This is a genomic window from Cytobacillus sp. (genome assembly GCF_964223445.1).
Classification (GTDB): domain Bacteria; phylum Bacillota; class Bacilli; order Bacillales; family Cytobacillaceae; genus Cytobacillus.
Genome location: NZ_CAXQGS010000074.1, coordinates 57,672 through 115,342, shown reverse-complemented (window position 1 = coordinate 115,342; position 57,671 = coordinate 57,672). Strand labels below are relative to the sequence as shown.

57 protein-coding genes, 1 other RNA gene, 1 pseudogene and 2 other annotated features (2 of these 61 cut by a window edge) are annotated in these 57,671 nt (G+C 42.3%); of the genes and pseudogenes, 7 read left to right on the top strand and 52 right to left on the bottom strand.

What is annotated here, in order from left to right:
* From ACEQ1T_RS14165 to ACEQ1T_RS14145, 5 genes are all read right to left on the bottom strand, one after another.
* Window positions 1–36, bottom strand: partial view of a tetratricopeptide repeat protein gene (locus ACEQ1T_RS14165; protein WP_206838880.1) — the beginning only. 630 nt of this gene lie to the left of the window's left edge; only the first 36 of its 666 coding nucleotides appear in the window; its start codon is at window positions 34–36; the stop codon falls past the left edge of the window.
* Between the two features lie 115 nt (window positions 37–151).
* Window positions 152–1,267 (bottom strand): tRNA 2-thiouridine(34) synthase MnmA, encoded by a 1,116-nt coding sequence (gene mnmA, locus ACEQ1T_RS14160; protein WP_206838881.1) that lies wholly within the window; start codon window positions 1,265–1,267, stop codon window positions 152–154.
* Window positions 1,268–1,322: 55 nt separating this feature from the next.
* Window positions 1,323–2,465, bottom strand: coding sequence for a cysteine desulfurase family protein (locus ACEQ1T_RS14155; RefSeq protein WP_370223437.1), 1,143 nt, complete (start codon window positions 2,463–2,465; stop codon window positions 1,323–1,325).
* A gap of 69 nt (window positions 2,466–2,534) precedes the next feature.
* A complete protein-coding gene (gene cymR / locus ACEQ1T_RS14150; RefSeq protein ID WP_009333072.1) occupies window positions 2,535–2,954 on the bottom strand; it encodes a cysteine metabolism transcriptional regulator CymR in 420 nt (139 codons plus the stop codon).
* Entirely contained in the window at window positions 2,954–3,640 is a 687-nt protein-coding gene (locus ACEQ1T_RS14145; RefSeq protein WP_370223436.1) for a YitT family protein, read from the bottom strand. Before ACEQ1T_RS14145 ends, cymR begins: the two co-directional genes overlap by 1 nt.
* Before the next feature lie 254 nt (window positions 3,641–3,894).
* Between ACEQ1T_RS14145 and ACEQ1T_RS14140 the strand changes: the two genes are divergently transcribed.
* Window positions 3,895–5,160, top strand: coding sequence for a replication-associated recombination protein A (locus ACEQ1T_RS14140; RefSeq protein WP_370223435.1), 1,266 nt, complete (start codon window positions 3,895–3,897; stop codon window positions 5,158–5,160).
* Window positions 5,161–5,203: 43 nt separating this feature from the next.
* Here ACEQ1T_RS14140 and ACEQ1T_RS14135 read toward each other — a convergent pair whose 3' ends face one another.
* The gene (locus tag ACEQ1T_RS14135; RefSeq protein ID WP_370223434.1) at window positions 5,204–6,163 is read right to left on the bottom strand and encodes an ABC transporter permease; all 960 of its coding nucleotides are present in this window, start codon (window positions 6,161–6,163) and stop codon (window positions 5,204–5,206) included.
* Window positions 6,141–7,082 (bottom strand): ABC transporter ATP-binding protein, encoded by a 942-nt coding sequence (locus tag ACEQ1T_RS14130; RefSeq protein ID WP_370223433.1) that lies wholly within the window; start codon window positions 7,080–7,082, stop codon window positions 6,141–6,143. The genes ACEQ1T_RS14135 and ACEQ1T_RS14130 overlap by 23 nt, the downstream gene beginning before the upstream one ends.
* Window positions 7,083–7,258: 176 nt before the next feature.
* On the opposite strand from ACEQ1T_RS14130, the gene ACEQ1T_RS14125 reads away from it, so the two are divergent.
* Entirely contained in the window at window positions 7,259–7,768 is a 510-nt protein-coding gene (locus ACEQ1T_RS14125; RefSeq protein WP_370223432.1) for a hypothetical protein, read from the top strand.
* A 55-nt stretch (window positions 7,769–7,823) separates the two neighbouring features.
* Here ACEQ1T_RS14125 and ACEQ1T_RS14120 read toward each other — a convergent pair whose 3' ends face one another.
* The 5 genes from ACEQ1T_RS14120 to ACEQ1T_RS14100 all read right to left on the bottom strand — a co-directional run bounded on the left by ACEQ1T_RS14120 (window position 7,824) and on the right by ACEQ1T_RS14100 (window position 12,983).
* On the bottom strand, window positions 7,824–8,585 hold the full coding sequence (locus ACEQ1T_RS14120; RefSeq protein WP_206838888.1) for a ThiF family adenylyltransferase: 762 nt from the start codon (window positions 8,583–8,585) through the stop codon (window positions 7,824–7,826).
* Between the two features lie 287 nt (window positions 8,586–8,872).
* A non-coding RNA gene (ssrS, locus tag ACEQ1T_RS14115) (6S RNA) lies at window positions 8,873–9,060 on the bottom strand.
* Between the two features lie 187 nt (window positions 9,061–9,247).
* The gene (gene aspS / locus ACEQ1T_RS14110; protein WP_258757285.1) at window positions 9,248–11,023 is read right to left on the bottom strand and encodes an aspartate--tRNA ligase; all 1,776 of its coding nucleotides are present in this window, start codon (window positions 11,021–11,023) and stop codon (window positions 9,248–9,250) included.
* Between the two features lie 27 nt (window positions 11,024–11,050).
* Window positions 11,051–12,325, bottom strand: a complete 1,275-nt coding sequence (hisS, locus tag ACEQ1T_RS14105; protein ID WP_206838891.1) for a histidine--tRNA ligase — start codon at window positions 12,323–12,325, stop codon at window positions 11,051–11,053.
* A gap of 129 nt (window positions 12,326–12,454) precedes the next feature.
* Window positions 12,455–12,694, bottom strand: a binding site (T-box leader).
* A gap of 112 nt (window positions 12,695–12,806) precedes the next feature.
* Window positions 12,807–12,983: a hypothetical protein gene (locus ACEQ1T_RS14100; RefSeq protein ID WP_026041802.1), complete on the bottom strand. Its 177-nt coding sequence runs from the start codon at window positions 12,981–12,983 to the stop codon at window positions 12,807–12,809.
* Window positions 12,984–13,209: 226 nt separating this feature from the next.
* Here ACEQ1T_RS14100 and ACEQ1T_RS14095 point away from each other — a divergent pair, with 226 nt between their 5' ends.
* Window positions 13,210–14,955 (top strand): SH3 domain-containing protein, encoded by a 1,746-nt coding sequence (locus ACEQ1T_RS14095; RefSeq protein WP_370223430.1) that lies wholly within the window; start codon window positions 13,210–13,212, stop codon window positions 14,953–14,955.
* Between the two features lie 54 nt (window positions 14,956–15,009).
* Here the strand turns inward: ACEQ1T_RS14095 and dtd are convergent, their stop codons facing one another.
* From dtd to ACEQ1T_RS14055, 8 genes are all read right to left on the bottom strand, one after another.
* The gene (dtd, locus tag ACEQ1T_RS14090; protein ID WP_370223429.1) at window positions 15,010–15,450 is read right to left on the bottom strand and encodes a D-aminoacyl-tRNA deacylase; all 441 of its coding nucleotides are present in this window, start codon (window positions 15,448–15,450) and stop codon (window positions 15,010–15,012) included.
* A gap of 14 nt (window positions 15,451–15,464) precedes the next feature.
* Window positions 15,465–17,660, bottom strand: a complete 2,196-nt coding sequence (locus ACEQ1T_RS14085) for a bifunctional (p)ppGpp synthetase/guanosine-3',5'-bis(diphosphate) 3'-pyrophosphohydrolase (protein WP_206838897.1) — start codon at window positions 17,658–17,660, stop codon at window positions 15,465–15,467.
* A 293-nt stretch (window positions 17,661–17,953) separates the two neighbouring features.
* Complete coding sequence (locus ACEQ1T_RS14080) at window positions 17,954–18,466, bottom strand: adenine phosphoribosyltransferase (RefSeq protein ID WP_174749983.1); 513 nt, start codon at window positions 18,464–18,466, stop codon at window positions 17,954–17,956.
* Window positions 18,457–20,826 (bottom strand): single-stranded-DNA-specific exonuclease RecJ, encoded by a 2,370-nt coding sequence (gene recJ / locus ACEQ1T_RS14075; protein WP_370223427.1) that lies wholly within the window; start codon window positions 20,824–20,826, stop codon window positions 18,457–18,459. The genes ACEQ1T_RS14080 and recJ overlap by 10 nt, the downstream gene beginning before the upstream one ends.
* 161 nt (window positions 20,827–20,987) lie before the next feature.
* Window positions 20,988–21,305 carry a lipopolysaccharide assembly LapA domain-containing protein gene (locus ACEQ1T_RS14070; protein WP_206838901.1) on the bottom strand — a complete coding sequence of 106 codons (318 nt, stop codon included), beginning with the start codon at window positions 21,303–21,305 and terminating at the stop codon, window positions 20,988–20,990.
* A 24-nt stretch (window positions 21,306–21,329) separates the two neighbouring features.
* Entirely contained in the window at window positions 21,330–22,232 is a 903-nt protein-coding gene (locus ACEQ1T_RS14065; protein WP_370223426.1) for a cation diffusion facilitator family transporter, read from the bottom strand.
* A 140-nt stretch (window positions 22,233–22,372) separates the two neighbouring features.
* A complete protein-coding gene (secDF, locus tag ACEQ1T_RS14060; RefSeq protein ID WP_370223424.1) occupies window positions 22,373–24,637 on the bottom strand; it encodes a protein translocase subunit SecDF in 2,265 nt (754 codons plus the stop codon).
* Window positions 24,638–24,933: 296 nt separating this feature from the next.
* Entirely contained in the window at window positions 24,934–25,230 is a 297-nt protein-coding gene (locus tag ACEQ1T_RS14055) for a post-transcriptional regulator (RefSeq protein ID WP_370223423.1), read from the bottom strand.
* Window positions 25,231–25,352: 122 nt separating this feature from the next.
* Between ACEQ1T_RS14055 and spoVB the strand changes: the two genes are divergently transcribed.
* Window positions 25,353–26,918, top strand: a complete 1,566-nt coding sequence (gene spoVB / locus ACEQ1T_RS14050) for a stage V sporulation protein B (protein ID WP_370223422.1) — start codon at window positions 25,353–25,355, stop codon at window positions 26,916–26,918.
* 58 nt (window positions 26,919–26,976) lie between these two features.
* On the opposite strand, the gene ACEQ1T_RS14045 is transcribed toward spoVB, so the two are convergent.
* A complete protein-coding gene (locus ACEQ1T_RS14045; protein WP_206838906.1) occupies window positions 26,977–27,627 on the bottom strand; it encodes a DUF421 domain-containing protein in 651 nt (216 codons plus the stop codon).
* A 191-nt stretch (window positions 27,628–27,818) separates the two neighbouring features.
* On the opposite strand from ACEQ1T_RS14045, the gene ACEQ1T_RS14040 reads away from it, so the two are divergent.
* Window positions 27,819–28,211 (top strand): TIGR04086 family membrane protein, encoded by a 393-nt coding sequence (locus ACEQ1T_RS14040; RefSeq protein WP_370223453.1) that lies wholly within the window; start codon window positions 27,819–27,821, stop codon window positions 28,209–28,211.
* 40 nt (window positions 28,212–28,251) lie between these two features.
* Here ACEQ1T_RS14040 and yajC read toward each other — a convergent pair whose 3' ends face one another.
* The 14 genes and pseudogenes from yajC to nadB all read right to left on the bottom strand — a co-directional run bounded on the left by yajC (window position 28,252) and on the right by nadB (window position 41,858).
* Entirely contained in the window at window positions 28,252–28,536 is a 285-nt protein-coding gene (gene yajC, locus ACEQ1T_RS14035; RefSeq protein ID WP_009333093.1) for a preprotein translocase subunit YajC, read from the bottom strand.
* 71 nt (window positions 28,537–28,607) lie between these two features.
* Complete coding sequence (gene tgt, locus ACEQ1T_RS14030; RefSeq protein ID WP_206838907.1) at window positions 28,608–29,747, bottom strand: tRNA guanosine(34) transglycosylase Tgt; 1,140 nt, start codon at window positions 29,745–29,747, stop codon at window positions 28,608–28,610.
* A gap of 91 nt (window positions 29,748–29,838) precedes the next feature.
* Window positions 29,839–30,867 carry a tRNA preQ1(34) S-adenosylmethionine ribosyltransferase-isomerase QueA gene (gene queA / locus ACEQ1T_RS14025; protein ID WP_206838908.1) on the bottom strand — a complete coding sequence of 343 codons (1,029 nt, stop codon included), beginning with the start codon at window positions 30,865–30,867 and terminating at the stop codon, window positions 29,839–29,841.
* A gap of 27 nt (window positions 30,868–30,894) precedes the next feature.
* Window positions 30,895–31,101, bottom strand: coding sequence for a DUF2905 domain-containing protein (locus tag ACEQ1T_RS14020; RefSeq protein ID WP_206838910.1), 207 nt, complete (start codon window positions 31,099–31,101; stop codon window positions 30,895–30,897).
* Window positions 31,098–32,099 carry a Holliday junction branch migration DNA helicase RuvB gene (gene ruvB / locus ACEQ1T_RS14015; RefSeq protein WP_206838912.1) on the bottom strand — a complete coding sequence of 334 codons (1,002 nt, stop codon included), beginning with the start codon at window positions 32,097–32,099 and terminating at the stop codon, window positions 31,098–31,100. Before ruvB ends, ACEQ1T_RS14020 begins: the two co-directional genes overlap by 4 nt.
* A 52-nt stretch (window positions 32,100–32,151) precedes the next feature.
* The gene (ruvA, locus tag ACEQ1T_RS14010; protein WP_370223420.1) at window positions 32,152–32,763 is read right to left on the bottom strand and encodes a Holliday junction branch migration protein RuvA; all 612 of its coding nucleotides are present in this window, start codon (window positions 32,761–32,763) and stop codon (window positions 32,152–32,154) included.
* A gap of 149 nt (window positions 32,764–32,912) precedes the next feature.
* Window positions 32,913–33,476 (bottom strand): tyrosine-type recombinase/integrase, encoded by a 564-nt coding sequence (locus ACEQ1T_RS14005; protein WP_206838915.1) that lies wholly within the window; start codon window positions 33,474–33,476, stop codon window positions 32,913–32,915.
* A 137-nt stretch (window positions 33,477–33,613) separates the two neighbouring features.
* Window positions 33,614–34,162 carry an intercompartmental signaling factor BofC gene (locus ACEQ1T_RS14000; protein ID WP_206838916.1) on the bottom strand — a complete coding sequence of 183 codons (549 nt, stop codon included), beginning with the start codon at window positions 34,160–34,162 and terminating at the stop codon, window positions 33,614–33,616.
* 163 nt (window positions 34,163–34,325) lie between these two features.
* On the bottom strand, window positions 34,326–35,069 hold the full coding sequence (locus ACEQ1T_RS13995; RefSeq protein ID WP_370223418.1) for a YhcN/YlaJ family sporulation lipoprotein: 744 nt from the start codon (window positions 35,067–35,069) through the stop codon (window positions 34,326–34,328).
* 110 nt (window positions 35,070–35,179) lie between these two features.
* Window positions 35,180–36,202, bottom strand: coding sequence for a phosphotransferase (locus tag ACEQ1T_RS13990; RefSeq protein ID WP_370223417.1), 1,023 nt, complete (start codon window positions 36,200–36,202; stop codon window positions 35,180–35,182).
* Window positions 36,156–37,973 carry a SafA/ExsA family spore coat assembly protein gene (gene safA, locus ACEQ1T_RS13985; protein WP_370223416.1) on the bottom strand — a complete coding sequence of 606 codons (1,818 nt, stop codon included), beginning with the start codon at window positions 37,971–37,973 and terminating at the stop codon, window positions 36,156–36,158. Before safA ends, ACEQ1T_RS13990 begins: the two co-directional genes overlap by 47 nt.
* Before the next feature lie 370 nt (window positions 37,974–38,343).
* Window positions 38,344–39,449: pseudogene (nadA, locus tag ACEQ1T_RS13980) on the bottom strand (quinolinate synthase NadA).
* 23 nt (window positions 39,450–39,472) lie between these two features.
* Window positions 39,473–40,309, bottom strand: a complete 837-nt coding sequence (gene nadC / locus ACEQ1T_RS13975) for a carboxylating nicotinate-nucleotide diphosphorylase (RefSeq protein WP_206838920.1) — start codon at window positions 40,307–40,309, stop codon at window positions 39,473–39,475.
* Window positions 40,278–41,858 carry an L-aspartate oxidase gene (nadB, locus tag ACEQ1T_RS13970; protein WP_370223415.1) on the bottom strand — a complete coding sequence of 527 codons (1,581 nt, stop codon included), beginning with the start codon at window positions 41,856–41,858 and terminating at the stop codon, window positions 40,278–40,280. The genes nadC and nadB overlap by 32 nt, the downstream gene beginning before the upstream one ends.
* Window positions 41,859–42,000: 142 nt before the next feature.
* Here nadB and ACEQ1T_RS13965 point away from each other — a divergent pair, with 142 nt between their 5' ends.
* Together ACEQ1T_RS13965 and ACEQ1T_RS13960 are read left to right on the top strand one after the other, a co-directional pair.
* Window positions 42,001–43,143, top strand: coding sequence for an IscS subfamily cysteine desulfurase (locus ACEQ1T_RS13965; RefSeq protein ID WP_206838923.1), 1,143 nt, complete (start codon window positions 42,001–42,003; stop codon window positions 43,141–43,143).
* 65 nt (window positions 43,144–43,208) lie between these two features.
* Window positions 43,209–43,751, top strand: coding sequence for a transcription repressor NadR (locus ACEQ1T_RS13960; RefSeq protein WP_206838924.1), 543 nt, complete (start codon window positions 43,209–43,211; stop codon window positions 43,749–43,751).
* A gap of 68 nt (window positions 43,752–43,819) precedes the next feature.
* Here ACEQ1T_RS13960 and pheA read toward each other — a convergent pair whose 3' ends face one another.
* The 17 genes from pheA to ACEQ1T_RS13875 all read right to left on the bottom strand — a co-directional run.
* Window positions 43,820–44,698: a prephenate dehydratase gene (pheA, locus tag ACEQ1T_RS13955; protein WP_206838925.1), complete on the bottom strand. Its 879-nt coding sequence runs from the start codon at window positions 44,696–44,698 to the stop codon at window positions 43,820–43,822.
* Window positions 44,699–44,830: 132 nt separating this feature from the next.
* Window positions 44,831–45,286: an ACT domain-containing protein gene (locus ACEQ1T_RS13950; RefSeq protein ID WP_053434259.1), complete on the bottom strand. Its 456-nt coding sequence runs from the start codon at window positions 45,284–45,286 to the stop codon at window positions 44,831–44,833.
* 25 nt (window positions 45,287–45,311) lie between these two features.
* Window positions 45,312–46,604, bottom strand: coding sequence for a GTPase ObgE (obgE, locus tag ACEQ1T_RS13945; RefSeq protein WP_370223413.1), 1,293 nt, complete (start codon window positions 46,602–46,604; stop codon window positions 45,312–45,314).
* Between the two features lie 141 nt (window positions 46,605–46,745).
* On the bottom strand, window positions 46,746–47,297 hold the full coding sequence (locus ACEQ1T_RS13940; protein WP_206838927.1) for a sporulation initiation phosphotransferase B: 552 nt from the start codon (window positions 47,295–47,297) through the stop codon (window positions 46,746–46,748).
* 239 nt (window positions 47,298–47,536) lie between these two features.
* Window positions 47,537–47,830, bottom strand: a complete 294-nt coding sequence (gene rpmA / locus ACEQ1T_RS13935; protein ID WP_009333115.1) for a 50S ribosomal protein L27 — start codon at window positions 47,828–47,830, stop codon at window positions 47,537–47,539.
* Window positions 47,831–48,169, bottom strand: coding sequence for a ribosomal-processing cysteine protease Prp (locus ACEQ1T_RS13930; protein ID WP_206838928.1), 339 nt, complete (start codon window positions 48,167–48,169; stop codon window positions 47,831–47,833). It abuts the gene before it with no gap.
* Window positions 48,170–48,182: 13 nt separating this feature from the next.
* Window positions 48,183–48,491: a 50S ribosomal protein L21 gene (gene rplU, locus ACEQ1T_RS13925; RefSeq protein ID WP_035331309.1), complete on the bottom strand. Its 309-nt coding sequence runs from the start codon at window positions 48,489–48,491 to the stop codon at window positions 48,183–48,185.
* Between the two features lie 13 nt (window positions 48,492–48,504).
* Window positions 48,505–48,584, bottom strand: a sequence feature (ribosomal protein L21 leader region).
* A 198-nt stretch (window positions 48,585–48,782) separates the two neighbouring features.
* Window positions 48,783–50,231, bottom strand: a complete 1,449-nt coding sequence (locus ACEQ1T_RS13920; RefSeq protein WP_370223452.1) for an Rne/Rng family ribonuclease — start codon at window positions 50,229–50,231, stop codon at window positions 48,783–48,785.
* A 60-nt stretch (window positions 50,232–50,291) separates the two neighbouring features.
* Entirely contained in the window at window positions 50,292–51,158 is an 867-nt protein-coding gene (locus ACEQ1T_RS13915; protein WP_206838929.1) for a M50 family metallopeptidase, read from the bottom strand.
* The gene (locus ACEQ1T_RS13910) at window positions 51,151–51,927 is read right to left on the bottom strand and encodes a M23 family metallopeptidase (protein ID WP_206838930.1); all 777 of its coding nucleotides are present in this window, start codon (window positions 51,925–51,927) and stop codon (window positions 51,151–51,153) included. The genes ACEQ1T_RS13915 and ACEQ1T_RS13910 overlap by 8 nt, the downstream gene beginning before the upstream one ends.
* A gap of 137 nt (window positions 51,928–52,064) precedes the next feature.
* Window positions 52,065–52,868 (bottom strand): septum site-determining protein MinD, encoded by an 804-nt coding sequence (gene minD / locus ACEQ1T_RS13905; protein WP_206838931.1) that lies wholly within the window; start codon window positions 52,866–52,868, stop codon window positions 52,065–52,067.
* Between the two features lies 1 nt (window position 52,869).
* Window positions 52,870–53,547, bottom strand: a complete 678-nt coding sequence (gene minC / locus ACEQ1T_RS13900; protein WP_370223410.1) for a septum site-determining protein MinC — start codon at window positions 53,545–53,547, stop codon at window positions 52,870–52,872.
* Between the two features lie 270 nt (window positions 53,548–53,817).
* Entirely contained in the window at window positions 53,818–54,333 is a 516-nt protein-coding gene (gene mreD / locus ACEQ1T_RS13895; RefSeq protein ID WP_206838935.1) for a rod shape-determining protein MreD, read from the bottom strand.
* Window positions 54,330–55,214 (bottom strand): rod shape-determining protein MreC, encoded by an 885-nt coding sequence (gene mreC, locus ACEQ1T_RS13890; RefSeq protein ID WP_206838938.1) that lies wholly within the window; start codon window positions 55,212–55,214, stop codon window positions 54,330–54,332. The genes mreD and mreC overlap by 4 nt, the downstream gene beginning before the upstream one ends.
* Before the next feature lie 270 nt (window positions 55,215–55,484).
* Window positions 55,485–56,507, bottom strand: coding sequence for a rod shape-determining protein (locus ACEQ1T_RS13885; RefSeq protein WP_035331317.1), 1,023 nt, complete (start codon window positions 56,505–56,507; stop codon window positions 55,485–55,487).
* A 160-nt stretch (window positions 56,508–56,667) separates the two neighbouring features.
* Entirely contained in the window at window positions 56,668–57,357 is a 690-nt protein-coding gene (radC, locus tag ACEQ1T_RS13880; RefSeq protein WP_206838940.1) for a DNA repair protein RadC, read from the bottom strand.
* A 51-nt stretch (window positions 57,358–57,408) separates the two neighbouring features.
* Window positions 57,409–57,671, bottom strand: the 3' end of a protein-coding gene (locus tag ACEQ1T_RS13875) for a nucleoside triphosphate pyrophosphatase (protein ID WP_206838942.1). Its footprint extends 307 nt past the window's final position; 263 of the gene's 570 nt are visible here — the last part of the coding sequence; its start codon lies off the right edge, out of view — the gene reads right to left on this strand; the stop codon is at window positions 57,409–57,411.

The window sequence follows — 57,671 nt, the reverse complement described above, 5'->3', positions numbered from 1 at the left end:
TTGCATATATTGAATACCCATTTGGTTCTTATCCATTATTCATCACTCCATTCAAATCAAAGTATAGCATATTTGAATTTTCCATTTCTGCTGACAGCTATTCCCATAATAAAACCCCGATTCTATGTAAGAATCGGGGCCCCGTCTTTTCTTAACCCACATAATCCAGCTGTTTGCCATCTTTGAATATTTTATCAATTGTTCCGCCGCCAAGACACTCGTCTCCATTATAAAAAACAACTGCCTGCCCCGGGGTAACAGCTCGGATTGGCTCGTCAAAAATAACTTGTACTTTTCCATCTCCAAGAATCTGAACCTTTACTCTGCTATCAGCCTGGCGGTATCTGAACTTTGCCGTACATTCAAATTCCTGCGGCTCTTCTGTATGGGAAACCCAGCTGGCATTAACAGCAATAATGGAGTCTGAATAGAGCATTTCATTGTGGAAGCCTTGTCCAACATACAAGACATTCCGCTTCAGGTCTTTGCCAATTGCAAACCATGGTTCACCTGCACCGCCAATGCCCAGTCCATGTCGCTGCCCAATGGTATAATACATCAGGCCATCATGCTTGCCGACAACCTTTCCGTCCATAGTTTCCATGTTCCCAGGCTGAGCTGGAAGGTAATTCCCAAGGAACTCCTTGAAGTTACGCTCACCTATAAAGCAGATGCCCGTGCTGTCTTTCTTTGCTGCAGTTGCCAAACCGGCTTCCTTTGCCAGTTCACGCACTTTTGATTTTTCAATGTCGCCAATTGGAAACATAACTTTTTCGAGCTGATCCTGTGTTAACTGATTCAGGAAATACGTTTGATCCTTATTATCATCAAGGCCTCTTAGCATTCTGTATTCGCCATCCCTGAACTCCACGCGTGCATAGTGGCCAGTAGCCAGGTAGTCTGCGCCAAGGCTCATAGCGTGTTCAAGAAAAGCCTTAAATTTAATTTCCTTATTGCACATAACATCAGGATTGGGTGTTCTTCCTGCCTTGTATTCTTCAAGGAAGTAGGTAAACACCTTATCCCAATATTGCTTTTCAAAGTTGACTGCATAATAAGGAATTCCGATTTGGTTGCATACCCGGATGACATCATTGTAATCCTCTGTGGCAGTACAAACACCGTTCTCGTCGGTATCATCCCAGTTTTTCATAAAAATCCCGATCACATCGTACCCCTGTTCCTTCAGAAGCAGGGCAGCAACAGAAGAATCAACGCCTCCGGACATTCCAACCACTACCCGGGTATCCTTTGGATCTTTTTTCATCTCTATTTCACCTCAATTCTAAACGCTTAGACTTGCATTTTTTTTAATATCCTATCTATTTAGCCAGCCGCTTCACGATTTTGGCTGTATGTTCTGCAGCTCGTTCAGCTTGGTCCTTTGTATTAAAGAGGCCGAAGCTGAAACGGATGGAATTTTGCAGTTTGTCTGATCCTTTTCCAAACATGCTGACAAGGACGTGGGATGGATCGATGGAGCCTGCAGTACAGGCCGACCCGCTTGATGCTGCTATTCCAGCCAAATCAAGATTAACCAGCATGGCTTCAACATTAGTTCCGGGAAAGCTTAAGTTTAAAACATGAGGCAGGGAATAATCAAGTGATCCGTTCAGTTCAAAAACAGCATCTTCCTGCTCCAGTTTATTCATGAACAGCATCTTAAAAGAATGCAGCTCCTCCCGCTTAGTTTCCATCTCCTTCTGAGTGATCCGAACTGCCTCCTGGAAGCCTGCAATAGATGGAACATTTTCAGTTCCCGCCCTGCGCTTCCTTTCTTGTTCACCGCCAAAAAGCCGGGAAGAAAGTTTCACATCAGGATGAGCGTATAAAAAGCCGATCCCTTTTGGCCCATTAATTTTATGGGCGGAGACGGAAAGCAAATCCACTTTCAATTCCTGTACATCAATTTTTTCAAGGCCGTAAGCCTGAACAGCATCAGTATGGAATTTAGCAGGATGCTCCGCCAATAACTCGCCTATTTCCTTAATCGGCTGAAGGGTTCCTATTTCATTATTTCCGTACATGATGGTTACAAGAATGGTATCCTCCCGCAAAGCAGCTTCTACATCCTTTACCGAAACACGGCCATTTGGATCAACAGGCAAATACGTTACCTCAAAGCCCTGTTTTTCAAGTTCTTCACATGCATGCAAAACCGCATGATGTTCAATTTGGGTTGTGATGATGTGTTTGCCCCTATGGCGGGAGGATTCAGCTGTTCCAAAAATCGCATGATTATCAGCTTCTGTTCCCCCGCTTGTAAAAATAATGTCATTGGCTTTTGCACCAATACTGTTTGCTAAAGCAGATCTCGCTTCATCGACAATATGGCGTGCACTCCGCCCGAAATAATGAATGCTGGAAGGATTTCCAAATTCAGATTTCATGATTTCAGTCATCCGTTCAATCACTTCCGGATGCATTGGCGCAGTTGCCGCATGGTCAAGGTATATTCTTTCCAATCTATTTCACCTACTTCATTTCATCCTGCTGTTTGCTTTTTTACATATGAATTATCCCCTGATAAAGGACTAAATATAAAACATATAAGCATCCGATTCGCCAGTATCAGTATGGCTGGCAAGGTCTTCGAGTGTTGTATTATCAAGCACATCTTTCACGGCATCACGAATGCGCATCCACAGTTCTCTCTTTGCAGGCTCTTCATCTTCAATGCCTTCCACCGGGCTGATCGGCCCTTCAAGCACTCTGATAATATCACCGGCAGTAATTTTTGTCGGTTCTTTCCCTAATATATATCCACCGTATGCACCTCGGATGCTTTTTACAAGACCGGCATTCCGTAGGGGAGCTATAAGCTGCTCCAGATAGTGCTCAGACAGATCATTCGTCTGGGCAATCGACTTTAACGATGTAGGACCTTCCCCATGCTTTTTAGCTAATTCAATCATTATAGTTAAACCATAACGGCCTTTAGTAGATATTTTCATCAGCTTGCACCTCTATCCTTTTCTTTAAGCATTTGATTCGCATAAACATCCTTTTCTTTAAGCTTTGCCAAAAATCGGTCAGTTAAAGCCTGGCACTGCGGCAAAGCTGCTCCGACAATCGGCCCGACTGCCAAACTGAGCACAATGGTTCCCCAAAAAACAGGTCCTCCTAGCTGCCATCCAACAGTCAGCACAGCAATTTCCATTAAGGCTCTCACATTTCTAACCTTCCAGCCGGTTTTTGCTGTCAATGCAATCATCAGGCTATCCCTCGGACCGGCTCCGAGCTGCGCCGAAATATATAGCCCCATCCCATAGCAATAAACAACTATGCCAAAACCGAACATGGCTATTTTCCCCGCCAGCCCATTTGGTGTCTGCATAAACGGCAAAAGCAAATATGCGTCAATAAACAGACCAATCAGTATCATATTCAAGAATGCACCGGCCTGTGGAAATTCCTTTGAAATCAGTGCTGCAGCAGCTAATATGAAGATCCCGACAATGATGGACCAGCTGCCTATTGTCAGTCCAAGCTGGTAGTACAGCCCAACATGCAGAACATCCCAGGGAGTTGCCCCTATATCAGCTACTATTAACAAAACAATACCCAGGCTCATGACAAGCAGCCCTGTTAGATACACCATAAACCTGGGACCGATTTGCCCTTTATTTTTCAATAACATGTGCCCAACGCTCCCTGCAAGAACAGCATTAATATATGAAGATTAAATCCTTAGTAATATTATAGACTTTTGACATTATAGCATATTTTAGGAGGAAAAGGAGCGGGCCGGGATTGAACTTAGGACAAAGCAGCCTGTGGCCTAATTGATTTCACTGCAGGAAATGTTATGGTATCTTAGATAGAAAGCGAAAACTTTGTTAAAAAGTGATGGGCAGGGCCTAAGTCTGCCTGCATAAGGCTGGAGTGATAACTTTGAACATTAAACCTCTTGCATTCCGGATGAGGCCGAGAACGATTGATGAAATCATTGGCCAGGAGCATCTTGTTTCAGAAGGAAAAATTATTTATCGCATGGTGCAGGCTAAGCAACTGTCATCGATGATTCTGTACGGACCCCCAGGTATAGGCAAAACTTCGATTGCAAGTGCCATTGCAGGGAGCACCAAATACGCTTTCCGTACCTTAAATGCTGTAACCAACAATAAAAAAGATATGGAAGTGGTAGCGGCAGAGGCCAAAATGTCCGGAAAGGTTATTCTGCTGCTCGATGAAGTCCATAGACTTGATAAAGGCAAACAAGATTTCCTGCTGCCCTATCTGGAAAATGGCAGCATCACTTTAATTGGCGCCACAACCAGCAATCCTTATCATGCAATTAACCCGGCTATCAGAAGCAGGTGCCAAATTTTCGAACTAAAGCCGCTGTCAGCTGATGAAATAAAAAAAGCACTGACAAGGGCATTGCTGGATAAGGAACGAGGTCTTGGCAATAAACAAACTAATGTTACTGATGAAGCGCTGACGCATCTTGCCACCGCTTCAAATGGTGATGTCAGAAGCTCGCTAAATGCATTGGAACTGGCTGTGCTTTCTACAAGAGAAGATGAAGAAGGAATCATCAAGATTGACTTGTCTGTTGCCGAAGAATGCATTCAGCGAAAAAGCTTCACACACGATAAAGATGGAGATGCCCATTACGATGTCTTATCCGGTTTTCAAAAGTCCATCCGCGGAAGCGATGTAAATGCAGCATTGCACTATTTAGGAAGATTAATTGAAGCAGGCGACCTGCAAAGCATAAGCAGAAGACTTTTGGTTATCGCCTATGAAGATATCGGACTGGCATCGCCGCAAGCGGGAGCCAGAACCCTTGCAGCCATCGAAACAGCTGAAAGGATTGGATTCCCGGAAGCAAGGATTCCGCTTGCAAATGCGGTCATTGAGCTCTGCCTTTCTCCAAAATCCAATTCAGCATACACAGCATTGGATTCCGCAATAGCGGATATCCGCGCAGGCAAAAGCGGTGAAGTGCCCGATCACTTGAAGGACGCCCACTACAAAGGAGCAAAGGAGCTTGGCAGAGGCATCGGCTATCTGTATCCTCACGATTATGAAACAGGCTGGGTCAAACAGCAGTACTTGCCTGACAGAATTAAAAACAAGGTGTATTATCAGCCTAAGAAAACAGGCAAATTCGAACAGGCATTAGCATCTGTCTATGAAAAACTCCTTAAATAGCAAAAGGTCCGGCACAATGCCAGACCTTTTGCTATTTGCGCTTTTAAGCTGAAACATCCCTTTTATTAAACACATAAAATGCAAGCACCTGGAAAAGGAGGAAGTATATAAATATAATCATGATGGAAAATCCAATCGTCATCCCGTGAACCATTGGCATTCCTTCAAAATATTGAAGAAGGTCTGTATTGGCAAAAAGGCTATACCTGGCCCAGTCATATTTCATTGCAATCAGCCTTGTAACCTGCCCTCCCATAAACATCAGAAACAGGGAAAGTCCGATCGCCAGCGAGCTATTCCTGAAAACAGCTGAAATCATAAAAGCCATGGTTGCAAGCATAAGCATATTAACGGATTTAAGGCCATAATAAGCTATCAGATGAAGTCCCATGCTCTGTTCTGTCACTGTTCCATTGTAATAATATAAATAAGGAATTGCTTTTTCAGGAAATCCAAAGAGGATTCCGCCAAGAAGTGCTGAATATCCGAAAAGGACGGCAAGTACCATCAGGCCGAATAAAATCACTGTAATATATTTTGCTCCCAGGATTTTAACTCTTTTGATAGGCCTAATCAAAAGAAGTTTGATGGTTCCCCATGTAAACTCACTCGCCACGATTCCCCCGGCAATGATAATCGTAAACAGGCCGGCAAATTCAATCAGCTGAGAGGTATCTGAAACAAATCCCCAGACCGAGTATTCCTGATTCGGTGAAATATCATTCTTAATTCTGTATTCGTTAATGGCAATCTCCCTCTGATACTGTTCCATCATTTCTCTGGGAGCCATTTCCCCCATCTCCTCAAGCTGTTTTTGATAGCTTTCGTTCTGGGTCTGCAGTCCTCTCTTCCATTCCGTATTATCCGGGACAGTCCCCCCGCTTTCCTGATATTTTATAAAGGCGCCTGCAACAGTCGTCATAATTAAAAGAAGTCCGATCATGACATATGTACCCGGCCGCCTAAAAATCTTCATCCATTCATTTTGAATCAGTCCGAGCATCACCTGCACCCCCTTTGTACTCTGTTACTTCCAGAAAACGGTCTTCCAATGTTTTGGTCACTTCACGGACTGCAAATATTTTCATTTCTTCTCCGACAAAAGCTTTTATCATTTCAGGTATGTCTTCCCGGACAAGCGGAAGTATCACGCTATTTTCTGTGAGCTGTACAGGCAAACCAGGCTGTGCACCCTGTAAAATTCTATTTGCTTTTTCAGGATCATCCACTTCTACTTCATAAACCTTTTCTTTCCCCTGTACAAAATCACTGATGTGCTGAACATCAATCAGTTTCCCGTTTTGAATGATGCCGATTCTGTCACACATCATTTCCATTTCAGATAGTAAATGGCTGGAAACAATGACAGCCATTTCTCTTTCTCTCGCAAGCATCCTCAGGTGATCCCGAATCTCCCTGATCCCTGCAGGATCAAGCCCATTCGTAGGTTCATCCAGAATGAGGATTTTGGGATCATGCAAAAGACACTGTGCAAGACCTAGCCTCTGCCTCATGCCAAGAGAGTATGTTCTGACTTTATCATGAATCCGATCCGCCAATCCTACAAGCTCAACCGTTTCATCAATTTTTTCTTTCGTTACACCTTTTGACATTCGTGCATAATGGACCAGATTTTGATACCCTGACAAAAACTTATACATCTCAGGATTTTCTACAATGGCTCCAATATGGGAAACCGCCTTTTCAAAATCGGTTTTGATGCTGCTGCCAAGAATTTTAATGTCTCCGGAAGTAATGCCGATCAAGCCCACCAGCATTCGAATAGTGGTGGTCTTACCTGCACCGTTTGGGCCAAGGAAACCGAATACCTCTCCCTTTTTCACCTCAAAGCTGACAGAATCAATAATCGTTCTTCCTTTTATTACTTTTGTAACGTCCTGTATTTCTACAAGAGTATCCATATAGGTATCCTCCTCCCATCTATTAAAGTCCAGCTCTTTGCAGACGCCTTTAATGTAGGGATTATTATTTGACTTACACTTTGTTATTTTACCTTTCAACAACTGAGAATGGAATATTTTCATCTTTTAGGGTGACGATAAGCCTAACAATCGTATTTTCCAAGGTGGTTAAAAGAATGAAGGAACGGAAAGACTCATGGAAACCGGAAGATGATCAATTACTCGAAGAAACAGTGCTTGAATACACTTCAAACGGGGATACAAAAGCATCAGCTTTTAAGAAGGCAAGTACTGAACTCGGCCGTACAGTTTCAGCATGCCAATACCGCTGGAACACGGTCATAACAAAAAGGGCAGATGATGGATCCCCAAAAACCTTAAGCAATAAAGCAGACAGTCAAACCCATGGCACTGTTCCCCCTTGCAATTTGGCTCAAGTTATAAACTTCTTAAGGAATTTTGCGAAAACACAGCCTGATTCAGAGCAAATGAGGGAAAATAAACGTCTGCACGAAGACCAAGTGCACTTAAAACTTCAAAATGAGCAGTTAACTAGAAGGTTGAAGGATAAAGAAGCGGAATTTAAAAATCAGCTTATGCAATATGAAGAAATGGCAAGCATTCTGAAAGAAGCCGACCAGCTGCTGAAGCATGAATGTAAAGAAGAGAAAAGAGCTGTTCATTGATTGGAGAGACTCCAGGACTTTATATGCGAAAGACCGGCATGCAGCCGGTCTCTTTTCAGTCATTTACACGTGTAATTTTAATATCGCTTAATAGTTCTTTAACTACATAGCTGGCCATGATTAAACCTGCAACTGAAGGAACAAATGCGTTTGAAGATGGCGGCATTTTGGCCTTTCTGATTTCAGCATCATCTTTCCCTACTGTTTTGCGGACATCCTCCCGGATAACGATCGGGCTTTCATCCGAGAATACAACCGGAACGCCTTTTCTGATTCCCTCTTTTCTCAGGCGTGTGCGGATAACCTTAGCGATCGGGTCAGTATGAGTTTTGAAAATATCAGCAATCTGGAACCTGGTCGGATCCATTTTATTTGCAGCACCCATGCTTGAGATCATTGGAATCCCTCTGTTCAAGCATTCCTTCATTAAATGAATTTTATAAGAAATCGTATCGGAAGCATCAACTACAAAGTCGAGACCATAATCAAAGAATTGCTCATAGGTTTCTTCCGTATAAAACATTTTTAAAGCAATTACTTCACATTCAGGATTGATATCCTTGATTCTTTCTTTCATTAAATCCACCTTTGGTTTCCCGACAGTAGATAATAAAGCGATAACCTGTCTGTTTACATTTGTAATATCAACATCGTCTTTATCAACCAGCACAAGCCGGCCAACACCGGAACGCGCCAATGCTTCCGCTGCAAAGGAACCAACTCCGCCTATGCCCAATACTGCAACGGTACTATTTTTCATTTTTTCAAGGCCTTCTTTGCCAATAGCCAATTCATTCCTGGAAAATTGGTGAAGCATATATATATCAACCCCATCAGATGTTATTTAGAAAGCATGTATTATCTTATACCCGATAATGAATATATCATACTTGAATTTTAAAGCAAGTAGTTCTATAGGATTAATGACATTAAGATTTTAAGCAATAATTAAGCCGCAACTTTCTCTCCAATAGTGTTAACAGCACTAAAATATTTAATCCTTATCACATTTCAGCAATAGCTCAGCTCCGGGTATGATCATATTGAACAGGACAACAAAAAATCCATGCTCACAAGCATGGATTTTTACAATCGTATGTACTAAAGAGTCCCAATCGTGCCGTCGCTGTTGATGCCCTCGTTTTGAACCCGCACTCAGCAGGTGGGTGTCCTGTTTCCTGCGTTTGTAAGTCCTCATCCATGAGGCTTTTACGCTACGGGAAAACTCCGGACTCCCGAAGGAATAATGTTGGTCAAAATTTCAGGTTTTACAACGAACACATCAGGACTCTTTATTTATTGATATGATCATATCACACGGTTTCTTCTTTTTCAAGCTGATGAAATGGAGCTAATTTGAACATTTTTATCCATTTTCTTCCTTGAAATTATAGAACTTGCCTTAAAATCAGGAGTTACTTCCCAGTTTATTTTTCTGAAAAATGTGTTTTTTTCACCATTTAATCATTATATAGGAAATTACTCACTTTTTTTCAAATTAAGCGCTAAGTGCAAATCATTAAGCTGGGACTGGCTAACTTCACCAGGGGCTTCTGTTAGCACACAGCTCGCACTGGCTGTTTTAGGGAAGGCAATCGTATCCCTCAGATTCGTTCTGCCAGCCAATAGCATTACAAGTCTGTCTAATCCAAGGGCAATTCCGCCATGCGGAGGAGTGCCATATTCAAATGCTTCAAGCAGGAATCCAAACTGTTCAACAGCTTCCTCTTTTGAGAAGCCAAGCACACTGAACATTTTCTCTTGAACGTCTCTTTCGAAAATACGCAATGATCCGCCGCCAAGCTCGTAGCCGTTTAATACAAGGTCATATGCTTGTGCACGGACTTGAGCAGGGTCTTTATCAAGAAGATCTAAATCTTCTCTGGCAGGCATTGTAAAAGGATGATGGGCTGCATAATAGCGGCCTTCTTCCTCATCGTATTCCAGAAGCGGCCAGTCTGTAACCCAAAGGAAGTTAAACTTGCTTTGATCAATCAGATCAAGCTCTTTTCCAAGCTTTAATCGCAGAGCGCCGAGTGCATCTGCCACAACATTTTTCTTATCAGCCACAAAGAGGAGCAAGTCTCCTGGTTCTACTGACAGAGAAGCATAGAATGCTTTTTGCTCATCCTCAGTCACAAACTTGGCAATCGGACCTTTTAAACCGTCTTCTTCCGCTTTTAACCATGCAAGCCCTTTTGCACCATAAACAGCAGCAAACTCTGTTAGGGCATCAATATCTTTTCGTGAATACTTTCCTGCACCATTTTTTACATTAATAGCCTTAACCTGTCCCCCGGAAGCTACTGCTCCGGCAAATACTTTGAAGCTTGACTCTTTTACTATTTCCGATAAATCCGTCAATTCCATCCCAAAGCGTGTATCCGGCTTATCAGATCCAAAACGGTCCATCGCTTCCTGATAGGTCATGCGCGGGAATGGAAGCTGGACATCCAGGCCCTTCACTTCTTTCATGATCTTTTTCATCATGTTTTCCATCAGGCCGATGATTTCCTCCTGGCTCATAAAACTCATTTCGATGTCGACCTGAGTAAATTCAGGCTGGCGATCTGCACGCAGGTCTTCATCACGGAAGCATCGTGCTATTTGGTAATAGCGTTCAAATCCGCCTACCATTAATAACTGCTTAAAGATTTGAGGTGATTGTGGAAGAGCGTAGAATTCACCCGGATGAACACGGCTTGGAACTAAATAGTCACGGGCTCCTTCCGGTGTGCTCTTCGTTAAGATCGGTGTTTCAACATCAAGAAATCCTTCGCTGTCCAGATAATCCCTCATCGCTTTTGTTACTTGATGACGCATCTTAAAGGTATCAAACATAATAGGGCGTCTCAAATCCAAATAGCGGTATTTGAGGCGGACATCTTCGGAAACATCCGCTTTATCATCAATGACAAAAGGAGGTGTTTTGGCTTCATTGATGATCGTCACTTTCTCTGCTTTAATCTCAATGCGCCCTGTTTCCAAGTTCTCATTGATGGTGCCTTCTTCGCGCGCAATTACTTCTCCCTCTATATCAAGAACAAATTCATTGCGGATCTTTTCAGCTGCTGCAAGAGCTTCAGGGGAAACTTCCGGATTGAATACCACCTGAACAATGCCAGTGCGGTCACGAAGATCCACAAAGATCAGCCCGCCTAAATCCCGGCGCTTTTGTACCCAGCCTTTTAAGCTTACTTTTTCTCCTATAGCTTTTTCCGTTACTTCCCCGCAAAAATACGTTCGCCCAAACATTCTAATTCCTCCCAAATATAAACTGATTTATGATTGATAAAGCTCTGTAAATTTTTCTATAAAAGAATCAAGACCAAGCTCTGTTTGTTCTCCCGATTCCATTGATTTTACATTAATTTTGTTCGCTTTAAGTTCATCTTCACCCAAGACAGCAACAAACTTCGCATTCGACCGGTCTGCCGCTTTAAACTGGGCTTTAATTTTTCTGTCAAGATAATCTCTTTCAGCAGAATATCCTGCCATTCGAAGTTTTTGAAGAAGGCCGACTGTGTAATCCTTTGCTTCCTCTCCAAGGGATACAAGGTAGCAATCAATGTCCTTATTAAGAGGCAGATCCACCTTCTCTGCTTCAAGAGCAGCAATGAATCGCTCGATACTTAAAGCAAAACCTATTCCCGGCGCTTCAGGACCGCCAATTTCCTCAGTAAGGCCATTGTATCGTCCACCGCCGCAAAGAGTGGTAATTGCTCCGAAACCTTCGGAATCACTCATAATTTCAAAGGCCGTATGATTGTAATAATCCAGGCCGCGAACAAGATTTGGATCGACAATAAAGTCAATATCCAGGTTCTTTAAATACTTTTGAACCTTCTCAAAGTAGGCTTTTGAATCATCATTTAAATAATCAATGATGGATGGAGCAGATTTCATAAGCTCATGTTCACGGTCCTGTTTACAGTCCAGGATGCGCATTGGATTTTTTTCAAGGCGATTCTGGCAATCCTGGCAAAACTCCCCGATCCGCGGCTTGAAGTGATTGACCAGAGCCTCTCTGTGTGCAGATCGGCTTTCTTTATCTCCCAGGCTGTTCACAATCAATTTAAGCTTTTGCAGGCCCATGCTTCTATAAAGTGACATTGCCAGTGCGATAACTTCCGCATCAATTGCCGGATCCGCGCTGCCGATCGCTTCGACGCCGAATTGGACAAACTGGCGGAAACGTCCTGCCTGGGGGCGTTCATAACGGAACATTGGGCCCATATAATAAAGCTTTACAGGCTGGCTCGCATCACCGTACATTTTATGTTCAACGAATGACCTTACAGCAGAAGCTGTTCCTTCAGGACGAAGTGTCAGGCTTCGTCCGCCACGGTCTTCAAACGTGTACATTTCTTTTTGAACAATATCCGTCGTGTCTCCAACACTGCGCAGAAATAATTCTGTATGTTCAAAAATAGGTGTTCTGATTTCACGATATTGGAATTTCTCACAAAGTTCCCTGGCCTTTTCTTCTATCAATTGCCATTTTTCAACTTCCCCCGGCAAAATGTCCTGCGTTCCTCTTGGTATTCGGATAGACATGAAAATTACCTCCTAATGCAAAATGATAACTATGTATAATTTATTGATCCTTACGCTTTAGCCTATAAATCAGCCATGATCGAAAGCATCGCCAAAATAAAAAAACTCCCGCCTCCTTGTATATTAAATACAAGGGACGAGAGCTTGGTTTTCCCGTGGTGCCACCCTAGTTGAAGCCGATAAATAGACTTCCTCTTTTACAGTTAACGCCTGTTAACGTTCAGCTCCTACTAAAGATCACGCCTTTTTCAGAGAGAAACCTACGAAGTGTTCTTTCGTTAAATCATCATGTGAGAATGCTTTCAGCCGGGCGGCACTCTCTCTCTTTTCATGTGGGGTTTAACTACTCTTCTCCATCAATGGTTTATCGAAAAGCAGAAACGCCTTGGTCAGGCGCTTCAGCTAGACATTTAATTGTATTTGTCATTTTATTTATATTATAATACGGAGCATTTTCATCAATGTCAAGACTAAAAACATGTTATGATCGTTCCAGCTTTTTTTTCAGTTTCCTGACATCCTTGAGAGATAGTCCAAACTCTGATGCGAGTTCAATCATGTTTGAGTTTTGTTCTCTTTGTATAAAGTCATGAAAATCTACCCCGAACAGCTGATTTTCACCGGATTGTGCAGACATCCCTTTTTCTCCAAATCTCATAGTGCTCACCCTTTTTATTTAGTCTGTTCTATTATTTCCATTTTCAGATGAAATGTTTCATAACAGGACAAATTTTATTCCAGCTAAAAATGATTGCTGATTAACCGATATTAGAAGGGAAATTGCACAAGATGCAGAAGTATTCTAGGACCAAAGTTATCTTGACTGCCGGCACCTTGTTTGTTTTTCTTTTAATAAGGATTTAATTATGAAAGGAGGCGGCCTGTTGAAGAAAAGAAAATCACTTATTCTCGTAATATGTCTTATGCTTTTGGCTGGCATAACACAGGAGGAAACACAGGTTAAAGCTGAAAATAGTTCTGTAACAATCACTACAAATAATCTTAACGTACGTCAAGGCCCAGGCTTAAGCTACCCCATTCTGGGACAAGCCCAGAAAGGAGATCACTTTAACGTTCTTTCCAGTGAAGGAGATTGGATTAAAATTAATTTCCAGGGTGAAGACGGCTATGTGGCCAGCTGGCTTGTTTCCGATATGACCACCAATCAGACAGGAGAAAAAGCAGTTAGTACAAATTCCCAGGCAATTATCACAACAGATGGCCTGAGGGTGAGAAAGGGACCTGGTACAAGTTACGGTGTTCTGGGGACTATACAGAAAGGAACAGCCTATAAGGTCAAGAGTACAGAAGGAAGCTGGGTTAAGCTCCAAACACCTTATGGAGACGGGTGGGTCGCAAATGAATTCGTCCAATACAGCGGCAGCAAAAAGAAAAATTCACTAAGCAGCAGCAAAACCGGGAAAATCACAGCAAACTCCCTAAATGTGAGAAACAAGCCATCGCTTCAAAGTGACATCATCGGCAAACTAAATTCGGGGGAGACAGTAGCTGTTCTTTCTCAAAATGACAGCTGGACAGAGATCGCTTTCTCGGGCAATACCGGGTGGATCAGCAGCCAATATATTGCTGTTCAATCCTCACCATCAGAAAGCAAACCAAAGCAGTCAGCAGCCGGGAAATCCGGCACTGTTACAGCAACCTCTTTAACCGTTAGAAATAAAGGATCGTTAAAGGGGAAAGCAATTGGTTCTGTTACAAAAGGCCAGACTTTTCCTATTCTTGAACAAGCTGATAATTGGGCAAGGATAGAGTATCAGCCTGGTTCTTATGGATGGGTGGCAAGATGGTTCATAGACATAGCAGCCGAGAAGCATTCCGGCTCTTCCCAGCAAAGTGTAAACGGCAGTTCAGCAATTATATTACATAACGGATCAAATATTAGAAAAAAAGCGGGCACCCAGTCATCTGTCATTCACAGGGCAAATAAAGGGGATAGCTTTGAAATTATCAGTCTGAATAACGATTGGTACGAAATTCGCCTGCCAAACGGCGGGCACGGTTTTGTTGCCGGATGGATCGTCACCGTTGAGGGATCTGCACCTGCTATAACTAAGCCTGGGGCTGAAAAACATCTGAAAAATAAAACAGTTGTCCTTGATCCGGGTCACGGAGGCCGGGATAACGGGACCACAGGAGCCAGAGGGACCCGTGAGAAGGATATTACGATCAGAACCGCTCAATTGCTTGCCGAAAAACTAAGGACTGCGGGAGCCAATGTCATTCTGACCAGGAACGGAGATACCTATTTGCCGCTTCCTTCCAGAGTAGGCATTTCACATTATCATAATGCAGATGCTTTTATCAGCATTCATTATGACAGCACGCCAGATCGGACTGCAAGAGGAGTGACTACCTATTACTATCATTCTTTTCAAAAGGAACTTGCAGCCAATATTCACTCCAATGTAACAGCAATGACCAACCTGAGAGATCGGGGCTATAGAGTCGGAGATTACCATGTAGTAAGAGAAAATAAACGCAATGCTGTACTGATTGAACTTGGATATCTGAGCAATCCGGCTGAAGAAGCCCTAATTGCCTCTGCACAGTATCAGCAATCAGCCGCTGCAGGAATTTATCAGGGACTTGCCCGCTATTTTAAAAATTAGCAAAAGCCCCGGCACCCAAATGGGATGCCAGGGCTTTTTGCATTATTAAAAACCTTACTTGCTTTCTAATATTAACGTTACGGGTCCATCGTTGATTAATTGAACATCCATCATGGCTCCGAATTCACCTGTTTCTACTTTCAGACCATTAGCTTCTAAAAACCGGTTAAAAGCATCGTAGATTTTCACAGCATGCGCAGGGCTTGCCGCTTCCATGAAATTGGGCCGTCTGCCCTTTCGGCAATCTCCATATAAAGTAAACTGGGAAACCGAAAGAATTTCACCTTCCTGATCGAGCAGTGATAAATTCATTTTGCCATTTTCATCTTCGAAGACGCGAAGATTGGCAATCTTATCAGCCAGAAAAGCCGCGTCCTCTTCCTTATCTTCATGGGTGATTCCAACGAGCAAAACAAACCCCTTTTTGATGCTTCCGACGGTTTTTCCGTCCACCTTTACACTGGCTTCTTTGCTTCGCTGCACTACAACACGCATTCTATCTGCTCCCTTTAGTTCATAATCCTTCTTACTGCATAAATATCAGGAATTTGTTTGATTCGTTCCACAACCTTTTGCAGGTGGCTGACATTGTGTATGGCAATGGACATATTAATTGTTGCTGATTTATTGCGGTCCGAACGTCCTGATACGGCTGAGATATTGGTTTTCGTTTCATTAACAGCCTGAAGGACCTCGTTCAATAATCCCCTGCGGTCATAACCGGTAATTTCAATTTCAACATTATATTCTTTCCGATCATTTAGGGCTGTTTCCCACTCAACTGGGATGAGCCTTTGTTTTGCATCATCCGTTTCTATATTAGGACAATCATCACGGTGTACAGAGACTCCTCTGCCCTTTGTAATAAAACCGACGATTTCATCTCCCGGGACAGGATTACAGCAGCGGGAAAGGCGAATCAGCAGGTTATCAATACCTGAAACCCGGACACCGGATTCACGTTTTTTTGCAGATGGAAAAGTCTTCAGTTCCGAAACAGCATTTGTAATATCTGAGGTTTGTTCGAGATCGCGTTTCTTGCGCCATTTTTCTGTCAGTCTGTTGGCTACCTGAAGTGCCGTTACCCCGTTATAGCCAACGGCGGCATACATATCTTCCTCTGTGGCAAAATTGAATTTCTCTGCGACCCTTTTAACATTATCAGATGTCAAAATTTCCTTCAGGTCAAAATCCATATTGCGAATCTCCCGCTCAACAAGCTCTTTCCCTTTTTCCACATTCTCTTCTTTTCGTTGCTTTTTGAAGAAAGTCCGGATCCTATTTTTTGCCTGTGAAGTCTGAGCAAGCTTCAGCCAATCTTTGCTAGGTCCATAGGAATGCTTGGATGTCAGAATTTCGATGATATCGCCGGTCTTCAATTTGTAATCAAGCGTGACCATTTTCCCGTTGACTTTGGCACCGATTGTCTTATTTCCAATTTCCGAGTGAATACGGTAAGCAAAGTCAATTGGAACGGAGCCGGAAGGAAGTTCGATGACATCCCCTTTAGGAGTAAATACAAACACCATATCGGAAAACAAATCGATCTTCAGTGATTCCATGAACTCTTCAGCATTTGCAGCATCATCCTGAAACTCCAGAATTTCACGAAACCAGGTCAGCTTCTCCTCAAAAGAAGAGCCCTCATTCACTCTTTTTCCTTCTTTATAAGCCCAATGGGCAGCAATACCAAACTCTGCAATTCTGTGCATATCCATGGTACGGATCTGGACTTCCAGCGGGTCACCTTTTGGCCCGATAACCGTAGTATGAAGAGATTGATACATATTCTGTTTAGGCATGGCAATATAATCTTTAAAACGGCCGGGCATCGGTTTCCAGCATGTATGAATAATCCCGAGAACCGCATAGCAATCTTTAATGCTGCTTACAACAATGCGTACAGCAAGCAGATCATATATCTCATTGAATTGCTTATTTTGAAGCGCCATTTTTCGATAGATACTGTAAATATGCTTAGGGCGGCCGGATATCTCTGCTTTAATTGAAACCTCTGACAGTCTGCCCCGCATGACATTGATAACATCATCTAAATACTCTTCCCGTTCCGCTCTTTTTTTCTTCATCAGGTTCACAATCCGATAATATTGCTGCGGATTCAGATACCTTAGAGCCGTATCTTCAAGCTCCCACTTAATCTTTGAAATTCCAAGCCTATGGGCAAGAGGCGCAAAAATTTCCAGCGTTTCGTTTGATATGCGGCGCTGCTTTTCAGCTGGCAGATGCTTAAGTGTCCGCATATTATGAAGACGGTCAGCAAGCTTGATTAAGATTACACGGATGTCCTGAGCCATCGCCACAAACATTTTCCGATGATTTTCAGCCTGCTGCTCTTCCTGTGATTTATATTTAATTTTCCCCAGTTTTGTTACACCATCGACAAGCATTGCCACTTCTGAATTGAAGGCTTCCTCGATATTCTCTAATGAGACTTCGGTGTCTTCAACCACATCGTGAAGAAAGCCGGCAGCAACCGTTGATGGATCCATCTCCAGATCAGCAAGGATGCCTGCCACTTGAATTGGATGGATAATGTATGGTTCACCGGACTTTCTATATTGTTCACGGTGGGCATGCTTGGCAAACTCATACGCTTTCTTTACAAGCTCTGCATGCTCATCGTTTAAATATTCTTTTGCTCTGTTGATGACTTGCTCGGCGGTCAGAACTTGATCGTTCGCCATGGAATCACCTTTATCTCCCTAAATTTTATGCATTTGCATAATATAATAATTTTGAAATTGGATTTACAACAAGTTATAAAAAAAATTAATATTGCTACTATTATCGAAAAAAAAAGGGAAGATGTAAAGGGATAGACTGTTATTTTTATGGGAATAACAAAAATTTTGTCGTTTTTTGTCCGAATTTCATTATTGTTTTTCCATAAATGGTTTTGGAAGCACTTTATAATCTATTTTCACAAATAAATAAAAAAGAGCGCCATTTCATCTGGCGCTCTCCTGGTATGAAAAAATTAATACTGCATCAATGTCAAAATATCGTAATCGTCAAGCTTTTTGCGGCCGTCAAGGTATGTTAATTCGATAAGGAATGCAATGCCTGCCACTACTCCGCCAAGTTCTTCAACCAGCTGGATAGTTGCATCAATTGTTCCGCCTGTCGCAAGGAGGTCGTCAGTGATCAGAACTCTTTGTCCAGGTTTGATGGCATCTTTATGAATGGTTAAAACATCTTTTCCATATTCCAGGCCATAATTAACCTTGACTGTTTCACGGGGAAGTTTTCCTTCTTTGCGGACAGGGGCAAAACCTACACCTAATGAATAAGCAACAGGGCATCCGATGATGAATCCACGCGCTTCCGGGCCAACAACCAGGTCAATTTTCTTTTCACGGGCATATTCAACAATTTGGTCAGTCGCATATTTATACGCTTCACCGTTGTCCATAAGTGTTGTAATATCTTTAAATTTTATGCCTGGCTTCGGCCAATCTTCCACAATTGTTATATACTGTTTTAAGTCCATTTTTCTTCCTTTGCCTCCTCAAGTTTTACAGCCCCTTGCATAGCTTCATCAAACCAGTCTTTGAGCTGCTGAAAGGATGAATAGAGCAAATCGCTCTCAAGAGTGTATTGTGTCTGTTTAAGCTGATAAGTTCGCGAATCAGCTAAATCACGTTTAACAGATGTATTATTTAACGAAATGACACCATTATTTATTTTAACAAAATCCAATTCAAAAAACACTTGAGACATAAAATCTACCGTTTCCCTGCTCCAGCCCTTATGCTTGGCTATGTCATTTCCATGACGCCTGATATCGATCGAGCCTTTCTTAGCAATCAGGGCAAAATACCACTTAAAATGATCTCTTGTTGGAATAGTGCTGAAATAATCACTGTCCTCTTTATAAAAATGAGCATAAATTCTGGCAGGTTTTTTTCCAGAGAATACATGACCAAGCATTTCCTTTGAAGGCGGCAAATCAGCAAGCACAATGTTTGAGCCTTCTAGTTTTATAGCTTCAGCATCCTCTTCAGATGTTATTTTCACCATGTTTTCCCCTGCATATGTCCTGAACTTGGATATATGTTCCTCATTAAAAAATATCCATGTTGTGTTTTCCAAAGGAATGACGCTTTGAAGCCTTTCGAGCCGCTTTAAACTCCGGATATCGAATAGCTGCCAGGAGTTCACTGCCATATCCTGCAGGAAGATTTGCGGTTTTTTAATATTATTCCATTCATTAATGGATAATTCGCCAATAACCGATAGCTTGGAATATGGTGAAATATGCTCATGCAAATGTCCGAGGCCAAAGCCTATCCCATCAAGGGAAGATCCATCATTCTCGATGGTGATCTTTATATGAGTTTGATCAGATCCGATTTTTCTCATAGCGGCAATATTGGCATCTTTTATCATGACTTTCGGTTTTGGATTTCCCATTCCAAATGGAGCGAGCAGATGCATTTCTTCAATAGAAGAGAGGCTGATATCTTTTAGATGGAAGACACCATCAATGCTGGTTACGGGAATAAAATCTTCCTCGGTCAGCTGTTCATTTGCAAAAGTATTCAGTCTATCCCTGAGGTCATCAACCGATTCAATTGACAAGGTCATTCCTGCCGCCATTGGATGCCCTCCAAAGTGAGGAAGGATATCCCGGCATTCAGAAAGATTTTTGAACAGATCAAAACCTTCTATACTTCTTGCTGATCCCTTTGCCAGCCTTTTTTCACTGTCATAACTGAGAACAATGGCCGGGCGGTAAAACTTTTCAACAAGCTTCGAAGCTACTATTCCGATTACACCGGCATTCCAGCCTTCTTTGCCTACAACAATTACTGAATTCTCACTGATTGGAAAATTTATTTCGACCTCTTTAACCGCTTGTGCTGCAATGTCATTGACAATAGCTTGCCTTTCCTTATTTAACATTTCAATTTCTTCGGCAATGGCTTGTGCTTCATATGGATCTTTTGTCAGGAGCAAATCCACTGCAGGATCCGCACTTTCAAGCCTGCCGGCCGCATTGAGTCGAGGCCCGATTGTAAACCCGATTGTTTCTTCACTAATGGATGGAAGTTCGATTCCTGCCGCTTTAAACAAGGCATTCAAACCTGTATTCTTAGTTGATTTCAGCTTTTGAATCCCGCGCTTGGCAATAAGCCTGTTCTCTCCTGTTAAAGAAACAAGGTCGGCAATTGTGCCAATAGCAGCTATTTCCAAAAGGTGTTCTGGCATTTCACCATACAGCGCATGTGCAAGCTTAAAGGCTACTCCAACACCAGCCAGTTCCCGGAATGGGTAACTGCTGTCCGGATGCTTAGGATGCACAATTGCCCATGCCTCAGGAAGCTCCGGGCCAGGCTCATGATGATCTGTAATAATCAAATCCATTCCAAGCTCTTTTGCAGCCTTTGCTTCGTTTACGGCCGAGATCCCTGTATCTACAGTAATAATTAAACGGATGCCGGTATCAGCGGCATGTTCAAAAGCCGGGATATTTGGTCCATAGCCTTCAGTAAATCGATTCGGTATATAGAATTGGACGTCAGCACCGAGATCTCTAAGTGCCATCATCATGACAGAAGTGCTTGTCACTCCATCCGCATCATAATCACCAAAAATTAAGATAGGTTCCTGTTTTTCAATTGCTTCTTTTATTCTGGAAACAGCTTTTTCCATATCTGTCATTAAAAAAGGATCATGAAATTCGTGGTCTTTATCGAATAAAAAATACCGTGCTGAATCAACGGTATCCATTCCGCGATTCATTAACAGCGATGCTGCAAGAGGAGCAATGTTCAATTCCTTTGAAAGCTGCTGCACCTTATCCTCCTGTGTTTGCCGAACAATCCATCGCGTTCTTGAATGTAACATACGTTCACCCCTCAGCTTATTAATTATACAAGAGGGGGACATGTGTTTCAATAAGTTAAAATCGGGATATTCCATACAGATTTGGAAAGAAAGATATTAATTGCCTGTCACCTTTTGCGGGCAAAAGAAAAACTTGAGCAAAAGCCCAAGTCTGCTTTATTTTAATGTATATCCCTATCCAGCTCTTTTTCAACTTCTTCGTTATCGGCATTATCCTTTGCCGCATTTCCTGAATTCAGCTTTTCATTTTCCTTTTTTAGTATTTTCACTTTCCTTTGGAGTGAGTAGATTCGAACAAGGCCAACAGAACCGACAATCAGTCCTCCCATAAGAACTGATCCTAAAATTACAAGAATGAGCGGCCACTGGCTTTCCCCAAACAAGTAGTTTACCGTTACATTATCAACATTGATTACTGCAAAAATAGCAACTATTAGTGCAAATAAAAAACCAAATAATAAAGCCCATTGAAATTTCATACAATCCTCTCCCAAATAAATTCTCTAATTTATGCGCTCTTCCCTATAAGGATTAATGTGCACAAATACATTTTGCACATTTTCCAAACCAAGCAGTTTGCGTTTCACTTCTTTACCCACCCGATGGCCAGCCTCAACAGTCATATTCGGATCCACCGAAACTTTAATATCTACAATTACATAATGTCCGTGTTCCCTGGCGTGCAATTCATCAATCCTCTTAACCTGTTCAACTGATTCAGCAGTTTTGCGCATCTCAAGTGTATCTTCTTCATGAAGAACATGATCAAGTGTGCTATGAATAGATTCTTTACCCAGCCGCCATGCCATCTGGAGAATCATAATGGAAACAATGAGGCCAGCAACAGGATCTGCATACTCAAGCCATTCGATCCCCATTCTTCCGCCAATAATCGCACATCCAATGCCTATTAAAGCTGCAATTGATGAATATACATCTGAACGGTGTTCATAGGCATTTACAATTAAAGCATCACTGTTAAGTTTCTTTCCCAAATTATACTTATAACGAAACATTGCTTCTTTCACAATGATAGAAACCAGCACTGCCGCAATCGCAATTGCTTTTGGAGGTTCAATTGGCGAAAAAAATGACTCAAATGATGATTTGCCGATTTCAATTCCCACTAGGAACAGCAAGACCGCAACAATTATGGCTGCAATCAATTCAGCCTTTCCATGACCATATGGGTGATCCTCATCCGGCGGCTGTTTTGCAGCTCTAAGCCCCAAATATACAGCAAAGGACCCGGCTACATCTGAAGCAGAATGGACCGCATCCGCCACGAGCGCTTTACTCCCTGAATATACGCCTATCGCCCATTTGATGGCAGCAAGAATAATATTGCCCACGATGCCAATTATAGCTGCAAATTCAGCTTTCTTAAAACGATCGTTATTTTCCAAAGCGATACTTCCTTCCTCCCTGAACTTGTTTTTAGTTTATCCTATTTCCAGGAATCATTAACCTTATTTGTAAAATAGACGGCATTAAGTTTTTCAGTTTAATAAAAAAACTCAGGCATTCGCCTGAGTTTTTAAAAGTATTATACTTGAGGTTCGTCACTGACTTTGCGTTTTTCTTTAACGGTATTAATAACGCCTTTTTCTTTCAGTTCTTTGCCTTTCCATACTGCCCACAACTGCGCAGCAAGGAATATAGAAGAATAGGTACCTGCAATTAAACCGATCAGAAGTGCAAAGGAGAAATTTCTGATTGACTCACTTCCAAACACCAATAGCGCAACGACAGTAAATACAACAGTTAAAACAGTATTCACAGAGCGGCCAAGCGTTTGGCGAAGACTTTTGTTTACAACATCAGCAATATCTTCGAATGATTTGAGCTTTTTCTTTTTCTGCATATTTTCACGCATCCGGTCGAACGTTACAATGGTATCGTTGATCGAATAACCGACTACTGTCAGCACTGCCGCAATGAAGGTAATGTCCACTTCAAGACGCGTGAAGCTAAATACAGCAATGATAAAGAAAGCATCATGAAGCAGCGCGAGAACTGCCGGTATGGCCATCTTGATCTCAAAGCGAATGGTTACATAGATGATAATGCCTACAGAGGCTATGGCAAGAGCCTTCAGTGCATTTTTAGCGAGCTCTTTTCCTACAGTCGGTGAAACAGTGCTGACATTCGGAGCTTGGCCGAAGTTTTCATGAAAATGAGTTTTAACTTCTGCTATTTCATCTTTAGTTAAAACATCTTTAAATCTAGCAACACCGATGTCTTTATTATCACCAGAGATGACAATATCATCCGTCTCAATTCCAAGCGCTGATAATTCAGCTTGAAATTTTTCTTTTGTTAAAGGTTCACTTGCCTGCTGCTCAATGCGGGTACCGCTGACAAAATCGATTCCTAGATTTAAGCGGAAAATAGAAACAACAATGATTCCTACTGCAATTAATACAGCAGATAGAATAAAAAACTTCTTGCGGTTCCCTACAAAGTCAAATTTATCGAACTTGGTCGGCAAATCAAGTGTATCGTAATTTTCAGCAATATTTTTGATCTCACTTTTCTTAACGCCAAACCAGCCTGGCTTTTTATTCAGAGCTTTACTATGGACCCAAAGACCCATAAGAAGCCTTGTACCGTAAACAGCAGTAATAAAGCTTGCCAGGATGCTTATAATAAGCATGGTAGCAAATCCTTTTACAGAGCTTGTCCCATACAGGAATAAAACGGCTGCTGCTAAAATGGTTGTGATATTTGCATCAAATATGGTCGAAAGTGAGTTTTTCTCACCAGCCTGGAAAGCTGATTTGATTGTCCTGCCCACTTTTATTTCTTCGCGGATTCTCTCATAGGTTATGATATTTGCATCAACAGCCATACCAACACCCAGAATGAGCGCAGCAATACCAGGAAGCGTCAATACGCCATTCATCCAGTCAAATACGAGTAAAATCAGATAAATATAGAAAGATAAAGTAACTGTCGCTATAATACCAGGGAAACGGTATACCGCAATCATGTAGATAAATATAATGGCAATTCCAATGATACCGGCAAGAATAGTCGTTTCCATTGCCTGCTCACCGAATTTCGCACCTACAGATGTCGAATAAACTTCATCGAGCTGTACAGGCAGGGAACCGGCATTCAATAAATCCGACAGTGTCTGTGCTTCTTCTATCGTAAAGTTCCCAACAATGGACACGGTATCCTGATTAAAGATCTGGCTTACCTGTGGAGCAGATAAGTATTTTGGATCTTCTTTTGCTGATTCTGCCTGGAATGAATCCTGGCCATCTTCAAAATCAAGCCAAATGACAAGCAGGTTATTTGGCGCTCCCATATTGACAATTTTTTGAGTTACATCTTTAAATTTGCTTGCACTCTTCAGCTTTAATGAAACACTTGGCTTTCCGTTTTCATCGAAGGTCTGCTTTGCTCCATTTTCAGCAAGGTCTGAACCATCCATCATCAATTGATCATTTACATCCCTAAATGATAAATTAGCTTCTGTGGACAGAATTTCCCTTGCCTTATTCTGATCTGTTACACCAGCAAGCTGAACACGGATCCTCTTATCTCCCTCAATCTGGATATTCGGCTCACTGACTCCAAGTACATTGATCCGCCTATCCAGTGCTTCGGCAGTACTGGCAAGGACTGCTTTATCAACCTTCTGGCCATCTTTTGGCGTTACCTCATAGAGGACCTCAAACCCGCCCTGCAAATCAAGTCCAAGCTTAATATTTTTTAAGATGTTATTTGTCGTTGCACCTGCTAAGCTTCCCAATAATACAACAATCAGGAAAAAGGCAACGATACGGCTGCGCTTTACCATTATGAATAAATCCTCCTTAGCTATCGCCCGGTATTTGAAATAACCACATCAGCATCTGATGCATTATTTGCCATACAGGCATGCGTCGGAAAGCTGCATAGCTGTTAAGCAGCCTCCCGTTATAAGACTTTCGTTTGAACCCTAGCCGGCTTTTACCATTCGTTCTTAAATTTCAATCTATGTATGAACAATGACATGAAAAAGACCGTTTACTCCGCTTTTCATTATGAAACAGATTGTAAAACCTGTCAATTTGTCTTATATCATGTTAATTTTTGAAAAAAATGGAAATATAATTACTTTAATAGTTCCCTTCTTTCTTTTTCATTATCGAAAGCAAAGTCTGTCTCTTTAAAAGCCTCGATGGTAGCATAGTGAATGTATTCACTCACTTTTACCTCCATTATTTCTTCCACAATTTCAAATAGCCTGACATTTTCTTTTGGCTTTTTCCACTTTTTCTTTGTCAGGAATCCCCAGAGCTCCTGCTCAGTCACTCTTTTATAGCCCAGCAGCCGAAATTCATCCAGTTTGCTTTCCAATGCAGGTTTTACCGTAGTGCGAAAATAATCATATTCATGGCCGATTTTCACTTTCAGCCGCCTCCCCGCCATTATTCACATGGAAATTATGATAGCTTGTCATGCTTTGTCCTCTATCTTGCATATAGATAATTGTATATGATAATACCCATTTTGAGAAGGCAGGGAGTTGAATGTCCAAATTTCTGAAAGGTACCATGATCCTGCTTGCTGCAGGCCTGGTGACCAGGGTCCTGGGCTTTATAAACAGAATTGTCATTGCCCGATTTATTGGCGAAGAAGGCGTTGGCCTTTATATGATGGCTTTTCCCACCATGATTCTTGTCGTCACCATCACACAGCTTGGGCTGCCGGTTGCAATTTCTAAGAATGTGGCCGAGGCGGAGGCAAGGGGAGATACAGCAAAAATCAAGAAAATATTAGTTGTTTCCTTAGCGACGACTATCTCACTTTCAATTGTTTTCACTCCTGCTTTAATTTTGCTTGCTCCATTATTATCAGATACACTCTTTACTGATGACCGCACACAGCTGCCATTGATGGCAATCGCTCCTATCGTGCCGATCATTGCAGTTTCTTCTGTCATCCGGGGTTATTTCCAGGGCAGACAGAATATGAAGCCTGCTGCCTATTCCCAGATGATTGAACAGATAGTCCGAATCAGCCTGATCGCTTTGATGACAAAATCATTTCTGCCATACGGAATTGAGTATGCGGCAGCAGGAGCCATGCTGGCAGCTGTCATTGGAGAGCTTGCATCATTGCTTTATTTAATGACCACATTTAAGCTTAAGAAGAAATTCAGAGTCAGGAAACAATTTTTTCAATTTGTTTCTTCCGGAAAAAGTACATTTAACGAATTGATGACCGTTGCCCTTCCAACGACAGGCAGCAGAATGATCGGTTCAGTCGCCTGGTTTTTTGAACCGATTGTGGTAGCCCAGAGTCTTGCACTTGCAGGGGTGGCGGCAGCGGCGGCTACAAAGCAATATGGTGCTCTTACCGGCTTTGCCATGCCTCTTCTAATGCTTCCATCGTTTATTACTTATTCTTTGTCAACATCTCTTGTTCCGGCTATCAGCGAAGCAAATTCCCAAAATAATATGCGCCTGATCGAATACCGGCTTCAGCAGGCACTCCGGTTTGCATTTATTACGGGCGGCCTGGCAGTGGTGGTTCTTTATGTCCTTTCCGATCAATTGATGGAAGTAATGTACGGCTCCTCAAGCGGTTCTCATTTTATTAAATTGATGGCCCCATTTTTTCTGTTTTATTATTATCAAGGACCTCTTCAGGCAACTTTACAGGCATTAAATCTGGCCCGTGCCGCAATGATCAACAGCCTGATTGGCGCTGTCGTTAAAACGGCAGTCATCTTTCTTCTTGCCAGCCAGCCTGCATTTGGCATCAATGGTGTTGCGATGGGAATTCTCACCGGCACAGTCCTGGTGACAATGCTTCACTTTGCAACCGTACTGAAAGCTATTTCGTTTACTTTTTTCGTCAGGGACTATCTAAAGACGTTTATTGCCATGTTTTTGTCAGGAGGCATTGGCTTCTGGATGCTCAGAGATTTACTTTCGCCTGACTTGAATACAGCAATAAGGGTTATTGTGATTTCTTCCGCCATCACTGCTGCATATATAATTTTCTTATTATTTTTTAAGCTCATTAAAAAGAATGATTTAATTCGGATTCCATGGATTGGCAGGCTGTTATCAAGGTTTGCATTTAGATAAATTGCCTTTATCAGCAGGGTCAGCTCAACAACTGGCATATCTTGAGCTGACCATTAATTTATTTCCTTTCGTCAAGCAGATCTACATAAAATTGGCCATTTTCATAGCTGCAGAATGATATATTGGATAACTCTTTATACCCCTCTTTTCTAAGCTCCTGACGCAGCCAAAAGTCACTTTTATTTATCGTTTCCAAATTAGTTTTCTGAATTGTGCCATCTATAATTAGAGGGATCGTAATCCCCCCCTCTTTGCTGTCCTTTTTTTCAAACACTGATAAAGTACCGGAAGATTCAAGGATGGCAAATTCAACATCAGAGATTTTGGCAATATCTTTTTCTCTTAACTGCAGGAGCAGGTCATCAAAGTTATACCGCTGTTTCCGCATGGCATTTTCATCAATTTTTCCTTTATTAATAATAATGGTCGGTTTGCCATCAACGACATCCCTGAACGTTTTGCTCTTCAGGGAAAATAGGGCCAGCACAATCTGCACAACCATCAAAAGGAGCATCGGCAGCACATTCTTTAAGATTTCTGAATCAGGAGTTTCAATCGCCACTACTGCAAGTTCAGCAATCATGATATAGACGACTAAATCCAGGATGCTTAATTCACCAATTTCTCTTTTGCCCATTAGTCTAAAAATGAGAAGAATGACTGCATAGAGAAATAATGTTCTTCCTACAATGATTAGATATTCTTCCACTTTTACAGCACTCCTTTTGATGCAATCCTTTATATCCTGCCGCATATTGGAACTTTTATGATTTTATCAGATTTTTTCTTTGAACATTTTCGATTCTATTTTTTCATTGTGTGAATATGCTTGTACTAAGGATTAAGCTGAATAGCCTCTGGGTAAAAGCTGTTCCTATTTACTGATTCAGAAGGGAGAGGATCAATATAGAAGAGTCAAAGAACTTCGGGAGCGCCGTACTTTATGGAATTATCGCCATTTTTGCCATTGCTGTAGCGGGCAGTCTCGTTTTTTCACTGCTGCTGCGGTTTACCTCGCTGCAGGAGTCTTCCCTGCAGTATATTATTACTGCTGTTTCGTTTGTTTCTCTTTTTGCGGGCGGGTTCATATCCGGAGGTAAAGGGAAGCAAAAAGGCTGGCTGCTTGGAGGCTTGACCGGCCTAATTTACTCAATTGTTATTTTTCTATTTCAATATTTGGGACATGACAGTTTATTTGATATGGAGCAAATGATATACCACACCTGTTTCACGCTGACAGCGATGATGGGCGGTATATTGGGAGTAAATCTCAACAACAGAAGAACAGCTTAAAAAAGAAGGTCCTGAAATTCAGGACCTTCTTTTTTTGATATTAAGATTTTGCTAATGCATCGCCAGTTGCCTGCGTTACTTCGCGGATCGCTGCACGATCGTATGTAAGACGGCTTCCGTCACCACATTTAATAACCACTTTGTCTTCGTCGATGGCATCAACGAATCCATGAAGGCCGCCGATTGTAACAACCTTATCTCCCTTTTTCAAATCACTCTGCATTTGCTGAACCGCCTTTTGGCGTTTCTGCTGCGGACGAATTAACAGGAAATAGAATAAAACAAACATCAGCAATAATGGTCCTAATGTTCCTAAAAGCTCCATAGTTTTCCCCCCTTTCAAAGATTGTCTCACTTTAAGGAAGAGCTGCTCCTTAAATGAACTCTCTTTTTTTATTAAAAGTTCTTCGCGTTAGGCTTATTGAATCCATACCTTTCGAAAAACTCTTCTCTAAAGTCACCCAAACGATCATCTCTGATCGCCTGTCTTACCTGTTCCATTAATTTTAGCAGAAAATAGAGATTATGGTAAGTTGTAAGCCTGATTCCAAATGTTTCGTCACAGCGGATCAAATGCCTGATGTAAGCACGGCTGTAATTTCGGCATGTATAGCAATCGCAATTCTCATCAATAGGGCCAAAATCTCTTGCAAATTTTGCATTCTTAACAACCAGTCGGCCATTACTTGTCATCAATGTACCGTTTCTGGCAATCCTTGTAGGAAGAACACAGTCAAACATATCAATCCCTCTGATTGAACCATCAATCAGAGAATCCGGAGATCCTACTCCCATAAGGTATCTTGGCTTATCAGACGGCATAAGCGGTGTTGTGAATTCAAGCACACGGTTCATTACATCTTTAGGCTCGCCCACAGATAAACCGCCAACAGCATACCCTGGGAAATCAAGAGAAGTTAAGTCTCTCGCGCTTTGTTTGCGCAGCTCCTCATATTCCCCGCCCTGTATAATTCCGAAGAGTCCCTGATCATTCGGGCGTTTGTGTGCTTGTAAGCAGCGCTCAGCCCAGCGGGAAGTCCGCTCTACTGACTTCTTCATATAGTCGAAGGAGGCTGGATAAGGAGGGCATTCATCAAATGCCATCATAATATCTGAACCAAGCGAATTTTGAATATCCATTGCTTTTTCAGGTGATAAAAATAGCTTGTCGCCATTTAAGTGATTTCTGAAATGAACGCCTTCTTCTTCAATCTTACGGAACTCACTAAGGCTGAACACTTGAAACCCGCCGGAATCTGTCAAAATGGCCCGATCCCAATTCATAAACTTATGCAGCCCGCCTGCTTCTTCCACGATTTCATGACCCGGTCGAAGCCACAGGTGATAAGTATTGCTCAGAATTATGCCAGCTCCCATTTCCACTAATTCTTCCGGAGACATGGTTTTTACTGTAGCGAGTGTTCCCACGGGCATGAACACAGGGGTTTCAAAAGATCCATGCGGCGTATGGACCCGTCCCAGACGGGCACCAGTTTGCTTACATGTTTTAATTAATTCATAACGAATTGCAGTCAAGTTTCAGTTCTCCTTCCATTTAAAGCGCAGAGCGCCCGTTTATCGGCGCTCGGAGCTAGACAGTTATCGAAGTTCAGAGATAACCTATTAATTAAATAATGAGCATAGCATCTCCAAAGCTGAAGAATCGATAACGTTCCTCCACCGCCTGATTATAGGCATTCAGAACGTTCTCACGGCCTGCCAGTGCACTTACAAGCATAATCAAGGTCGATTTAGGCAGATGAAAATTCGTAATCATGCCATCAATCGCTTTAAATTCATAGCCTGGATAAATGAAAATATCTGTCCAGCCGCTTGCTTCCTCAAATCGGCCATTATGCATGGAAGCAATGGTTTCTAAAGTTCTCGTGGATGTAGTCCCCACACTGATAATTCTTCCTCCCTGCTCACGCACTTCATTCAATAGCCGTGCAGTTCCTTCTGTTACCTGGTAAAATTCAGCGTGCATTTCATGCTTATTCAAATCCTCCACACTCACCGGCCTGAAAGTTCCCAGACCAACGTGCAGAGTAATAAAAGCAATATGCACACCCATTTCCTTAATCTCTTCAAGGAGCTGTTCAGTAAAATGAAGGCCTGCTGTTGGAGCTGCAGCAGAACCGCGCTCCCGGGCAAACACAGTCTGATAACGGTCACGATCATCTAGCTGCTCCTTAATATAAGGAGGCAATGGCATTTCTCCCAATTGCTCCAGCACCTCATAGAATATCCCGTCATACTTAAACTCCAGTACCCTGCCGCCATGATCTGAAACTCCAGTGCAAACAGCAGTCAAATTGCCGTTTCCAAACGTTATCTCTGTCCCTTCTTTCACTCTCTTGGCTGGCTTGACCAGCGTTTCCCAAACATCCCCTTCAAGCTGTTTGAGAAGAAGCACCTCTATTTTCGCACCAGTGCCTGTTTTTTCTCCAAACAGCCTGGCAGGAAGGACCTTTGTGTCGTTCAGCACAAGACAATCTCCAGCTTTGAGATTATTCTTAATATCTTTAAAAACACTATGCTGAATATTTCCGGTTTTTTTATCGAGGACCATTAGCCTGCTGCTTGTCCGATCAGCCAAAGGCGTTTGTGCAATTAATTCCTCAGGCAAATGAAAATCAAACCAATCTACTTTCATGATGTCACCCTCTGTTATTCATATAGACTACCGGAACCTGCCAATAAAATAAAAGATGGCAGAAAGGATAACACTGATCAAAATCGATGTAACGACTGGAAAATAAAATGTCGTATTGCCTTTCTTGATCACTATATCCCCCGGCAGCTTGCCAATATTAATAAACTGGCTTATAAATCCGATGGCAAAAATGATGGCACCAATGACCATCAGCCACTTTGATATGCCGCTCAATCAGCAGGCACCTCCATCTGAAAATGGCGGTACACCAGGTCCGTTACAATTCTTCCTCTTGGTGTCCGCTGAAGAAACCCAATCTGCAATAAATATGGTTCATAAACATCTTCAATCGTGTGCGCTTCTTCTCCAATGGTTGCTGCAATTGTTTCAAGGCCAACAGGTCCGCCGCGGAATTTTTCTATAATCCCTCTTAATAATTTATGGTCAATATGGTCAAGGCCTAAACGGTCAACCTGCAAAAGCTCCAAAGCTTCCCTGGCCAGCGTTTCATCAATCCGGCCATCTGCTTTGACCTGGGCAAAATCCCGGACTCTCCGGAGGAGCCTGTTTGCAATTCTAGGCGTGCCTCTTGACCTTCTGGCCACCTCAATAGCGGCTTGTATATCTATACCTGTATCAAGAACCTCAGCTGTGCGGACAACAATATCCGTCAGCTGCTCTTCTGAGTAGTATTCAAGCCTGCTGAGAACTCCAAAACGGTCCCTTAACGGAGCCGATAACGACCCTGCCCTTGTAGTCGCGCCAACCAGTGTAAAAGGCGGCAAATCCAGTCTGACTGATCTGGCACTTGGCCCTTTTCCGATTACAATATCCAGACAAAAGTCCTCCATTGCCGGATAAAGAACTTCTTCAATCGAACGCGGCAAGCGATGAATTTCATCAATAAACAGGACATCACCCGGTTCCAAAGCCGTCAGGATCGCCGCCAAATCACCAGGCCTTTCAATGGCGGGGCCTGCAGTGGTTCTGATATTTACGCCCATTTCATTGGCAATAATGGCAGCCAGTGTAGTTTTCCCCAATCCAGGCGGTCCATATAGAAGGACATGATCTAAGGTCTCCTCGCGTATTCTCGCAGCTTTGATAAAGATCTCGAGGTTCTCCTTTACTTTATCCTGTCCAATATACTGCTTTAGTGTCTGCGGGCGCAGACTCTGTTCGAATGAAAGATCCTGAAGACCGGCTTCACCGGATATTATCCGCTCTTCCATACATAATCACCTTCTTAATATCAGCTTAAATGAATCGGACTCTTCCAATAAATTATAGTTTTAAAAGCTTTTGCAGAGCCTTCTTTATGTATTGGTCCGTTGTAAGCTTTTCCTTCTTCAGTTCCGGCGTAATCTTTTTCAGTTCCTTATCTGAGTATCCCAGCGCTTTTAATGCAAGCAAAGCTTCTTCCAGGTCCCCCGCAGGCCCGCTTTCATCCTGAAGTCTATCCGCTGAAAACAGATTAGGGAAAAAGTCAGGTACAATATCCGGCAGCTTCCCTTTAAGATCAAGAATCATTTGTCTCGCTGTTTTCTTTCCGACTCCAGGAAACTTAACGAGGAATGCTTCATCTTCATTTTCAATCGCCTGCACCACCTGTTCCGGTTCACCCGAAGCAAGAATTGCAAGAGCTCCCTTCGGCCCAATGCCGGTAACATTCAGCAGCTTGGTAAACAGAGTCTTCTCCTCCCGAGTCTGAAAGCCGTACAATGCCATAATATCTTCCCGTACATAATGATACGTGAATATCCTGACCTCCTGCCCGAACTCCGGGGTATAGCTAAATGGATTTGGCGTTAATATCTGATAGCCAATACCATTGTTTTCAATAACCACATATTCCGGTCCGATAAAATCCAGCTTGCCTCTTACAAATTCAAACAATGCCTTTCTCTCCTCTGATTTAACTGTACCTCATTGTACCATATTATATTTAGGCACGAAGAATAAAACGCTGAAGGAGGCGGGGACAGCTGCGGCTGAAGTCTGCACGATGCAGTACGCCCTAAATCAGCCAATCCCTTTAACTCATTCTATAAATTAACGTCCACTTTTATCAATTGCTTCCCGCCTTTTTCAATGCCAAGATAGCGCAGGGTTTCAGCGGAAGAGTGATGATTATAAATGGACATAATGATTGAAATGGCAATTCCTTTTCTATATGCATGATAGCCAAATGTTTTTCGAAGTGTATGTGTTCCAATTTTCCCGGGAATTCCAGCTTCCTTTGCAGCATTATTAATGATTCGATAGGCCTGCTGGCGGGTAATGGGCTGGTTATTCTTTTTGGATTTGAAAATATAATCACATTCGGAGAAATCATGCTGAGAAAAATATTTTTTCAGTTCTTTTTTCACGCTGTTATTTAAATAAAATGCATTATTTTCATTGCTGTTGAGATCGTTCAAATAAATAAACTCTCTTATCTCCTTCCCATCCCAAACATCACTAATTTTCAGAGATAGCAAATCACTTACCCTTATGCCTGTATTTATGCCTAATACAAAAAGCAAAAGATCCCGCTGTGACTGCTGTCTTAATATCTCTTTAATTTTATTTATGCTTTTGATGTCCTTGATAGGATCAACATATTCCACAAGATTCCCTCCTGCAACTAATGTTACATAAGTATAAGCTATCAAAAAATAAGTAACATTACAAATGATTATTTGGAGTTCATTAAAAATAGAAACATGCAAGAGAATTCGATTCCCTTGCATGCTTCACAGCTAATTCAATTCGCTTGCTTTTCACCGGCAGTATAGCTTTTAAATGTCTCCAGAACTTCCACATATCGATCTTTTGTTACAATGGGGATTCCTTTTTTTAATTCTTCACATTTTGTGCTTTCTAATTTCCCTAAATCGATTTGAAAGAAAGACTGAATGATATTTGTTTTTTGCGGCCTTCCATTGAAAATGGTTAATGTGCCGTCCTCAGTTACACCGAAGTACCCATTTGCTTTTAATAATGGCGATATATCATCCATTTTCATGCGGAACACCATATAATCTATATCCATATCAACAAGCTGCCATTGCTCATATTTAGACCAGAAATCTTCAAGGGTCCATATGGTTTCCTCTATCGTTTCCTGGCTCACTTCCCCATCCATATATTCTCTCTCCAAAATGACTTCCATCTTAAGCGGACCTTCAATGTGTTTTTCTGCTGCCTCAGCATATATAGAAGTATCCATAGATAAAAAGTTGAATGCATCTGTCTGGAAGAAGGGATAAAAGGAAGCAGCTACTATTAATAGCAAGCCCCATATGGTTCTCATGATCGATCACCTCGATTAAATAGTAACTTCTGCACCATCCGCCTGAGCCTGTAATCCCAGATCTTTATAAGTAGTGTCACCAATATTTTCATGTTTATCCTGAAATAATTTAATTATGTAAAAAGGGGCAAAGCCCAGCAGCTTTGCCCTCTTTGCTAATTCTTTATTTTTCCCTGCGGAACAAACTTTTTAAATCCCAATCAATTTGCTCCCGCGGTCCGCCATCACGAAGATTGTTATCAATGTTTCTTAAACGGCTAAACGTTCCTTCGTCTGTTACCACCGTGGCAGATCTCCCGCGCAAATATGGCTGAACAGCTTCATGAATCGCTTCTTTCGTCTGTTCTTCCTTATCGTAATCATTTAAATCTACAGCAATCAAAACATCGCTTCCATAAGTAACAGACCTGACATCTTCAACGTTTGGAACAGAAGCTGCAACGTCGCCAATTTTTTCAGCGAGCTCACCTTCATAAGCCTGATAATAAGAATTCTTGGCTTGTCGTGTATTGTCATCGAGATGCCCATGATAATTTGCATCGCTATGGCTAAAACGATTATCTCTCCGGAAAAAGCTGCGATCCCTGTCAGCAAGAGGAATAGTAGGGTTTCCTGTATTTTCATTTCTGACTCTTCTTGCATTATTGTCCATTCGGTTGTAGCCGTTATTTTTTCCCTCTCCGCCCAGAGTATGATCCATCATTTCTGTCAGAGGCCCATCATTATCTGTACCATCTTCAACCCGGACATTTCCGCCGCGGTTTCCGTGATTTTCATTTGAATAATAACCCATAGGCTGACCAATTTCATTCTTACGATCAACAGATGCATCTTCATTCGTTCCGCATCCTGCCAGCCCCATCGTCATGATGGCAGCCATCGGCACTGCAATTAATTTCTTGTGCAAGCGAAAAACCCCCTCGCTAATATTACAAGCCCTGAGCATTTCTGCTCTTTCTTAGCTTGTGAGCGAAAGGAGGCTTTCATTCTGTCCATTTACGTCCAATTTTTTGTGCATTATTCGTTTTTCTCATTGGCAGCATATTTAAGAGCTTTAATAAAACGCTGTCTCTCAGCAAACTGTCCTACAGTTAAATCCAAAACAGGACGAATCTTTACAGAATCAAGATATGTCCTATCCCTTATTACACGGTTCCATTCCCTGAATATATCAGTTGGAAATGCCAATGCATGAAGAAAGGCCTTTTCTTCAAGATTGGATTTGAACATTGGATATTTTCCCAAATCGTCAAATGACCATCTCATTAAAGGGAGGATGCGATTTGCATACTGAAGGTAATCGGAATAAGGAGTGCCTATTGCTATCAGGTCAAAATCAAGTAAATATAAAGATTGATTTTTTGCTCTGAGAAAATTATGATGTGCTACATCACCGTGCAGAATAACCTTCCTACCGGATTGAAAAAACCAGGCTTCCTCTTCAATGCCTTTTAAGGACCAATCTGCCCAGGCTAATAATTCATTAATAATTTCTTTTTGGACAAAATATCTTATTACAGGGAGATTATTAAGGAATAGGGTCGCTCTTTCTCTCCACTTGTCTGCCTGCCGATATGCAGGCACAACTGTTTGGTAACGGCTTACAAGCTTCTCTGTAGTATCGTGGAAATTCTTCAGCAAATTCAGTCCTTCCAAACGGTCACTCTTCAAAAAATAGGTGAACACTTCTTCCGAAGGCGGAATGTACTCCATACACCCAAAATATGTCCGGTCAAAAAACAAAGGAGGTTCTTTCGCAACCTCATAAAAAATATATGTTTTTGCAAATCCTTCATTCATTAATGATGATGTAAATGCCTCCTGAAGCTTTAGCCGATGATAGGATGAAAATCCTTTCAATATAAAGGCCCGTTCCTGCGTCCTCAGTAAATAAACCTTCTTTCTGATCGGCTTTAACTCTTCAATTTTAAAGGGCAGCTGATCTTGCAAATAGGAGAGGAGACGATTTTGAACTAAATCGTCTCCTCCATGATTAACCGTCGTATTCACTGCTTTCGTCAAAGCTTCTTGGCATTCCAAATGCCTCTCCGCCCATTGGGCCAAAACCTGGACCGAATCCTGGTCCTGGGCCATAGCCGAATCCCGGACCATATGCCTGCCCTGGACCGTGTCCTGGTCCCGAACCGTAGCCTCCCGGAGCAAATTGCGGTCCTCCACATCCGCAATCATTCGAAGCACCCATTACTGAACCAGGCATTAATGGCTTTTGAGACATCCCTGGAGATTCCTCCATTCCCTGCACCTGCGGCATCTGATGCGGCATTTGCATTCCCATGTCTTCTGCACCCATTACACCTGATGGCATTTGATGCGGCATTTGCGGCATCATCGCTCCTTGCACTTGATGTGGCATCTGATGCGGCATTTGCATTCCCATATCCTCTGCACCCATCACTCCGGATGGCATTTGATGCGGCATCTGAGGCATCATTGCTCCCTGTACCTGTGGCATTTGATGCGGCATCTGCGGCATCATTGCTCCCTGTACCTGTGGCATCTGATGCGGCATCTGCGGCATCATTGCTCCCTGTACCTGTGGCATCTGATGCGGCATCTGCGGCATCATTGCCCCTTGCACTTGATGCGGCATCTGCTGTCCCATATCTTCGGCCCCCATCACACCTGACGGCATTTGAGCCATTGGCATGAAAGGCGAAGATTCATCATAATCCGGACTTTCAACTCCAGCCATCATACCCATATGAGGCATTTGATGCTCCGGCATCATCGCTCCCTGTACCTGCGGCATCTGGTGCGGAATTTGCGGCATCATCGCCCCCTGAACCTGGTGTGGCATCTGATGCGGCATCTGCGGCATCATCGCTCCCTGTACCTGGTGTGGCATTTGGTGCGGCACCTGCGGCATCATCGCTCCCTGTACCTGATGTGGCATCTGGTGTGGCATTTGCGGCATCATCGCTCCCTGTACCTGGTGTGGCATCTGGTGCGGCATCTGCGGCATCATCGCTCCCTGTACTTGAGGATAAGGCATTTGAGGGTAACATGGGTTAAAAGGAAACATTGGCTGATATTGACCTCCTTGATGTGTATATAAAGATGATTCGCTTTCCGGCGATTCAGGGCTTTCTTGATTCGAAGCCGGCTTAACCTGCGGAAGGATATTGACTGGTTTAGGCGGGAGCTGGGGCTGTGGCTTAGATTCTGATATAGGCAGTGGTTTTTGCTGTGGTTTTGTTTCTGCAGGCTTCACTGGTTTTTCCTTCGCTTTTACCTCTTTTGCCGGAAGCGGCTTTTGCTGCTGCGGTTTAACCTCTTTTGCTGGAAGTGGCTTTTGCTGCGGAGCCGGCTGCTGAATATTCATCATATAATAATTATTTATATCAATTTCAGGCATAATAGGCTTTGGCATTTTTGGCGTATAAGGTTTTTTGGGAACTTCTTTTGGTGCAGGTTTTGGCATTTCTTTCGGGATTTCAACTTTTGGCGCCGTTACTTTTGGCATTTCCTTTTTCGGTGCTTCTTTTACCGGCTTCCCCTTAGGTGCTTCAGCTGATGGCATGGTAATAGGTTTCTCTTTGGCAAAAGGTTGTTCTGCTTTTGGCATTTCCTTTTTGGCACCCAAATTTATTTTTGCTTCCGGTTTTCCTCCAATAGGAGCCTCTTTTTTTATTGAGCCCCCGCTTGCAGGAACTTTTATTTTCATACCGGGCATAATCATATCAGGGTTGCTGAGCTGTGTATTCATCTTTTTCAGCTCTTCAAAATTCACGCCGTACTTTTTGGCAATCTTCCAAAGAGTATCCCCTTTCTGTACGATATGGATTTTCACTCTGAATTCCCTCCTATGCGTAAGGTGATACTTCCATCAGTGATGGCTAGTAGAACCAATCGGGCATTTACGGGCATTTCATCCATTTATTTGAAAGGTGCAGATTAGTGCCCGTTAATCGCGATGAGTCCATATAGTGTATGAAGAAATGGGCAAATTGCTAACAATCTACACAAAAAGATATGCATTTTTCCCAGGAATTATGAATCAGCGTTTCTTCTAATCCTAGTAACAGCAAAGGTCAGCAAGGCAATAAAAAAATCCTCCCGGCGGGGAGAATTTTTTTATTAGCCTAAGTTCACTCTGACTGTTTCTGAATACTGCGCGTAATTTCCGCTGATTTAGAGACCGGCAAACCTTATGCAGACGCTCATGGACGTTCGAGCATCCTATTTAATGCCAATTTAGCAAATGCTGCTGTTTGTTCTTCAACCTGAATTAGATTTTGGCTTTCGCCCTGCTCGATTGCTTCAAGACACCAAACAAGGTGCGGTAAATCGATCCGGTTCATGGTCAGGCAAGGACACATATGAGGGTTAAGTGAGATGATTTTTTTATCTGAATGCTGGTTGATAATCCTTTTAACCAAATTCATCTCTGTACCAATCGCCCATTCAGACCAAGGTTCTGAATGTCGATTGCATCTATAATATAATTGGTTGACCCGGCCATATCGGATAGTTCCACGACTTCCCTTCTGCATTCCGGATGGACAATGACCTTCATTTCCGGATATTGTTCGCGAACTTCTTTGATGTTTTCAACAGTAAAGTTTTCATGAACAGAACAATGACCTTTCCAAAGAATTACTTTAATTTCCTCAAGCGGCCCTTCATATTCAAGCTGATCCGTAATGGGATTCCATACAGCCATTTCCTCAAGCCTAATTCCCAGGTTATAAGCCGTATTTCTACCAAGATGCTGGTCAGGCAGAAATACAATTCTCGTCTTCTGCTCAAACGCCCAGCTCACCATTTTTTCAGCATTCGAAGAAGTAACTGTTGCTCCTCCATGACGGCCTACAAAAGCCTTGATGGCCGCAGTAGAGTTTACGTATGTTAAAGGAAGCATTGTATCGCCAAACATGGTATGCAGCTTCGTCCAGGCTCTTTCTGTTTGGCTGATATCAGCCATATCGGCCATGGAGCAGCCTGCGCGCATATCAGGCAATAGCACCTTTTGATCAGAACCTGTTAAAATATCTGCCGTTTCAGCCATAAAGTGAACTCCGCAAAACACAATATATTCAGCCTCTGAATTTTCCTGTGAAAGCTGGGCAAGCTTTAGTGAATCACCAGTAGCATCCGCAAACTGGATGACCTCATCCTTCTGATAATGATGACCCGGTATGAACAGCTTATTTCCCAGCTTATCTTTTATTTCTCTTGCTCGATCCTCCAGTTCCTTTACAGTCATCATTCGATATTTTTCCGGAAGAATATTTGTTTGTTTTTCTGCTGTCTGAAAAATATTCATTTCCTCCATACCCCTTTGCCAATTTATTCAATAGTAACCTTCACACTTATATCAAGTGATTTCACAGAATGTGTAAGAAAACCCAGTGAAATAAAGTCCACTCCTGTATCGCTGTATGCTGACAGGTTATCCAGCGTGATTCCGCCGGAAGCTTCAGTCAGGATCCCCTTTGGCACGCTCCTGATCCACTCTTTAATTTCTTCAGGGCTCCTATTGTCAAACATGATTACATCTGCACCTGCCTTAACTGCTTCAAGGACCTGATCTTTTGTTTCCGTTTCGACTTCAACTTTTACCATATGCCCAATTTTTGACCGCACTTCTTCCACAGCTTCCGAAATTGAGCCTGCAAAAGAAATATGGTTATCTTTAATCATGACTGCATCATAGAGGCCATATCGATGATTAAATCCCCCTCCGCATCTGACTGCATATTTTTCAAGCATTCTAAGGCCAGGAGTAGTTTTTCTTGTATCGCAGATTTTCGTATGTGAACTATTTAAGACCCGGACAGCCTCATTAGTTTTTGTGGCAATACCGCTCATTCTCTGGAGCAGATTTAAGATCACTCTTTCACCGTTTAATAAATCGGATACAGGACCAGTAGCTGCAGCAAGGACTTGACCTTTCTCAATCCACTCTCCATCCTTTACTTTTATATTGACTTCAGCCGCTGGGTTCAGCACCTTATATCCTGACCTGATTATTTCTTCTCCGCAAAAAATGCCATTGTCTTTTGCCAGGAAAACGACCTTTCCTGTCTGATTCTCACCAAAAATAAGTCCGCTTGTCAGGTCGCGGTCACCGATATCCTCGAGAAAAAACTGTTCAAGTTGCAATCGCAGCTTTAATTTGTTCATGTTTACCATCCTTTTCAGATTTTCGGGATTGAATAATTCTTTTTCCAAGCCATTCATGACTTTCGAAAGGATAATCCTGCCGGAAATGACCACCCCGGCTCTCTGTCCTCCTTAATGCAGAATCTGTTATCAGATAGGCTGTGATAAGCATGAAAGCCCGTGTTACTTCTTCTATTGAAAGGTCATCTAATTCTGCTTTAATCCATTCTTTAATTTTGCAGCCTTTAAGCCAGGCAAGCTGATCTAAAAGCCCTTCTTTTGTTTTGATAATCCCTGCATTTTTCATCATTCTCATTTTAATTTCTTCAATTGAAGGCAAACTTTCTTTGGTTAGACAACTGATTGCCTCGGAAAATATCAGTTCTTTTGCAGGTCTGCTTGACGGCTGTTCATTAAGCCACTCTGCAAGCCTTTTGCCCACATATAAACCTTCCAGAAGAGAATTGCTTGCAAGCCGGTTAGCGCCATGTACTCCTGTGCATGCAGCTTCACCAATCGCATACAGGCCTGGAATACTGGTGCGGCCAAATAAATCAGTTTTAATTCCTCCCATTAGAAAGTGGCTTCCGGGCGAGACTGGAATTTTCCCAGTGCTTAAAGCTACTCCGTTTTGTTCACAGATTTTTGTTATCGTCGGAAACCTGGATTTAAAGTTTTCAATTGAGGAGATATCCAGGAATACAGCTTTTCCTCCCTCTAGAGAATGAAAAATTGCCTGTGATACAACATGTCTTGGCGCTAAATCTCCCTGTGGATGAAGTCCTGCCATTAATGGTTTCCCGTCTTCCGTAATGAGCCTGCCTCCCTCTCCCCTGACAGCTTCAGAGATTAGCCCCAATGCTTTTCTGTCTTTATAGAGAAGGGTGGGATGAAATTGGATGAACTCCATATCCGCAATCTCCGCACCTGCTCTGTACGCTAAAGCAATGCCATCTCCTGTCACGGTATCGGCATTGGATGTATATTCATATAGCTGGCCGCAGCCCCCTGTTGCAAGCACAACATGAGATGAAAAGAATCCATGAATTACACCATTGGAATCTTTTCCTTTTACCCCTATACAACTGCCGTCCATGTCATTTATCAGCAGTTCAAACACGAGAACATTTTCCATGATTCGAACGTTTTGGTTTTTCTTTGAGAGCATAAAATCAATGACTGTTTTTCCAGTACTGTCCCCGCCTCCATGAACAATTCTGTTTTCTGAATGAGCTCCTTCCCTGCCTAACGCAATTGCTCCTTCAGAATTCATATCAAACCGGCATCCCTCTTGATTAAGCTCTTTTATCAGGGAGGGTGCTTCACTGGTCAGGGACAGCACTGCATCACAATCATTATGAAACCTTCCTGCTTCGAGTGTATCCATGTAGTGCTTTGATGGGTGATCATTTACTCCCATGGCAGCCGCAATGCCGCCCTGTGCCATATATGAGTTTCCATTTTTTATGGTTGACTTTGTGAGAATAATCACATTTAAGTCCTGTCGCAGCTTCTTTGCCAACTGCAAAGCGGCTACCCCGCTTCCTATAATCAAAACGTCGGCATTCATTATTTTTTACCTCCTGTTTTTACAGGTGTCTTGACACCTATATTTACACAGATTTAGAATTATGACAAGAGGTTTTCATAGTTTAAGAGGAACTTCTGTGCTTTTCGAAGGTTTTATTTAAAAAGAGAGAGCAGGTGAGAACATGAAATATTTCGATTATGCAGCATCATGTCCGCTCGATCCGGAAGCGGCAGATGCCTATATAAAAGCCTCAGCTGAATACTTTGGCAACTCCCGCAGCCTTCATGATACCGGGAGCGCAGCAGAGGGTCTACTTGAAAATTGCCGGAGAGAATTGGCAGTAATTTTAGGAGTTGAGAGTGAAGGAATCTACTTTACCAGCGGAGGTACAGAAAGCAATTTACTCGCAATATTTGCCTTGCTGTCTGGCTCTGAAACATCGGGAAAACATATTATAGCGGGAATGGCTGAACACTCTTCTATTCATAGTGTTTTAGAGAAATTACGCCTTGAAAAAGGCTATGAAATTACTGAAATCCCTTTTGGAGCGGATGGCCGTATTGACCTAAAAAAATTAAGTTCGGCCATCAGGGATGATACCGTCTTAATTACCATACAGCATGGAAATCCCGAAATCGGCACATTGCAGCCTGTCCTTGAGATCAGTCAGCTTTGCAGGCAAAGACAAATATTGCTGCATAGTGATTGTGTCCATACTTTCGGCAAATCAGACTTAAAAGAAATTACCCGCTTTGTTGATAGCCTGTCCTTTTCTGCCCATAAATTTTACGGGCCAAAAGGGGTTGGAGGGGTTTACCTTAAACCCGGCAGGCGGTGGAGCTCCTTCTTACCAGGCGTATCCCATGAAAAAGGTTTCAGGCCAGGCACCGTGAACCTCCCGGGAATTGCAGGAATGACAGTGGCTGCTCAGAAAGCTTATGTAAATTTAAACAGACATAACAGCCATTTCAAAACAATGCGTGAAGCACTGCTGAAGGAGCTTGAGTCTTTACAGGAGAAATTTGTGTTATACGATTTTGCAGAATCTCACCAGCTTCCATCTACATTGGGGCTTCGGCTAAAAGGGGTAGAAGGGCAATATATCATGCTTGAATGCAACAGACACGGCTATGCCGTATCTACAGGAAGCGCATGCAGTACTGGCATGAAAACTGTTTCTAAAACGATGGAGGCCCTGGGGGTTCCAGAAAAAAAAGGCAAGGAATTTATCCGGATTTCCTTCGGGTGGAATACTGCTGTTGAGGATGCAAAGTCACTGGGGGAAAAGCTGGCAGAAATGGCCCGGGAACTCGTACCGCTCTAATCTTTTATCATCTGCCGTTTCTTATGTTAGAATGAGACATTATCGGATTATAAGGGTGAGGAAAAATGAAGGAACAAAAAAAGGTGCTCGGAGAGGAGCGGAGGAACTTTCTGCTTCAGCTTCTTAAAGAAAGCGGACAGCCCATTACAGGGGGCGACCTTGCAGCAAAAACAAATGTAAGCAGACAGGTGATTGTTGGGGATATCACCCTTCTAAAGGCAAGAAAAGAGCCAATCATTGCCACGAGCCAAGGTTATATGTATCTTCATCAGGCTTCTCCTGCAACAGCAGCCGAGCGGGTCATTGCCTGCCATCATGACCCTGCGAGGACTGAAGAAGAATTGAATCTGCTTGTCGATCATGGGGTTACAGTAAAAGATGTAAGAATTGAACATCCTGTTTATGGTGACTTAACTGCTTCGGTTATGGTATCAACCCGTCAGGAAGTCAAGCAATTCATGGATAAAATTAAAGCCACAAAAGCTTCCTTCTTATCAGAACTGACAGATGGCATTCATCTTCATACTCTTTCTGCAGCCTCAGAACGGAAGCTCGATGAAGCTGAGAAATTATTAAAGGAAGCTGGATTTCTTATTGACCAGGAATAGAGTTATTCTTTTTTATTTTCAAATAAGAAAAGGATCCGGATATGTTTTCACCGGATCCTTTTCTTTTTTTAATCCTGAAGAACTTTGGTATTTTTATTGCGAAGCTGAAAATATGGATAGCTTCCCAAAACCTTAACGCTGCATCCCAATGCTTCCAATTCGGCAACTGCACCGGGGATAAGGACATCATCCTGCTTCATATCAACGTCAATGATAAAGAAATAATTTCCCAACCCTGTTTTCATCGGCCTTGATTCAATCTTAGTCAAATTGAGCTTCCTCCAGGCAAATGCCGAAAGTACTTGATGAAGTGCCCCTGACCGGTCAGCCGGCAGCGTCACCATAACTGTCGTCTTGTGCCCGGCAAACTCTTTGCGGTCTTCATTGATTGACAGCTCTTTATTGGATAAAACTATGAATTTGGTATGGTTAAAATCAAAATCATGGATATCCTCTTTTACGATCGCCAGTCCATACACTTCTGCCGCTAATTCATTAGCTATGGCGCCCGCCCGCAAGTCCGGATTTTCTCTTACATATTGAGCAGCTGCTGCAGTTGAAGTAGTGCTTTCACAAGGGATTCCTTTCAGCTCTTTATGCAGAAATTTATGGCATTGTGCAATAGCATGGGAATGGCTATAGACTGCATCAGTTTTATTCCATTCCTTAACATGATCTGGGTGGACCATAAAATGCTGGCGAATTGGAGCTGTCAGTTCCCCGATAATAGGAAAATCAACTTCGTGGATTAAATAGTCCAATGTAATATTCACTGAGCCTTCCAATGCGTTTTCAAGAGGAACTACCGCCAGCTCTATTTCATTCTCATTTAATGCATCAAAACAAGCAGGTATCGTTGGGTAGGCAACGGCTGTCTCATTCGGGAATAAACTCCTCGCAGCAATATCTGTAAAGGTGGCTTTCGGGCCCAAAAATCCTATCTTCACGGTAATTACCTCCTTTTTCGTCAGACTTATCTTAAATCACTGAAAATTATCTTTATACTTTACTACTTTAACATATGTATGTAATTTACAAAATAAAAAACTAAAAAAGGGCAGGGTACAAAGCGCATTTTCTCACGCACCCGTTCCCAGCACCTCTACTTTTTCTACAAATTCCAATTTTCGAAGCCTTGCCAAGAGCTCCTCAATCTCGATGCCCATTTCAGTTACATTCAGGGAAAGCGTGACATTTGCCCTTCCCTGAAGTGGAATGGTCTGGTGTATGGTTAGGACATTGCACCCCGATGAAGCTACAACGCCCAATAAATGTGATAAAGTCCCTGACCTGTCTTCCAAATGAAAGAATAAAGTGATCAGCCGCTCTTTAACAACAGTATGGAAAGGGAACACAGTGTCTCTATATTTATAAAAGGCACTTCTGCTCAAATCTACTTTTTGGACAGCATCCCAAACCGATTCGGCTTTTCCCCTTTCGATCATTTCCTTCGCATCCAATGTTTTCTTCATCGCTTCAGGCAAAACATCTTCGCGAACCAAATAAAATTTCTTATCGAATCTATCTTTTCTCATTTCTCCACCCCGTCAATCGAGAAGGTTAGTCAATAAACTCGAATTCATAATCAAGCAGCTTAACGGTATCACCGTCTTTTGCTCCTTTTTCACGAAGAGCATCATCCACACCCATTCCGCGCAGCTGTCTGGCAAACCTGCGTACAGATTCATCTCTTGAGAAATCAGTCATCTTAAAGAGCTTCTCAATAGCATCGCCTGATACGACGAACACTCCTGCAGGATCTCTAGTAATGACAAATTCGGTCTGTTCAGCCTCATGCTTGTAAAGAACGCGGTGCACACCAGTGTCTTCTTCTTCTTCATGTGACAGTGGAAATTCAGGTGTTTCTTCAAGCTTATCTGCAACGGCAAATAATAGGTCCCTTAACCCTTTTCTTGTTAAAGCTGATATTGGGAAAATCGGATAATCTTCTTCAATCTGTTCTTTAAATTTCTTAAGATTTTCCTCTGCATCAGGCATGTCCATTTTATTGGCCACAATGACTTGAGGCCTTTCAGTGAGTCGAAGGTTATACTCTTTTAATTCTTTATTGATGGTTAGATAGTCTTCAAAAGGATCCCTGCCTTCAACAGCAGCCATATCGATAACATGAACAATAACTCTTGTTCTCTCAATATGCCGTAAAAATTGATGTCCCAGGCCAACTCCCGAATGGGCACCCTCAATTAATCCAGGCAAGTCTGCCATGACAAAGCTGCGGCCGTCTTCAGTCTCAACCATTCCCAGATTGGGAACAATCGTCGTAAAATGGTATTCCGCAATCTTCGGTCTTGCTGATGATACAACCGACAGGAGCGTGGATTTACCGACGCTTGGGAAACCGACTAAACCAACATCAGCTAAAAGCTTGAGCTCCAGCACAACATCTCTTTCCTGGCCCGGTTCGCCATGTTCGGACAATTCTGGAGCAGGATTAGCCGGTGTGGCAAAGCGGGTATTCCCTCTGCCTCCGCGTCCTCCGCGGGCTATAACAGCTCTTTGCCCGTGCTCCGTCAAATCTGCGATTACTTCCCCTGACTCCGCATCTGATACAACTGTTCCTGGCGGCACCTTTACAATCATGTCTTTCGCATTTCTTCCATGCTGATTCTTAGACATGCCATGCTCACCGCGGGGAGCTTTAAAATGGCGCTGATAACGGAAATCCATTAACGTGCGCAATCCCTCATTCACTTCAAAAACAACATTGGCACCCTTACCGCCATCTCCGCCGGCAGGGCCTCCGTTCGGCACATATTTTTCACGGCGGAAAGCAACCATTCCGTTGCCCCCGTCTCCGCCTTTAACATAAACTTTGACTTGATCGACAAACATATATTATTCCTCCCGTCTGCAGTATGTCCCAATTGTCTGGCATTCAGCCAAATTACCGGCACTGACTGGATCCACTCTTACACTTAAGAAATGCTCCAGCCTGCAGAGTTTCACACTTAGTATTGCTTTCTTCAGCGGAAATCACTCTCTGCCATTCGCAATGAATGGCACAAATAACTCCAGTGCAAGCTCCTCTTCAGCTAATTCCTGAACAGAAGCGATTATGTCATCGTTCTTCTTTTTGAAGAACTGATCTAATTTATCGATATCTGTTAGTATTCCGCTAAAATCAAAAAAGAAACGAGCCCCTTCTTTTTCATGCCTGATGGATACAGATAAATGATTATCATGGTAAGGCTTTACTGATGAATCCAAAATGGCAAAAAAAGAGCCTGTCCACTCAGAAAGGACAAAATCATCCAATCTGCCGGGAATGGTATCATCGAGCACCTCATATTCAAGCTGAAAGTAGTGGTTCTCCCAATTATAAGTCAATAAAAGCGAAGCAAACGCAGGAAGGTTTAAATTAGAAAGTCTTGCTTCCTGCTGTGCTTCCACCACGATTTCATCTATGATTTCCTTAGCCCTGTCTACCTTGTTAAGGGAAAGGTTGCCTTTAATTAATTGTATTTTGTTCAGCCAGTCATGCCGGGCATGACGCAGCACTTCAATCATATTCCAGTCTTTATCCATATTTGCACTCCTGTATGGTTATTAGGCTGTCAGAAGACTGTGCTTGCTGTAAGTATATCAAAAAACATAAGTCCAGTAAGCAAATTTATGTTAAATAAGAAAATATTGCTTATGCGAAGAAGAGCTGCCTGTCTTCTGCAGCTATAAATTCATTAGATAAAATGTGAAGTGCACTGGCGGATTTTTTTGCCAAAAAAAGAAAACCCTAACCTTGTGGGCTAGGGTTTTCTCGAAAAGGCTTACGCCTCTTGAGCTGCAGGATATACGCTCACTTGCTTGCGGTCACGTCCAAGACGCTCGAACTTAACAACACCGTCAACTTTCGCGAATAGTGTGTCATCGCCGCCTTTACCCACGTTTACACCTGGGTAGATCTTAGTACCGCGCTGACGGTATAGGATTGAGCCGCCAGTTACGAATTGTCCGTCCGCACGCTTAGCGCCAAGACGCTTAGAGATTGAGTCACGGCCGTTCTTTGTAGAACCTACTCCCTTTTTAGAAGCGAACAACTGAAGATCTAATTTTAATAGCATTTATTCCACCTCCTGCTTTTTGAAGGTAATCTTTATATACTTTCCGTAGTCTTCTTCAATCGTCTGCAATGAAACAACCATGCCTTCAAGAAGAAGCTGCACTTTCTCATTCATATCATCCTGAAGATCAGGAAGGACACAGCGGAGAAAGCCATCACCGTGGCTGATTTCTGGTGTCACGCCGGTTAAGGCATGGACAGCATTAATGGCACCGATGGAAACGGCAGATACGCCTGCACAGACGATATCCTTGCCTCTGTTTGCGAAGAATGCATGACCGCTTATTTCAAACGAATGAATATTTCCGGAATCTTTACGAATAATCGTAACTTCAATCATCTGAATCGCCTGATTAAGCGTTGATTTTTTCAATCACAACTTTAGTATAAGGCTGACGATGACCTTGCTTTTTACGATAGTTTTTCTTTGCTTTGTACTTGAATACAGTGATTTTCTTTTGACGGCCTTGTTTTTCAACTTTAGCTGTAACAGTAGCACCTTCAACTACAGGGCTTCCTACTTTTACGCTGTCTCCGCCAACGAAAAGAACCTTTTCAAAAGTAACTGTTTCGCCTGCTTCAGCGTTAAGCTTTTCGATGTAGATAGCTTGACCTTCTTCTACACGTAATTGCTTACCGCCAGTTTCGATAATCGCGTACATGAACTGCACCTCCTCTTAGACTAAGACTCGCCATCCCAGGCGCCGACACGAAAAGCGGGCTTATGTACCTGTTCTGTGCGGTTGTAGCACGGGTGCGCTACAAACATAACATGAAAATCCTATCATATAATGATTAATCATGTCAATAAGAATTATATGATTCTCTTTGTTTGCACCTAAAATAACTTTTTTGCGTGCCTATACAATTATAATGCTAATGGTTTTATTAGGGAAGTGGGAAATACTGCACTAAAAAAGCAGGCGGGGGCAGTTAACCCAGCCTGCTTTGAACTAACCTAGCTCATTAGCACTGCCAAACTTTCTGATTTCATAAAATGGCTTGCAATTTTCCTTATAGGAAAACATGATCTTTAAGCCAATGCTGCCTTCAATTCGATTTTTATGGGTATTATTTTTCCCTGAGAAGACCGCTGCTGTGTCTTGAGTAGTTTCGATCAGGACAGCTTCATAGTCATTGCCGCGATGTTCCCACAGTTCTCTTTCGAGCTTGAAGGCAATGGTTTCAGCACTCAGCACTCTTCCGGTGCCTTCGCATACTTGACACCTTTCGGTAAGTGATTCTGAAATGGCCGGTTTTGTTTTTTTTCGGGTCATCTGGAGGATTCCAAGCGGGGTGAATCCAACGAGATTAGTGCGTCTTTCATCTTTTTTCAGCGCATTTTCCATGGTGGAGAGGATATGCCTCCGGTCCGATGCTTCTTTCATGTCGATAAAATCGATTAGGATCATGCCGCCAATATCGCGGAGCCTGATCTGTCTTGCAGCTTCTTCGGCCGCCCGCTCGTTCGTTTTTAACACAGTATCCCTTCGCTCCTGATTACCGGTGAACTTTCCGGTATTTACATCGATGACTGTTAAAGCTTCTGTTTCATCAAAAATAAGGTAAGCTCCATTTTCAAGCCATACAATTCGTTTCAGCGCTTTATCAATTTCAGCTTCAACATTAAAAACGGAGAAGATATTTTCCTTGCCGGCGTGCAGCCGAATTGGGAGGCTGGTGTGTTTTTGGAGCACACTCTTCAATGTTAAATCGTCCACTGCGATTTCTCCGTCAGCCATTTTCTTCGCTTCTTCTTTAATTTCCTCAATAAAAGAATCCGCTTCGTACACTTTTCCCGGTTTTTTCTTTGCTTCTGCTGCCCTTAAAAGGTCCCTGTACTCCAGCCTTAGCCTTTCAAGCTCATCTATGAGGTCAATTTCTTTCTTGTTATCACAGGATGTTCTGAAAATCAGCCCTTCATTCTCTTCTTTAGCACGATAGCCAAATTGGCGCCAATTTTCCCTTGCTTCACTATCCTCAATTTTCTTGGATACAGCAACATAACGGCCATTTGGCATATATATCAGCGAATCTCCTGAAAACTCAATAAGACCTGACAATCTCGGTCCTTTGGTTCCGGCAGCGTCCTTTTCAACTTGAACAAGTATTCTTTCTCCCTGATGGACAAAAGAAGAGATGCTCCGTTTTTCCTTTACTTGCAGTTCTTCAGCAGAACAAACATAGGATGCCAGTTTGTCCCGATGAAGGAATCCGCTTTGATCTTCCCCTATCTCTACAAAAGCTGCATTCAATCCAGGCATTACTTTTGCAACGGTGCCCAAGTAAATATCCCCCACTGATGAACGCTGCTTCGGCTGATCGATAAATAGCTTCTCGACCCTCTTATCTTTTAAAAGCGCAAATCTGCGCTCTCTTGATGCATAATTGACAACTAACATATCCAAAACGATTTCCTCACTTTAAAACATTATTTATTCAGGTTATTAAAAACTTGCTCTTCAGTAAACATAAAGCAAATCGCCAATTTTAGCGGTCAGCACTTTTTCAGCAAAGCACGCATGCAGTAATTCATTTTCATCTAAAGCACCCTTCTCTTTCCCGTCCTTTTCAACTATGATTGGGTGTTTGCACCCTCGCTGAAATCTTTCCAGAACGTCAATAACCAATTCTTCTTCTCTGACAACGATTGGTTTTAATGTCCGGAAGTCGCTGTGTTTCCCGTAGTATCTCTCAAGGAGAAAACGGATAAATATGAATCGGCTCTGCTTCCATTCATGATATAGCGAAAACACCAAAAAAGCGAGGACTACCCATATATTCAGGTTTACTGGGGAAGTCAGCAAAGTTACTATTATGAAACTGGTTAGACCCGCAGCCGAAATGAAAAGTGTTTTTCTGTGCGCTTCCGGAAATGCCTGATTAAGAGAAAGCCATAAAAAAACTAGCTTTCCTCCATCCAACGGCCATACAGGGAGCAGATTAAAGATCAGTATCATTAAATTGAACTGAATAAACAGTTGTAATATATCAGCAGACACCCAAGAGAGCTCATAAAATAACAGCGCCGCCCCCATCATCCAAATATGCTGAAGCGGCCCTGCTATAATGACTACGATCTCCTCTTTCAGCGGCCGGTTTCCGTGTTCATCCATTTCCGCTACTCCTCCAAATGGCAAGAGGGCAATCTTTTTTATTCTCCAGGAATAAAGGGATGCTGCAGCGGCATGGCCCATTTCATGAACGAAGATAATCAGGAGCAGCATGCATAATTCCATAAAATGAGCAGTCGCGACAGATAGTCCGATTATGGCCCATAACAAAGGATGAATATGAATATGTTTAATTAATCCTGTTATTTTATTCAAATGGGATCACCTGGATCGGATCTATAAAATCATCATCTTTTTTAATCGCGAAATAAAAAGATCCTTTTTCTCCATCACCGGCGTCACCTGCCGTGCCTAAACCGGTTCCTTTTTCAACATATTGATATAAATTCACATTAATTTCAGCCAAATTGCCATACCAGGACTCACTTTTATCACCATGCTGAATAATCACCGTATTTCCGAAACCATCTTTCTTTCCAGCAAACCGCACGAGCCCTTCACTCATTGCTTCAATGGATGCTTCCTTACCTGTTTCGATTGTTATTCTCTGGCCATTATCATTAAAGTCTTCCAGGATTTTTGCAGATGCAGGCAATGCATACTCACTGTTTTCATCAACGTTCTTCTCATCTTTTTGGCCATCTGAAAATGGCAGCAGTGCCAGCGGTTTTCCGAATTGTTCTTCATACCAGCCGGAAACCGCGGCGAATTGAAAATCTTTCTCCATGGCTGCCTTTACAAAATCTCTTGCAGGATCAAATGTCGCAGCCTGATTTTTAAAAAGAATAGCAGCGAATAAAAAAACACAGGCAGAAGCAAGCAATTTGAAAAGAAATAGTTCCTTGCGAAATAAGGGGTGATTTCCCTCATCGAGTTTGCTCTCGTATGAAGGCAGCTTATTAAACCCATACCGCTCTTCATCTTCTGTCCAAAGAACAGTTGAGTCTCTCTTTTTTGAGAATCTTTCATTCTCCTTTTTTCTCCGCTCAATTCTCTTGCGTATTTCATCCGCTCTTGAATTCATAATATCCCCACCATTTCTATATAGCTCTATTTGTACAAGTTTATGAGTTGTCCAAATAGAGTATGACTTGAAGTGGGTGTCTGAGATAAAAAAATAAACCGGGGAAGGCTCCCCGGCTTTAGTTCAACAAATTTCAATTATTTAACACCAAAAAACTTTTTTAGCTTTGAAAAGACACCTTTATTCTCCTCTTCAAGGGGCTGAAGCGGTACAGCTTCACCAAGTATGCGGCGGGCGATATTACGGTAAGCAACAGAAGCTTTGCTGTTAGGATTTAAAGCAATAGGCTCACCATGATTGGATGCCTTGATCACTTCATCATCATCAGCCACAATTCCGATTAAATCAATCGACAAATGTGCGGTTATTTCATCGACATCGAGCATGTCGCCATTTTTCATCATATGGCTTCTAATTCTATTTATTATCAGTTTTGGAGCCTCTACATTTTCCTCTTTTTCAAGCAAGCCGATAATCCGGTCAGCATCACGTACGGCTGAAACTTCAGGAGTGGTAACAACAATTGCTTTATCTGCACCGGCAACAGCATTTTTGTACCCCTGCTCAATTCCGGCAGGGCAATCTATGACAATATAGTCATAATCCTGCTTTAATTCATCGACCAGTTTTTTCATCTGTTCTGGTGTAACAGCCGTCTTGTCACTTGTTTGAGCAGCGGGAAGCAAATACAGCAAATCCTCAAACCGCTTATCTTTAACCACAGCCTGATGAATTTTGCACCGGCCTTCAACTACATCGACCAGATCATAAATAATGCGGTTTTCCAGTCCCATCACCACATCAAGATTTCGAAGGCCAATGTCTGTATCCACCAGGCACACTCTTTTCCCCTGAAGGGCCAAAGCAGTACCTACATTTGCGGATGTAGTCGTTTTTCCGACCCCGCCTTTTCCGGAAGTAATGACAATCGCTTCTCCCATCCTAGCTTCCCCCTTGCAATCTAGTTATATTCGGTCTCAGATGCATTAATACTTGTAATCTATCTACGGTTATTTGATCGTTTTCATCTATGTAAGCACATTCCATTTCTCTTTTTTCGTCATCCTGATCCTTGTCAGGTGCCCGGTTAATACAATGGCTGATCCTTAATTGGGATGGTTTCATAAGCGAAGCAGCGATAACGGCTTCCTTATTCCCATGGCATCCGGCATGGGCTATGCCTTTTAGCGCCCCCATTATAAAGATGTTTCCTCCTGCCATGACAGTGCCCCCGGGATTTACATCTCCGATAAGAAGCAGGTCTCCCGCCACTTCGAGAACCTGCCCGGAACGAATCACCTTTGCAACAGAAACAATTTCGTTTTCTTCCTTCTGTTTTTCAGCTTCTTCTTTGGTAATGACATTGGAGCTTATAGACTCAACAATCAGGTTCTTCTTTTGCCTGATTAACTCCTTCAACTCTTCCTGCTGTACTTCTGTGAGATAACGGTTCCCGACTTGTACCCTCACTGAAAGAAGCCGGTCTTCAACCGATCTGGAGTTTTCTGAAAGCTTTCTATCAAGTTCTTTCTTCAGCTCTCCATATGAACAGGAATCATCGAGATGCAATGTCAGACCATCTTTCGTCCCTTTTATTGTAACGTTTTGGTTTTTTTTCATTTCAAGATGTTCACCTCAATGATAAGAAACACATAAGTGCTGCTGGCACTCTATTTTAAAGCAGTCCATGAACTGCTATTTTTTCAAATAGCCGCAAGGCCATTCTTTTTAAACAAATTATGTCAATTATCCCTATCCAATTTGCCCATATAGGTAGGATTCGACAGAAACCTTCTAAATTCCTTTTTTACTAAAAATTATTCATTTAAAAGAAACCGGATTAATCCGGTTTCTTTTAAATGAATTGTGAAATTATATCACTTCAAACGATTAGTCGTTTAAGCTATCTGCAAATTTTTCAGAAAGTCTTTTAAAAGGATAAACAGCTAAAACAATGAAAATGGCATTTAATATCAACGTTGGCACGAGACGGGAAGAAAGAAAGGCTGCAAAGACCATATCAGTATGGTGAATTAATAAGTTCATCTGGTAGACACCGGCCTCAAGGAGGGTGATGCCTAAGAGCACAATGATGGAAGCCATAGCCATATTCGTCTGAAGAATTTTCATTAGTTTGGTTGTAATAAAAGCTATGACTGGAAATAGAAACAGGTAAATGCCGATAATTTCCACATACACAATGTCAAAAAGCAAGCCGAATAATAAGCCGTAAAGAATTCCGTGTTTTTTTGAGCCAAAAATGGTCAAAAAAAGCAATCCGGCCATCAGGAAACGGGGAACTGCTATTTTTCCGCTGCCTAACAAATCATGCGGAGTTAATTGAACAAATATGCTTTCACCGATAAATAAGGCCAGGAGTATGAGTGGAAGAAGGAATCTTCTCACAGTTCCTCCTCCTTCTCATCAACCATTTCCATTAGTTCAGGCTGCAAAGCACCTCTTTTAACGACCATTACATGTCCAATATCGTAGAAATCTGCCCCCGGCTTAACATAGGCGGTCTGGGTAAGTCCAAATTCATCAGGAACAACATCAACAACCTTACCAATCGGCAGGCTCTCAGGAAAAACGCCGCCTAGACCTGATGTAATAACGTTTTGATCCTTTTTAACCTTTGCATCATAAGGAATTCGCTTAAGCAAAAGAAGACCTTTTTCCTTATCATAGCCTTCAATCAGACCGAAAAAGTTATTTTCGCCTGCCTGAATTTTTGCAGAGATGCGATTTGTCGGGTCCATCGAACTAAGAAGCTGAACTGTTGAAGTAAAGGTATTGCTGCTTTTCACTTTGCCGATCAGGCCTTTAGACGTAATGACAGCCATGTTCGGTTCAATGCCAGCATTTTTCCCTTTATTAATGATTAGCAATTCATGCCATCTGTCGGGATTTCTTCCTATAACAGTTGCCTGCTTTGGCTCAAATTCACTTAAAGAGTCTTTCTTATCCAGAATCTCACGAAGTTCTGTATTATCTTTTTTCAGCCGCTGAACTTCAGACTCAAGGCGTGCAAGTTCATCCAGTCTTGTCTTCAAATCTTTATTTTCTTTGTATGTATTTTGCAAGTCTTCGACATTTTCAAAGAATCCTGCCACATAATTCACAGGGCTGGAAACAGCATTTTGTATAAACCCGGTAGTATCTTTTAAAAATTGTTCAGGCCAGGTCAAATTTTCTCTATCTTTTAAAGAAAATCCAATCAATGCCACGAGAATAATAATGCTGACAAGCAAAATAATCAGGCGTTTGTTCAAAAAGAACTGTGGCATCCGTTACACCTCGATTAGTAGTATTTCAGAAAAAATTGCGCCATTCAGGCACTGCTCAACAAAATATAACATATATCTGCGAAATTATCATTTAACTTAGATAAGCGGAAGCGCCTTGCCCACCCCCGACACCTCGAGGGGGTAGGCGCTTCCGCTATACAGTTCTCGTAGTTGAAAATTATATGCTTTCTTATTTTATAAGCCAAATTTGAGCCCATGCACTTTTTATGAAGTGAATGGGCTTTATCATTTTCTTATTCAGGCTTATATTTATCTGGATTCTTTAGCTTTCGTTTTGAATAAATCGATATGGTCAAGAGCTTTTCCCGTACCGATGGCGACACAGTCCAATGGGTTTTCAGCAATAAGGACAGGCATTTTCGTTTCTTCGCTGATTACCTTGTCCAGGTTGCGGAGAAGCGCTCCCCCGCCAGTAAGGACAATACCTCTATCCATAATATCTGCCGCCAGTTCAGGAGGAGTTTTTTCAAGAGTATTTTTTACTGCATCCACAATTGCATAAACTGTGTCATTCAACGCTTTTGAAATTTCTTCAGCAGTAATTTCAATAGTTTTTGGCAGGCCTGTCAGCAGATCGCGTCCGCGAATTTCCATGTTTTCGACGCCTTCCGGATCTCCAGCAGAACCCACTTCCACCTTAATTGTCTCTGCTGTACGGTCACCAATCATTAAGTTGTAATTTTTGCGGATATAATTAATGATCGCATCATCCATTTCATCACCGGCAATGCGGATGGATTGGCTAGTAACAATTCCGCCCAGGGAAATGATGGCTACTTCAGTAGTACCTCCCCCGATATCGACCACCATGCTTCCTGTCGGTTCCCACACAGGAAGATTAGCCCCGATTGCAGCGGCAAACGGCTCTTCGATGGTATAAGCATCGCGTGCCCCTGCCTGGCGGGTTGCATCGACAACTGCACGTTCTTCAACAGCTGTAATACCGGATGGCACACAAACCATTACATATGGCTTGCCTGAAAAGAAGCCCTTATTTTTATTGGCTTGTTTAATATAATATTTCATCATGACTGCGGTTGTTTCATAATCCGCAATTACGCCATCCTTCATTGGACGGAGCGCAACAATATTACCTGGTGTACGGCCGATCATATTTTTCGCGTCATTGCCGACAGCTACAATATTTTTCGTATCAGTCTGCAGTGCTACTACTGACGGCTCTCTGACAACGATTCCTTTTCCTTTCACATAAACAAGTGTATTAGCTGTTCCTAAATCTATTCCAAGGTCTCTAGTACCGATTCCAAACATAAATGGTATCTCCCTTTCTGATACAAATTGCTCATTTTCCTAAGTAAGGTATTTTAATGGAATTTTCTTTAATTTTTCTAGTACAATGAGCCTCCAAAAAGCAAGGCATCTCAAAAATCATAACCAATATTATAGCGCAACGTCAAATAAAAACATAGTGTTATAAATACCCTTTTTCCTTTAAACTGACAAATTTATTTTCACCGATGATCAGATGGTCCAGCACATCGATGCCGATTATTTTTCCGGACTCTGCAAGTCTCCTGGTTACTTCAATATCTTCCCGGCTTGGAGTCGGATCACCGCTCGGATGATTATGAATGCAGATAATGGACGCAGCCGATCTGCGAAATGCCTCTTTAAAGACCTCCCTTGGATGAACAATGGAAGCATTCAGGCTTCCAATAAAGATGGTCTGCTTATGAAGCACCTGATTTTTTGTATTTAAATAAAGGCATACAAAATGTTCCTGAGACAGGAATCGCATATCATGCATAACATAATTTGCTCCATCCTCAGGAGAACGGATAATATATCTGTCTTCATATGTGAGATTTGAAATCCTCCGGCCGATTTCAACTGCTGCCAGCAGCTGAATTGCCTTTGCCGATCCTATGCCTTTAATGGACGTTATTTCATCCAGGGATGCATCCTTTAATAGCCGGAGTCCTTCAAAATGGGTAAGAAGCCTGTTCGCTAATTGCAGAACAGATTCATCTTTCGTGCCTGTCCTGAGTAGTATCGCTATCAGTTCGTGATTGGATAAGCTCTGCGGACCATTTTGGACAAAGCGCTCACGAGGGCGTTCATCTTGAGGGAAATCTTTAATCAATAGAGTTTCCGTTTGCATATTTTCCTCCCTAAACTCTGGGGTCAGGGAGCTGAAGATGAAAAAAGTATATTAAGGAAGCGGATACCCTGCTTTCCTTAATTCACGAACCGTTCTGGAGACAGGAAGGCCAACAACAGAGAAATAATCTCCGGTTATGCTTTTTACAAGCATGCTGCCAATGCCTTGTATCCCATATGCCCCTGCCTTGTCGAATGGTTCACCGGTGCCAATATAAGAGTTAATTTCTTCATCCGTTAACTCCCAGAACACCACATCGGTTTTTTCATAAAATGTAATTACATTTTCAGGCGTCATAATGGATACACCTGTGT

What these genes read in the sequence shown, in the direction of transcription:
- mnmA (WP_206838881.1), bottom strand. Translation starts at nt 1,267, where the DNA reads ATGAAAAAAGATCCAAAGGATACCCGGGTAGTGGTTGGAATGTCCGGA.
- cymR (WP_009333072.1), bottom strand. Translation starts at nt 2,954, where the DNA reads ATGAAAATATCTACTAAAGGCCGTTATGGTTTAACTATAATGATTGAA.
- ACEQ1T_RS14145 (WP_370223436.1), bottom strand. Translation starts at nt 3,640, where the DNA reads ATGTTATTGAAAAATAAAGGGCAAATCGGTCCCAGGTTTATGGTGTAT.
- ACEQ1T_RS14135 (WP_370223434.1), bottom strand. Translation starts at nt 6,163, where the DNA reads ATGCTCGGACTGATTCAAAATGAATGGATGAAGATTTTTAGGCGGCCG.
- ACEQ1T_RS14130 (WP_370223433.1), bottom strand. Translation starts at nt 7,082, where the DNA reads ATGGATACTCTTGTAGAAATACAGGACGTTACAAAAGTAATAAAAGGA.
- ACEQ1T_RS14125 (WP_370223432.1), top strand. Translation starts at nt 7,259, where the DNA reads ATGAAGGAACGGAAAGACTCATGGAAACCGGAAGATGATCAATTACTC.
- ACEQ1T_RS14120 (WP_206838888.1), bottom strand. Translation starts at nt 8,585, where the DNA reads ATGCTTCACCAATTTTCCAGGAATGAATTGGCTATTGGCAAAGAAGGC.
- aspS (WP_258757285.1), bottom strand. Translation starts at nt 11,023, where the DNA reads ATGTTTGGGCGAACGTATTTTTGCGGGGAAGTAACGGAAAAAGCTATA.
- hisS (WP_206838891.1), bottom strand. Translation starts at nt 12,325, where the DNA reads ATGTCTATCCGAATACCAAGAGGAACGCAGGACATTTTGCCGGGGGAA.
- ACEQ1T_RS14100 (WP_026041802.1), bottom strand. Translation starts at nt 12,983, where the DNA reads ATGAGATTTGGAGAAAAAGGGATGTCTGCACAATCCGGTGAAAATCAG.
- dtd (WP_370223429.1), bottom strand. Translation starts at nt 15,450, where the DNA reads ATGCGTGTTGTAGTGCAGCGAAGCAAAGAAGCCAGTGTAAAGGTGGAC.
- ACEQ1T_RS14085 (WP_206838897.1), bottom strand. Translation starts at nt 17,660, where the DNA reads ATGGCGAACGATCAAGTTCTGACCGCCGAGCAAGTCATCAACAGAGCA.
- ACEQ1T_RS14080 (WP_174749983.1), bottom strand. Translation starts at nt 18,466, where the DNA reads ATGGACTTAAAACAGTATATAACAATTGTGGAAGATTGGCCGAAGCCA.
- recJ (WP_370223427.1), bottom strand. Translation starts at nt 20,826, where the DNA reads ATGTTACATTCAAGAACGCGATGGATTGTTCGGCAAACACAGGAGGAT.
- ACEQ1T_RS14070 (WP_206838901.1), bottom strand. Translation starts at nt 21,305, where the DNA reads ATGAAATTTCAATGGGCTTTATTATTTGGTTTTTTATTTGCACTAATA.
- secDF (WP_370223424.1), bottom strand. Translation starts at nt 24,637, where the DNA reads ATGGTAAAGCGCAGCCGTATCGTTGCCTTTTTCCTGATTGTTGTATTA.
- spoVB (WP_370223422.1), top strand. Translation starts at nt 25,353, where the DNA reads ATGTCCAAATTTCTGAAAGGTACCATGATCCTGCTTGCTGCAGGCCTG.
- yajC (WP_009333093.1), bottom strand. Translation starts at nt 28,536, where the DNA reads ATGGAGCTTTTAGGAACATTAGGACCATTATTGCTGATGTTTGTTTTA.
- queA (WP_206838908.1), bottom strand. Translation starts at nt 30,867, where the DNA reads ATGAAAGTAGATTGGTTTGATTTTCATTTGCCTGAGGAATTAATTGCA.
- ruvB (WP_206838912.1), bottom strand. Translation starts at nt 32,099, where the DNA reads ATGGAAGAGCGGATAATATCCGGTGAAGCCGGTCTTCAGGATCTTTCA.
- ACEQ1T_RS14000 (WP_206838916.1), bottom strand. Translation starts at nt 34,162, where the DNA reads ATGAGAACCATATGGGGCTTGCTATTAATAGTAGCTGCTTCCTTTTAT.
- nadC (WP_206838920.1), bottom strand. Translation starts at nt 40,309, where the DNA reads ATGAACAAATTAAAGCTGCGATTGCAACTTGAACAGTTTTTTCTCGAG.
- nadB (WP_370223415.1), bottom strand. Translation starts at nt 41,858, where the DNA reads ATGAATGCCGACGTTTTGATTATAGGAAGCGGGGTAGCCGCTTTGCAG.
- ACEQ1T_RS13965 (WP_206838923.1), top strand. Translation starts at nt 42,001, where the DNA reads ATGAAATATTTCGATTATGCAGCATCATGTCCGCTCGATCCGGAAGCG.
- ACEQ1T_RS13960 (WP_206838924.1), top strand. Translation starts at nt 43,209, where the DNA reads ATGAAGGAACAAAAAAAGGTGCTCGGAGAGGAGCGGAGGAACTTTCTG.
- ACEQ1T_RS13950 (WP_053434259.1), bottom strand. Translation starts at nt 45,286, where the DNA reads ATGAGAAAAGATAGATTCGATAAGAAATTTTATTTGGTTCGCGAAGAT.
- obgE (WP_370223413.1), bottom strand. Translation starts at nt 46,604, where the DNA reads ATGTTTGTCGATCAAGTCAAAGTTTATGTTAAAGGCGGAGACGGGGGC.
- ACEQ1T_RS13940 (WP_206838927.1), bottom strand. Translation starts at nt 47,297, where the DNA reads ATGGATAAAGACTGGAATATGATTGAAGTGCTGCGTCATGCCCGGCAT.
- rpmA (WP_009333115.1), bottom strand. Translation starts at nt 47,830, where the DNA reads ATGCTATTAAAATTAGATCTTCAGTTGTTCGCTTCTAAAAAGGGAGTA.
- ACEQ1T_RS13930 (WP_206838928.1), bottom strand. Translation starts at nt 48,169, where the DNA reads ATGATTGAAGTTACGATTATTCGTAAAGATTCCGGAAATATTCATTCG.
- rplU (WP_035331309.1), bottom strand. Translation starts at nt 48,491, where the DNA reads ATGTACGCGATTATCGAAACTGGCGGTAAGCAATTACGTGTAGAAGAA.
- ACEQ1T_RS13920 (WP_370223452.1), bottom strand. Translation starts at nt 50,231, where the DNA reads ATGTTAGTTGTCAATTATGCATCAAGAGAGCGCAGATTTGCGCTTTTA.
- ACEQ1T_RS13910 (WP_206838930.1), bottom strand. Translation starts at nt 51,927, where the DNA reads ATGAATTCAAGAGCGGATGAAATACGCAAGAGAATTGAGCGGAGAAAA.
- minD (WP_206838931.1), bottom strand. Translation starts at nt 52,868, where the DNA reads ATGGGAGAAGCGATTGTCATTACTTCCGGAAAAGGCGGGGTCGGAAAA.
- minC (WP_370223410.1), bottom strand. Translation starts at nt 53,547, where the DNA reads ATGAAAAAAAACCAAAACGTTACAATAAAAGGGACGAAAGATGGTCTG.
- mreC (WP_206838938.1), bottom strand. Translation starts at nt 55,214, where the DNA reads ATGCCACAGTTCTTTTTGAACAAACGCCTGATTATTTTGCTTGTCAGC.
- ACEQ1T_RS13885 (WP_035331317.1), bottom strand. Translation starts at nt 56,507, where the DNA reads ATGTTTGGAATCGGTACTAGAGACCTTGGAATAGATTTAGGAACAGCT.
- radC (WP_206838940.1), bottom strand. Translation starts at nt 57,357, where the DNA reads ATGCAAACGGAAACTCTATTGATTAAAGATTTCCCTCAAGATGAACGC.